Source organism: Pseudomonas sp. FSL R10-2189, assembly GCF_009600325.1.
Lineage (GTDB): Bacteria > Pseudomonadota > Gammaproteobacteria > Pseudomonadales > Pseudomonadaceae > Aquipseudomonas > Aquipseudomonas helleri.
This window is the reverse complement of the sequence record NZ_WIVZ01000012.1, coordinates 57,672-114,892: the sequence shown is the minus strand read 5'-3', so window position 1 is coordinate 114,892 and position 57,221 is coordinate 57,672. Positions and strand designations below refer to the sequence as shown.

The 57,221-nt window shown below is 60.9% G+C and carries 51 protein-coding genes (2 of these 51 cut by a window edge); 18 read left to right on the top strand and 33 right to left on the bottom strand.

The window, feature by feature from the left end; all coding sequences use genetic code 11:
- From GHO32_RS11520 to GHO32_RS11490, 7 genes are all read right to left on the bottom strand, one after another.
- Nucleotides 1–804, bottom strand: the 5' portion of a protein-coding gene (locus tag GHO32_RS11520) for a linear amide C-N hydrolase (RefSeq protein ID WP_153332026.1). 252 nt of this gene lie to the left of the window's left edge; the window shows 804 of its 1,056 coding nt (coding positions 1–804); the start codon lies at nt 802–804; its stop codon lies off the left edge, out of view.
- 24 nt (nt 805–828) lie between these two features.
- Entirely contained in the window at nt 829–1,632 is an 804-nt protein-coding gene (locus GHO32_RS11515) for a hypothetical protein (RefSeq protein ID WP_306106475.1), read from the bottom strand.
- 163 nt (nt 1,633–1,795) lie between these two features.
- Nucleotides 1,796–2,821, bottom strand: coding sequence for a GlxA family transcriptional regulator (locus GHO32_RS11510; protein WP_153336258.1), 1,026 nt, complete (start codon nt 2,819–2,821; stop codon nt 1,796–1,798).
- Between the two features lie 123 nt (nt 2,822–2,944).
- Nucleotides 2,945–3,616 (bottom strand): methionine ABC transporter permease, encoded by a 672-nt coding sequence (locus GHO32_RS11505; protein ID WP_048389456.1) that lies wholly within the window; start codon nt 3,614–3,616, stop codon nt 2,945–2,947.
- Nucleotides 3,613–4,593 (bottom strand): methionine ABC transporter ATP-binding protein, encoded by a 981-nt coding sequence (locus GHO32_RS11500; protein WP_153336259.1) that lies wholly within the window; start codon nt 4,591–4,593, stop codon nt 3,613–3,615. The genes GHO32_RS11505 and GHO32_RS11500 overlap by 4 nt, the downstream gene beginning before the upstream one ends.
- Nucleotides 4,590–5,405: a MetQ/NlpA family ABC transporter substrate-binding protein gene (locus GHO32_RS11495; RefSeq protein ID WP_153336260.1), complete on the bottom strand. Its 816-nt coding sequence runs from the start codon at nt 5,403–5,405 to the stop codon at nt 4,590–4,592. The genes GHO32_RS11500 and GHO32_RS11495 overlap by 4 nt, the downstream gene beginning before the upstream one ends.
- A gap of 28 nt (nt 5,406–5,433) precedes the next feature.
- On the bottom strand, nt 5,434–6,471 hold the full coding sequence (locus tag GHO32_RS11490; RefSeq protein ID WP_153336261.1) for an isopenicillin N synthase family oxygenase: 1,038 nt from the start codon (nt 6,469–6,471) through the stop codon (nt 5,434–5,436).
- Nucleotides 6,472–6,787: 316 nt separating this feature from the next.
- On the opposite strand from GHO32_RS11490, the gene GHO32_RS26470 reads away from it, so the two are divergent.
- The 3 genes from GHO32_RS26470 to GHO32_RS27060 all read left to right on the top strand — a co-directional run bounded on the left by GHO32_RS26470 (nt 6,788) and on the right by GHO32_RS27060 (nt 8,246).
- The gene (locus tag GHO32_RS26470) at nt 6,788–6,949 is read left to right on the top strand and encodes a hypothetical protein (RefSeq protein WP_164488153.1); all 162 of its coding nucleotides are present in this window, start codon (nt 6,788–6,790) and stop codon (nt 6,947–6,949) included.
- Between the two features lie 5 nt (nt 6,950–6,954).
- Nucleotides 6,955–7,593, top strand: a complete 639-nt coding sequence (locus GHO32_RS11485) for a helix-turn-helix domain-containing protein (protein WP_088500284.1) — start codon at nt 6,955–6,957, stop codon at nt 7,591–7,593.
- 131 nt (nt 7,594–7,724) lie between these two features.
- Nucleotides 7,725–8,246 (top strand): hypothetical protein, encoded by a 522-nt coding sequence (locus tag GHO32_RS27060; protein WP_368668445.1) that lies wholly within the window; start codon nt 7,725–7,727, stop codon nt 8,244–8,246.
- A gap of 255 nt (nt 8,247–8,501) precedes the next feature.
- Here the strand turns inward: GHO32_RS27060 and GHO32_RS11475 are convergent, their stop codons facing one another.
- The 14 genes from GHO32_RS11475 to GHO32_RS11415 form a co-directional block, all read right to left on the bottom strand.
- Nucleotides 8,502–9,083, bottom strand: a complete 582-nt coding sequence (locus GHO32_RS11475; RefSeq protein WP_153336262.1) for a peroxidase-related enzyme — start codon at nt 9,081–9,083, stop codon at nt 8,502–8,504.
- Nucleotides 9,080–9,595: a CMD domain protein gene (locus tag GHO32_RS26635; RefSeq protein ID WP_153336263.1), complete on the bottom strand. Its 516-nt coding sequence runs from the start codon at nt 9,593–9,595 to the stop codon at nt 9,080–9,082. Before GHO32_RS26635 ends, GHO32_RS11475 begins: the two co-directional genes overlap by 4 nt.
- Entirely contained in the window at nt 9,592–10,851 is a 1,260-nt protein-coding gene (locus tag GHO32_RS11470) for an acyl-CoA thioesterase/bile acid-CoA:amino acid N-acyltransferase family protein (RefSeq protein ID WP_218581159.1), read from the bottom strand. The genes GHO32_RS26635 and GHO32_RS11470 overlap by 4 nt, the downstream gene beginning before the upstream one ends.
- Nucleotides 10,851–12,419, bottom strand: a complete 1,569-nt coding sequence (locus GHO32_RS11465; protein ID WP_153336920.1) for an ABC transporter substrate-binding protein — start codon at nt 12,417–12,419, stop codon at nt 10,851–10,853. Before GHO32_RS11465 ends, GHO32_RS11470 begins: the two co-directional genes overlap by 1 nt.
- Before the next feature lie 17 nt (nt 12,420–12,436).
- Nucleotides 12,437–13,423 (bottom strand): ABC transporter ATP-binding protein, encoded by a 987-nt coding sequence (locus tag GHO32_RS11460; RefSeq protein ID WP_153336919.1) that lies wholly within the window; start codon nt 13,421–13,423, stop codon nt 12,437–12,439.
- On the bottom strand, nt 13,413–14,426 hold the full coding sequence (locus tag GHO32_RS11455; protein ID WP_153336918.1) for an ABC transporter ATP-binding protein: 1,014 nt from the start codon (nt 14,424–14,426) through the stop codon (nt 13,413–13,415). Before GHO32_RS11455 ends, GHO32_RS11460 begins: the two co-directional genes overlap by 11 nt.
- A complete protein-coding gene (locus tag GHO32_RS11450) occupies nt 14,423–15,334 on the bottom strand; it encodes an ABC transporter permease (protein ID WP_153336917.1) in 912 nt (303 codons plus the stop codon). The genes GHO32_RS11455 and GHO32_RS11450 overlap by 4 nt, the downstream gene beginning before the upstream one ends.
- The gene (locus GHO32_RS11445; protein WP_153336916.1) at nt 15,331–16,305 is read right to left on the bottom strand and encodes an ABC transporter permease; all 975 of its coding nucleotides are present in this window, start codon (nt 16,303–16,305) and stop codon (nt 15,331–15,333) included. The genes GHO32_RS11450 and GHO32_RS11445 overlap by 4 nt, the downstream gene beginning before the upstream one ends.
- Nucleotides 16,302–17,762, bottom strand: coding sequence for an FAD-dependent oxidoreductase (locus GHO32_RS11440; protein ID WP_153338219.1), 1,461 nt, complete (start codon nt 17,760–17,762; stop codon nt 16,302–16,304). Before GHO32_RS11440 ends, GHO32_RS11445 begins: the two co-directional genes overlap by 4 nt.
- A gap of 95 nt (nt 17,763–17,857) precedes the next feature.
- Nucleotides 17,858–20,356: a TonB-dependent siderophore receptor gene (locus tag GHO32_RS11435; protein ID WP_153336039.1), complete on the bottom strand. Its 2,499-nt coding sequence runs from the start codon at nt 20,354–20,356 to the stop codon at nt 17,858–17,860.
- Nucleotides 20,357–20,656: 300 nt separating this feature from the next.
- Nucleotides 20,657–21,607: a LysR family transcriptional regulator gene (locus GHO32_RS11430; protein ID WP_368668446.1), complete on the bottom strand. Its 951-nt coding sequence runs from the start codon at nt 21,605–21,607 to the stop codon at nt 20,657–20,659.
- 68 nt (nt 21,608–21,675) lie between these two features.
- A complete protein-coding gene (locus GHO32_RS11425) occupies nt 21,676–23,064 on the bottom strand; it encodes a tripartite tricarboxylate transporter permease (protein WP_048372638.1) in 1,389 nt (462 codons plus the stop codon).
- On the bottom strand, nt 23,061–23,525 hold the full coding sequence (locus GHO32_RS11420; RefSeq protein WP_153336041.1) for a hypothetical protein: 465 nt from the start codon (nt 23,523–23,525) through the stop codon (nt 23,061–23,063). Before GHO32_RS11420 ends, GHO32_RS11425 begins: the two co-directional genes overlap by 4 nt.
- 128 nt (nt 23,526–23,653) lie before the next feature.
- Complete coding sequence (locus GHO32_RS11415) at nt 23,654–24,940, bottom strand: hydroxymethylglutaryl-CoA reductase, degradative (RefSeq protein ID WP_123749438.1); 1,287 nt, start codon at nt 24,938–24,940, stop codon at nt 23,654–23,656.
- A 132-nt stretch (nt 24,941–25,072) separates the two neighbouring features.
- Here GHO32_RS11415 and GHO32_RS11410 point away from each other — a divergent pair, with 132 nt between their 5' ends.
- Both GHO32_RS11410 and alr read left to right on the top strand, forming a co-directional pair.
- Nucleotides 25,073–26,443 carry a PLP-dependent aminotransferase family protein gene (locus GHO32_RS11410; protein WP_153336042.1) on the top strand — a complete coding sequence of 457 codons (1,371 nt, stop codon included), beginning with the start codon at nt 25,073–25,075 and terminating at the stop codon, nt 26,441–26,443.
- A 121-nt stretch (nt 26,444–26,564) separates the two neighbouring features.
- Complete coding sequence (alr, locus tag GHO32_RS11405) at nt 26,565–27,797, top strand: alanine racemase (protein ID WP_153336043.1); 1,233 nt, start codon at nt 26,565–26,567, stop codon at nt 27,795–27,797.
- A 72-nt stretch (nt 27,798–27,869) separates the two neighbouring features.
- Here alr and GHO32_RS11400 read toward each other — a convergent pair whose 3' ends face one another.
- On the bottom strand, nt 27,870–28,970 hold the full coding sequence (locus GHO32_RS11400; RefSeq protein ID WP_048372629.1) for a polyamine ABC transporter substrate-binding protein: 1,101 nt from the start codon (nt 28,968–28,970) through the stop codon (nt 27,870–27,872).
- A 406-nt stretch (nt 28,971–29,376) separates the two neighbouring features.
- On the opposite strand from GHO32_RS11400, the gene msuE reads away from it, so the two are divergent.
- The 3 genes from msuE to mgrA all read left to right on the top strand — a co-directional run bounded on the left by msuE (nt 29,377) and on the right by mgrA (nt 32,272).
- On the top strand, nt 29,377–29,940 hold the full coding sequence (gene msuE / locus GHO32_RS11395; RefSeq protein WP_048372627.1) for an FMN reductase: 564 nt from the start codon (nt 29,377–29,379) through the stop codon (nt 29,938–29,940).
- 10 nt (nt 29,941–29,950) lie between these two features.
- Nucleotides 29,951–31,093 carry an FMNH2-dependent alkanesulfonate monooxygenase gene (gene ssuD / locus GHO32_RS11390; protein ID WP_153336044.1) on the top strand — a complete coding sequence of 381 codons (1,143 nt, stop codon included), beginning with the start codon at nt 29,951–29,953 and terminating at the stop codon, nt 31,091–31,093.
- Between the two features lie 141 nt (nt 31,094–31,234).
- Nucleotides 31,235–32,272, top strand: a complete 1,038-nt coding sequence (gene mgrA / locus GHO32_RS11385) for an L-glyceraldehyde 3-phosphate reductase (RefSeq protein WP_153336045.1) — start codon at nt 31,235–31,237, stop codon at nt 32,270–32,272.
- Between the two features lie 82 nt (nt 32,273–32,354).
- Here the strand turns inward: mgrA and GHO32_RS11380 are convergent, their stop codons facing one another.
- From GHO32_RS11380 to GHO32_RS11365, 4 genes are read right to left on the bottom strand one after another with little or no spacing between them, the layout of a single operon-like run.
- Nucleotides 32,355–33,782, bottom strand: coding sequence for an FAD/NAD(P)-binding protein (locus GHO32_RS11380; RefSeq protein WP_153336046.1), 1,428 nt, complete (start codon nt 33,780–33,782; stop codon nt 32,355–32,357).
- Nucleotides 33,783–33,810: 28 nt separating this feature from the next.
- Nucleotides 33,811–35,211: an LLM class flavin-dependent oxidoreductase gene (locus GHO32_RS11375; RefSeq protein ID WP_153336047.1), complete on the bottom strand. Its 1,401-nt coding sequence runs from the start codon at nt 35,209–35,211 to the stop codon at nt 33,811–33,813.
- Between the two features lie 4 nt (nt 35,212–35,215).
- Nucleotides 35,216–35,662, bottom strand: coding sequence for an acyl-CoA dehydrogenase (locus GHO32_RS11370; protein ID WP_153336048.1), 447 nt, complete (start codon nt 35,660–35,662; stop codon nt 35,216–35,218).
- A gap of 16 nt (nt 35,663–35,678) precedes the next feature.
- The gene (locus GHO32_RS11365) at nt 35,679–36,881 is read right to left on the bottom strand and encodes an SfnB family sulfur acquisition oxidoreductase (RefSeq protein WP_178113874.1); all 1,203 of its coding nucleotides are present in this window, start codon (nt 36,879–36,881) and stop codon (nt 35,679–35,681) included.
- A 404-nt stretch (nt 36,882–37,285) separates the two neighbouring features.
- Between GHO32_RS11365 and GHO32_RS11360 the strand changes: the two genes are divergently transcribed.
- Nucleotides 37,286–38,509 carry an acyl-CoA dehydrogenase family protein gene (locus GHO32_RS11360; protein WP_153336049.1) on the top strand — a complete coding sequence of 408 codons (1,224 nt, stop codon included), beginning with the start codon at nt 37,286–37,288 and terminating at the stop codon, nt 38,507–38,509.
- A 122-nt stretch (nt 38,510–38,631) separates the two neighbouring features.
- On the opposite strand, the gene GHO32_RS11355 is transcribed toward GHO32_RS11360, so the two are convergent.
- Genes GHO32_RS11355 through GHO32_RS11340 form a run of 4 tightly spaced genes read right to left on the bottom strand, consistent with a single transcriptional unit; the run spans nt 38,632 to nt 42,948 of the window.
- Complete coding sequence (locus GHO32_RS11355; RefSeq protein WP_153336050.1) at nt 38,632–39,999, bottom strand: glutamine synthetase family protein; 1,368 nt, start codon at nt 39,997–39,999, stop codon at nt 38,632–38,634.
- A 1-nt stretch (nt 40,000) separates the two neighbouring features.
- Entirely contained in the window at nt 40,001–41,407 is a 1,407-nt protein-coding gene (locus GHO32_RS11350) for an aspartate aminotransferase family protein (protein WP_153336051.1), read from the bottom strand.
- Between the two features lie 29 nt (nt 41,408–41,436).
- A complete protein-coding gene (locus GHO32_RS11345; protein WP_153336052.1) occupies nt 41,437–42,168 on the bottom strand; it encodes an SDR family NAD(P)-dependent oxidoreductase in 732 nt (243 codons plus the stop codon).
- Nucleotides 42,169–42,948, bottom strand: a complete 780-nt coding sequence (locus GHO32_RS11340) for an SDR family NAD(P)-dependent oxidoreductase (protein ID WP_153336053.1) — start codon at nt 42,946–42,948, stop codon at nt 42,169–42,171.
- A gap of 92 nt (nt 42,949–43,040) precedes the next feature.
- On the opposite strand from GHO32_RS11340, the gene GHO32_RS11335 reads away from it, so the two are divergent.
- The gene (locus GHO32_RS11335) at nt 43,041–43,946 is read left to right on the top strand and encodes a LysR family transcriptional regulator (protein WP_153336054.1); all 906 of its coding nucleotides are present in this window, start codon (nt 43,041–43,043) and stop codon (nt 43,944–43,946) included.
- Nucleotides 43,947–44,579: 633 nt separating this feature from the next.
- Here the strand turns inward: GHO32_RS11335 and GHO32_RS11330 are convergent.
- Genes GHO32_RS11330 through GHO32_RS11320 form a run of 3 tightly spaced genes read right to left on the bottom strand, consistent with a single transcriptional unit; the run spans nt 44,580 to nt 47,028 of the window.
- Nucleotides 44,580–45,323 carry a PAS domain-containing protein gene (locus GHO32_RS11330; protein ID WP_153336055.1) on the bottom strand — a complete coding sequence of 248 codons (744 nt, stop codon included), beginning with the start codon at nt 45,321–45,323 and terminating at the stop codon, nt 44,580–44,582.
- Nucleotides 45,324–45,983 carry a response regulator gene (locus tag GHO32_RS11325; RefSeq protein ID WP_048369121.1) on the bottom strand — a complete coding sequence of 220 codons (660 nt, stop codon included), beginning with the start codon at nt 45,981–45,983 and terminating at the stop codon, nt 45,324–45,326. It lies immediately after the preceding gene.
- Nucleotides 45,952–47,028 carry an ATP-binding protein gene (locus tag GHO32_RS11320; protein WP_368668447.1) on the bottom strand — a complete coding sequence of 359 codons (1,077 nt, stop codon included), beginning with the start codon at nt 47,026–47,028 and terminating at the stop codon, nt 45,952–45,954. The genes GHO32_RS11325 and GHO32_RS11320 overlap by 32 nt, the downstream gene beginning before the upstream one ends.
- A 269-nt stretch (nt 47,029–47,297) precedes the next feature.
- Between GHO32_RS11320 and GHO32_RS11315 the strand changes: the two genes are divergently transcribed.
- The 8 genes from GHO32_RS11315 to GHO32_RS11280 all read left to right on the top strand — a co-directional run.
- A complete protein-coding gene (locus tag GHO32_RS11315) occupies nt 47,298–47,810 on the top strand; it encodes a dimethylamine monooxygenase subunit DmmA family protein (protein ID WP_153336057.1) in 513 nt (170 codons plus the stop codon).
- Nucleotides 47,807–48,733 (top strand): PDR/VanB family oxidoreductase, encoded by a 927-nt coding sequence (locus tag GHO32_RS11310; RefSeq protein WP_153338220.1) that lies wholly within the window; start codon nt 47,807–47,809, stop codon nt 48,731–48,733. The genes GHO32_RS11315 and GHO32_RS11310 overlap by 4 nt, the downstream gene beginning before the upstream one ends.
- 12 nt (nt 48,734–48,745) lie before the next feature.
- Nucleotides 48,746–49,762 carry a DUF3445 domain-containing protein gene (locus GHO32_RS11305; RefSeq protein ID WP_153336941.1) on the top strand — a complete coding sequence of 339 codons (1,017 nt, stop codon included), beginning with the start codon at nt 48,746–48,748 and terminating at the stop codon, nt 49,760–49,762.
- 42 nt (nt 49,763–49,804) lie between these two features.
- The gene (locus tag GHO32_RS11300) at nt 49,805–50,935 is read left to right on the top strand and encodes an aminomethyltransferase family protein (RefSeq protein ID WP_153336940.1); all 1,131 of its coding nucleotides are present in this window, start codon (nt 49,805–49,807) and stop codon (nt 50,933–50,935) included.
- A gap of 29 nt (nt 50,936–50,964) precedes the next feature.
- A complete protein-coding gene (gene purU / locus GHO32_RS11295; RefSeq protein WP_153336939.1) occupies nt 50,965–51,831 on the top strand; it encodes a formyltetrahydrofolate deformylase in 867 nt (288 codons plus the stop codon).
- Between the two features lie 24 nt (nt 51,832–51,855).
- Nucleotides 51,856–53,223: an NAD(P)-binding domain-containing protein gene (locus GHO32_RS11290; RefSeq protein ID WP_153336938.1), complete on the top strand. Its 1,368-nt coding sequence runs from the start codon at nt 51,856–51,858 to the stop codon at nt 53,221–53,223.
- Between the two features lie 15 nt (nt 53,224–53,238).
- Nucleotides 53,239–55,581, top strand: a complete 2,343-nt coding sequence (locus GHO32_RS11285) for a DUF1989 domain-containing protein (protein WP_153338221.1) — start codon at nt 53,239–53,241, stop codon at nt 55,579–55,581.
- Nucleotides 55,582–55,645: 64 nt separating this feature from the next.
- Nucleotides 55,646–57,221: the 5' portion of an APC family permease gene (locus GHO32_RS11280; RefSeq protein ID WP_048369132.1), read on the top strand. It continues 107 nt past the right edge of the window; 1,576 of the gene's 1,683 nt are visible here — the first part of the coding sequence; the start codon lies at nt 55,646–55,648; the stop codon falls past the right edge of the window.

Here is a 57,221-nt window from a genome sequence, read left to right as displayed (position 1 = left end):
GATGCCGTAAGGCACCGACACGTTGCGGATCACGCTAAACACGCTGGCCAATGACAAACGCGCATCTTGATCCTTGGGCACCGCGTTCACGTAAAACGACGCACGCGCAAATCGGTCCGCAGACCGGTTGGTACCGGGCAACATGACCGTGCCGCCAATTGCTTGCCAGTAAGCGTTCATCGCCAACTGGGCCTCGAATGCCGGGGAGTTGGTCATCACCTGGTACTTGCGGCTGTGGTGAATCACTTGCTTGCCGTCGATGTATTCAATGATCGCGCTGTCGCCAGAGGCATCAGACATTGACAGGTGCAGCGTGGCCAGGCGGCTTTCGCCTGGCACTTGCGCAGTCACCACATTGAAAGGCTCGGTCTTGAGCACTTCAACGGCCTCGGCCACGGTGCTGAAGTTGTCCAGAACGTATTGCGCCCAAGCGGCAATGCTCAAGCCGGGTTTGTCCTTGTTGAACGGCGGATACTCCGACTCCACCAGCCACAAGACGTTGGCCGCGAGGCCGGCTTCGTTGACGCCGTCAGTGGTGGAAATGTCGTAACCGCTGGCAATCAGGCTGCCGTACTTGGAGGTCCACTTGACGGACGAAGGCCCGACTTCACCCGTGCGCTGCATGCCCTTGGGAAACACCCACAGGTTGGTCGCGACGTCGGTTTTCCAGTCCATGGAACGGGCCGTGATCACGCTGTGATCGTCGCCCAAGTACACCAAGCGGGTGCACGCCTGCGCCAATGGCAGTGATAAAACAAACCCTGATACCGCCAGTACCAGCGCTTTGAGAACAGGCTTTTTCATTCCGTTGATCCTTGCAAAAACAGATTAGAAACGCATGGACAAGCCCAACACCGGGCCGCGCTGAGTCACATCGTATTTAAAGGTGTTGCCGGTAAAATCCCGGCTTTTATATTCCTGCGCCAGCACCCGATAACCGACCCGCACAATCGTCGGGTTTTCGAACAGATACAGGCGGTAGCCGAGGTAAGCCTGGGTGTTGTAGGTTTTTTTCGATGAGGTATCAAACCCGCCGGTGTCCGCCGCGCCAGACAGCGTCCAGCGATCAGTCAGGTCGGCCTGCATGCGCAGCCCTACAAACGGGTCGGTCCACTCGGATTTTTTCTTGGTGCTATAGCCCACCGGGTCGATCTCGACCTTGGTCGACAGCTTGGTCCAGCGCAGCCCCGCCGTGGGCTCGACCCGCCAGCTACGTGGCTCGCCAAACACATTGTTACCGCCCAAAGCGTATTCATACACCCGGTAATACACGCCCCCGGCCAGGGTGCTCTGGGTGATGTCCAGGCCGATTTTCTGGCCGTAGGCACGCTCAGACTGGCTGGTCTTGGCGTAGACCCCGTCCAGGTAAAAGCCCAGTTTGCGGTTGGTGACTTCCAGGTTGCCCATAAAGACCCGGTTGAGATTATTGAAAATCTCGCGAAAGCCGACATCCGCCTTGGCATCAACGCCGCCCAACGCCACTTGACCATTCATGGCCGGGGCCCAGACAAAGGGGCTGACCAACACCAGCCATTCATCTTTATCAGTACTGGATTTGCCTTGGGAATCGTCGGCATTTGCCGTCGCGTAAACGCCCATTAAAGGCCAGGCAATGCACATCATTCTGAACATCTGCTTAGCCGCAACTAGCCTCAGTGTCATCGCTTTCGTCTTCCTGACTGCAAGTTCTAAATTTCTGACCACTGTGTATAGCACAGCCATCCTGAACCGCTAATACATGCCCGCGAAAACCTGGAGCGAGCGTGCTCGCGGTCTTTAAATCATCGCCCAACCGCTATTTAACCAAGCGTTTTTCCTTGGACGGCCGATAGCCAAAGTAGGCGCTGTAGCATTTGCTGAAATGACTGGGCGAGACAAAACCGCACGCCACCAGCACATCAACCTGGGACAGCTCGGTGTGCTGCAACAAGCGGCGCGCTTCGGTAATGCGCAGTTCCATGTAATAACGCTGTGGCGTGGTGCCCAGCTGTTCCTTGAACAACCGCTCAAGCTGGCGACGCGAGCGCCCCGCGTACACCGCCAACTGTTCCAGTTCCAGCGGCTCTTCAAGATTGGCATCCATCAGTTTCAACACCTCGCGCAAGGGCGCGCTGACGCTGACTTTTTCCGTGGGTTTGATCCGTCGATAACGCGACTCTTCAAACGCCAGAATGTCCTCGACCCCTTCGACCAGCGCTTTGTCATGCAGGCTCTTGATCCACGCAAGGGCCATCTGAATCGCCCCCGAGGGGCTGGACGCCGTGAGCCGGTCGCGGTCAATCACAAATGGCTCACTGGTCACATGCGCCGTCTTGGACACTTCCGCCAACGCCGGACGATGCTCAGGGTGAATCGCACATCGATAGCCCTCCAGCAACCCCGCACTGCCGAGAAACCAGGCGCCATTCCACAACCCGGCCAAGGTAATGCCCTGGTGCGCAGCGGTTTTAAGCACGTGGGTAAACGCCTCATCGCTATTCAGTTCAGTGCGGTAGCCGCCGCACACCACCAGCACATCCAGCGCGTTGAGCTGCGCTGCATCAAGCTGCGAATCAGGCCGGATCACCAGCCCCAGGTCACTGACCACCTCGCCTTGCGCCAAGCCGAAAGTCTGGGTGGCAAACAACCCTGGGCGCAACAAGTTGGCGGTGATCAGGGCATCCAGCGCCTGGGTAAACGCTGGCAGAGAAAAGTGCTCAAGCAGGACAAAACCCACGCGCACCGTTGGCCGGTCCAGACCCGGGTTTTCGGTTAGATAGCGCAGGTTTTTGCCTTTCAGGCCGGCACTGAATTGACGACGCTCAATCACGATTCGATCCATCTGGTCAGGTTAACGAACAGCCGCATGTACCGGGCCGATCATACCTGCACAGGTATCGATTATCAGAACAATGCTGACTCCATCCGTGAAGGGTGAATGCCTGCGTTCACCAGGCCCCGCAGATCAACGCCGATGCGCCAACGAGCGTACCATCCGGTCGCCCAGGCTTTGCACGCTCTGCACCAGAACCACCAGCACGATGACGGTGACCACCATCACCTGGTTGTTGAAGCGTTGATAGCCGTAGCGAATGGCCAAATCGCCCAGCCCGCCGCCGCCAATAACCCCGGCCATGGATGAAAAGCCAATCAGCATGACCAGGGTCAAGGTCACGCCCGCCACTAACGCCGGCAAGGCTTCGGGTAGCAGCACTTTAAAGATCACGTCACGCAGATCACCGCCCATGGCGAGGATCGCTTCGATGCGGCCCTTGTCGACTTCGTCCAGGGCGTTTTCGACAATTCGCGCAAAGAACGGGAAGGCGCCAATGGTGATGGGCACCACCGCCGCCGTGCTGCCCAACGTGGTGCCGACAATAAGCCGGGTCAGCGGGATCAAGGCGATGAGCATGACCACGAACGGCAATGAACGCCCAAGGTTGACCAGCCCGCCCAGGCTTTTATGCAATTGCGGCATCGGATAAATGCCGCCACTGCGGCTGATAAACAGCAACACCCCTAAAGGCAGGCCGATCAGCAGGGTAAACAGCCCCGCCAGCAGCACCATGTACAGGGTTTCTCCGGTGGCATTGAACACCAGTTGCAAAATCTCGTTCCAATCGATGGTTCGGTTCATGTGCGTTCTACCCTGACGCCGCGCTGTTTAAGAAAGTCCACGACCTGGGTCAACTTCAGTTCGCTGCCCGGCTGACGCAAAGCCACACGTAAACGGCCCACGTTTTGCCCGCCAACCGACTCAACTCCTTGGGCCAGCAAGTCCACTGCTACACCCTGCTGGCGAGTCAATTCGCTGAGCACTGGCGTGGCCAGCAGCGAGTCAAAAAAGCTCAGTTCCAGTACCTGCGCGTCACTGCCCAGCGCAGTGCTGTAGCCCGGTAACAAGGAGCGACCGAGTGCAGAGTCGGGGTTGGCCAACAGCTGAGCAATCGGCCCCGCCTCGACCAGACGACCATTGGCCAGTGACGCGGCGTGGTCACAAATGGACTTGACCACGTCCAGCTCGTGGGTGATCAGAACGATGGTCAGCCCCAACTGGCGATTGATATCGCGCAGCAGTTCAAGAATCGAAGCTGTGGTTTCCGGGTCGAGGGCGCTGGTTGCTTCATCAGAAAGCAAGTAGGCAGGCCGCGCGGCCAGGGCCCGGGCGATGCCCACCCGCTGTTTCTGCCCGCCGGACAACTGCGACGGGAACGCCAGCGCCTTGTCGCTCAGGCCTACCAGATCCAACAACTCCAGCACCCGCGCCTGACGCTGCGCTTTACTGACCTTGGCAATTTCCAGAGGCACGGCGATGTTGTCAAAAACATTACGCGAGTGCAGCAGGTTGAAGCCCTGAAAGATCATGCCGATGCGTTGCCGTTGCAGGCGCAATTCACGATCTGACAACGCTGTCAGGTCTGCGCCGTCCAGCACAATACGCCCGGCACTGGGCCGTTCGAGCAGGTTGAGACAGCGCAGCAGCGTCGATTTACCCGCCCCGCTACGCCCAAGAATCCCGTAGATGGCACCGTCTGGAATGCTCAATGACACTTGATCCAGTGAAGGCGCCTGCCCCGGTATGTACGTCTTGCTCAACTGCTCGATGCTGATCATGGTTGGGCACCCACCTGGGTCACGGGCAACACCGAGCCGGTATAGGAATCGGTAATAAACTTAGCCACCTCGGGCGACGTCAGGTCCTTGGCCAGGCGCTTGATGCGCGGGTCATCCAGCAACTTGGGGGTGGTCACCAGAATATTGGCGTAAGGGTTGTGCTCAACCTTCTCCAGACCCAAGGCGTCCTTGGCAGGCACCAGCCCGGCTTCCAGGGCGTAGTTGCCATTGATTACCGCCAGATCAAGATCGCCCAGCGCCCGTGGTATCTGCGCCGACTCCACTTCGAGGATTTTCAGTTGTTTGGGGTTTTCAGCGATGTCCTTGGGGGTTGCCTGCTCTGCGGCGGGGTCGTTGAAGCCAGGCTTGAGCTTGATCAGGCCGTTGTCTTGCAGTAGATACAGGGCACGGCTGAGGTTGGTTACGTTATTGGGCACGGCGACGGTGCCCTTGACCGGCACATCGGCAAAGCTTTTATGGCGCTGGGAATAAATACCCAGCGGCTCGATGTGCACGGTCGCGGCCACGGCAAATTTTTGCCCCAAAGCCTGCTCCTGCGACTTCAAATACGGCAAGTGCTGGGTGTAGTTGGCATCGACATCTCCGTGGGCCAACAGCTCGTTGGCGTTGATGCCGCTGGTGAGTTCGATCACCTTGATCTTCAGTTCCGGGTCGATCTTGCGCACGTATTCCAGAATCTGCGCATGGGGCACCGGGTCTGCTGCTATTCGCAGGGTTTCCAGCGCCAATGCATCGTAAGACGTCAGCAAGCCGCCGAGCACCGCCAGGGTCAATCCTGTTTGTTTGAACATGGTCAAAATCCTTGATCGGGTGAGGGACTCAAGCGCTCAGCGCGTTGGGAATCAGTGCATCGGCGTAATAACGTTGGGCGACATCGGGGTGCGAACGCAGGCGACCCTTGAGGTAGTTCCAGCCCACATCCCGAAACAACGGGTTGTCCGGGTCGCTGGCAGGTCCACGGGCCTCGCGTAACAGCGCCGCAGGCAATGGATACAGCGGCACGACGGCATCCAGTCGGGCACCAAGGAAGAACGCGATCGACAAACGCTCGCTGCCTTGGGCCGGTGACACCACGCGGTGCACGGTGGCCCGCAGATAGCCATTAGTCGCCAGTTCGAGCAACTCGCCAATGTTCACCACCAGGGTGTTGGCGCGCGGCAGTGCGTCAATCCAGCGGCCCTCTTCAACCTCGACCTGCAAACCTGCTTGCTGGTCCTGCAACAGAAAACTCAGAAAACCTGAATCCTTGTGTGCCCCAACCCCCTGGTTGCTGGCATCTGCTGCCTGGCCCGGATAGCGAATCAACTTGATGTGCTCATTGGGTGTGTCGCCGTACAACTGATCAAAGGCCTGCTCGGGCAGCGACAGCGCCTGGGCAAACGCGCGCAACAAACGCAAGGACATGGCGGTCATCGCCTGCTGCCATTCCAGCAGCAAAGGTTTCAGCTCGGGCAGCGCTTCGGGCCACTGGTTCGGGCCTTGCAGACGTGCCCAAAACGGGCTGTTCGGGTCAGTGGGTAGCACCGCGCGCTCAGCGCCAAGGTCAAACTGCTCGCGTAGGTCAGGCTTGCCACGGGTGATCTCGGAAGCGGCGCGGTTGTAGCCGCGAAAGTGGGGGGAGTTGATCATCCCGACGGCCGCTTTATCGGCGTCGGGCAAGGCGAAGAATTGCCGTGAATGCTGTTGCACTTGGCTCAACAACTCGCTGTCGATGCCGTGCCCGGTCAAATAGAAAAAGCCAACGTCCCGTGCCGCGTTACGCAACTCCTCAAAAAAGCCCTGACGCTGCGCCACGGTGCCTTCAAGCAGCGACAAGTCGAGGACTGGCAAGGCGGTGATATCCCTTGTATGCGGCATGCTTCACTCCCATGTGAATCAATGAAGATCGCGGACGATGCAACTGCCCTGCGTTTCATTAAAGCTAAACGATCTTAAAAATCACCATCCAATACCTTTTTAGAATTAGCTTAGGTAAAAACTCACCTTGCCTTGCGATCTTTTAAAAGATCAAAAGATCGCGAGGCAAGCTCGCTCCTACAGAGGTTTTTTGCCTGAACAGGTGGACACGCTAAGTCCAAAATAGAATTAATAAATGAAAATTCAGTATTTATAGAAATAAGAACAACGGATTACTGTGGAGCCATTGAGTTGCCACTGCCCAAGAGATCTGCCCATGTCCGTATCTGCCAATGTCATTGATTTCGCCCTTTACCGAAAACGCCGTCAGGCACGTGCGGCGGCTGAGCTGATGTGGACTGCGTACGCAGCACGAGCCGGGATCGCCGTGTTTTTTGCCCCGCCGGTGAGCTCGTCCAGTGATACCCGCCGGGCGTAACGTGGATGAATTACCTGCATACCGTTCCCGATCTGCCCGAACTCCCTCCCCCCGCCAAAGACTGTAATAACGGCGACGATGACGCCATTGGCCAATGCGTCGCCCTCAACCTGCAACGCCTGCGCAGCAAGCGCTATTTGTCACTGGATGCACTGGCCCGCGCCAGCGGTGTGAGTCGGGCGATGCTGGCGCAGATTGAGTCCGGGCGCAGCGTGCCCTCGATCAAGGTGCTGTGCAAAATTGCCAAGGGGCTGAAAGTCTCGGTGGCCGCGTTTCTGGAAAATCGCGCGTTTGAAGGGGTTGAGTTGCTGCCGGCGCAACAGAGCAAGCGACTGGTCAGTGCCAGTGGTGCGTTCACCAGCCGGGCGTTGTTCCCTTACGACAGGGCGCGCCAGTCCGAGTTTTACGAGATTCGGCTCAAGCCGTTGGGCGAAGAGGTGTCCGAGGGGCATGGCCCCGGCATTCAGGAGAACCTGGTGGTGGCCCAGGGTGTGGTGGAAGTCAGCGTTAACGAAGAACGTTATTTACTCTCGACCGGGGACTCGATCCTGTTCTATGCCGACCAGCCCCACCGCTATCGCAACCCGGCGGACAGCGAGGCCGTGGCGTTTCTGGTGATTACCTACCCCGAACGCCTGGACTAAATTCTGTAGCCGCTGCCGCAGGCTGCGATACGGGCCGAAGGACCGTCAAGCGGGCCGCAACCGTCAAGCGGGCCGCTGCGCAGCCCATCGCAGCCTCGTTCCTCGTCAGCGACTACGGGGTGGGTTAGCAGGTGCAGCACATCATTGGCATGCCGTTGCAGCTCATCATCATCGGCATGGCGCAGTCGTTCATCATTTTCATCATCAGCATGCAGCAGTTGTTCATCATGTCCATGCTCATGCCGGGCATCGGCATCATCATGCAGGTCATGCAATCTGCTTCCATTTTGCATTCCATGACGCATTTCATCATCGGCATCGGCATGCCCATTGGCATCATCATCGGCATGTTCATGCTCGACATGCTGTTCATCATCGCCATGCCGTCTTCAGACATGCACATCATCGACATGTTGGCGCACTGCATCATCATCGGCATGCCGCAGTTCATCATCATCGCCATCATTTCAGCGTTGTTTTTGAACATCGCCATGTCCATGCCCGCAGCTGGCTTCATGGTGCACTTCATGCCCTTGTCGGTCATTTCGCACTGCATGGTGGCCATCATCATCGGCATGCCCATCATCGGCATCATTGGCATGGAGGTGTTCATTGGCATTTGCATGGCGTTCATCATGTTCGAAACTCCGTAATCGACAGTCATGTAGAAAATATGGATTCGATTTTAGAGCGCCCCGAGGCTCGCGCAAGCTGACGGCCGAGCAGCAGAAATAGCCGTTGCACCGCCTGTTTACCCAAGCAATACAGCCTTTAACGCTGCCATTGCAGGTAAACACTTGTTGCAACTGCATTATCTGTCTGCTGCTACAGCGATACCGACGCAATAGATATTCATTCGAGGAATATCTAAAGACCTGAAAGAAATAAACGGTCTAACCAGTGATCAATTAAGGCCACACCGGTTCGCCCAGGTTGAGCATCAAACGATTGGCCCAGGCAAAAATAGCGATCGCGTGGATCAAGTCGAGTATTTCAGCGTCATTCAGGCCCTGTTCGCGCAATGCCAACAGCCGCTCGGGCGGTAACTCACCAGGTGCCAGGGTCAGGTCAATGGCGAATTGCACAATCGCCTGCTCCCGTGGCGTGGTGCCCGCCGTGTGCGGGTCGGCAAACACCTGGGCGATGGCGTCGTTGCGCTTGGCCAGTTGTTCGAACCGTTGGGCATGCACCGAGGCGCAAAACACACACTGGTTGATTCGCGACACCACGGCGCTGGCCAGTTCGCGCTCGGCACGGGACAAACCGCCCGGGGCATACATGATCGCGTTGAAGGCCAATGAACGCTGACGCAGCACCTCAGGCTGGTGGATGAGCGTCAGGTAGTACTGCGACACTTTCGCCTGCGGGTGACTCTCTTCCAGCACCGCCTGCTGCGCAGGGCTGGCTTGCGCCGGATCAAGAGTCGGCAGCCAGGCCTTCCAGCCCAAGGTGCGGTTGGTGAAGCCTTGAATATCCAATGACTCGCTCATTGCGCAGGCTCCAGTGCTTGCAGTGCGCTAAGGCCCGCCGCCAGGCGCACTTGGTAGGAAATAAAAGCAATCAACTGCCCCAGCGTGACCACGTCGATGGTCTCAAGGCCTGCGGCCAGCAATGCATTGAGCGCCTCGCGGTCACCCTCGACCGGGTTGCGCACCAACGTGCGGGTAAAACCCAGCATCGCCTGCAAGCGCGTCGATTGCAGTTCGGCCAATGCGTCCTGCTCTACAGCTGCCAAGGTCTGCGCATCAGTGGCCAACAGTTGCAGCGGTTCGCGGTAATGCGCGGCCAAGGGTGCATGCGGGGTCAATCGGCAGGCATACCAGGCCACCAGCAAGCGCTCTTCAAGGCTGAGGTTGCCCGGCAAATCGGCATCGAACAACGCCTCATAACTGCCTTGCGTGGCGCTGACCACTTTGCCCCTGGCCTGACGCAACTGTTGCACCGGGCCTCCGGCCGTGAGTAACAACCGATCCAGCAGATCGGGTGTGGCAGAACTGTTCATTGCAACTCCTTGGATTGCGCCCGGCGTGCCGCCACGGCGTTATGCAGAAAATCCCTGACGGCCAGCCACGATTGCTCATTGGCCCGGGCATTGGCTGACGGTTCGCCGTCGTCGCTGTAGGTGGCGGGAATGTACGGCAGCAAAATGCTGTGCCCGGCCTGCGGGTAATCATGCTGCGCCACCGGCCACGGGTGTTCGAACCTTGCAAGGCGCTGGCTGACCATCTGCCCGAAATGGCTGGAAGGCCACGCGGCGTCATCACCTGCGGTAAGCAACAGCACCGGCCCGCGGATGCGCTCAACGGCGATCCGTGCCCGCTCCACGGCCTCTTCGTCTTGCAGCGCGGTATTCATCGACACGGCATTGCGCTGCCCGGCATCGCGGGCGGCCCATGAGGCATGCCGGTTGTGGTTCCACAGATGCACCAAAGGCTGGCCGTTGTGCAGCCAGGCCGGGCCATCGCGGCCAACGGCCGGGTCTGCCGCTGCTTGCCCGCCATGCACCAGCGCACTGGGCACGTAGCCGATCACAGCGCTCACCGAGTCCGGGAACAGGCTGCCCAGCAAGAGCACCAGTTCACCGCCGCGCGACTGCCCGCTGAGGGCGACAAAGCCATGGGCCGGGGCCAGTTCACGGCGTATCCAGGCCAAGCCCTGCTGGAAGTACTCCAGTGGCGTATTGGAGATGTAATCCGACAAGCCCGGCGCCTTGAAATAACCCAGCGCCAAGGCGCTGTAGCCACGCGAGGCATACAGCGCAGCGCGGGCTTCGTTGATACCGCCGCCAGAACCATTAAGCACCATCACGGCCGGGTGCGGGCCTGTGCCTGCGGGCTCAAACAAGGTGCCGACCAGGCCGTCTTCACGGATCTCGCGGCGCGTCACGCCGGGGGCGGCAAGGCGCTGGATCAGGGTGTGTTCCAGATCGCTGCCTTGTACCTGGATGCGGGTCAGCAACGGCTGCAGTATGGCGTCAGGAAACACCGCCGAGCTGCGCCCATGCTCAGGCCGCTGGCTCCACAACAGGCCCATGGCCGAAACGCCGGCGTAATCGCCTGCCACCGGCGCGTCCTGCGTCAGGTCAACCCGGCCCTGGGCATTGGCAATAAACGTCGCCGAACTGCGCCAGAGCAGCCCGTTGCCGCGCACGGTCTGGCTAGTCAAGGTCACCCCCGCGCCCGCTGCCAAGCCTTCCAGGACAATCTGCCGGGGCTCATCGAGCAAGCCGTCGGCCGGGGTGATATGCAGGTGCGCCATTACTTTTTTTCCTCGGTGACCATCATCGCCGTGGTCCGGTCACTGAGCCATGGCTCGACCCGCAGCCCTTTACGCGCCGCCCAGATGTTCTGGTAATGAAACAGCGGCAACACGCCCACGTCGTCGGTCACAAGCTTGACTGACTCGCGCAAAATGGCCTCGCGCTTGCTGTCGTCAAACTCGGCCGAGGCCTGTTGCAATGCCTGGTCCACCAGCGGGTTGCTGTAGCGCCCCCAGTTTGATGAGCCCAGACCTTTGCTGGCGTCAGCCGTAGCCAGCACGTTGGCCAGCCCGTAACTGGCCTCGCCGGTGCCGTTGCCCCAGGCGATCACCGTGACCGCGTACTCGTTTTTGTTGGCGCGGCTGGCGTACACCGACCACGGCACCACTTGCAGATCAACCTTGACCCCGATGCGCGCCCAGAACTGTGCCACGGCTTGCAGGGTTTCCGGGGCCAGCGGGTAGCGATCACCCGGCACGTGCACGGTCAGTTGGAAGCCGTCGGGGTAGCCCGCCTCGGCCAGCAGTTTTTTTGCCTGCGCCGGGTCATTGGCGATGTCTGTGACCGCCGGGTTGTAGCCGAAGGTGTTGGCCGGCATCCATTGGTTGGCCGGGGTCACTGTGTTTTGCAAAATGCGCTCAGCGATTGCCTTGCGGTTGATCGCCAACGACAGCGCCTGGCGGACCCGCACGTCACGCAGCGGGTTTTGCGCCAGCGGCTGGCCCGCATTGTCGCGAACAAATTCGTTGGGCCCCGCACGGAAGCTCGGCTGAATCAGCAACGCACGCAAGCCGGGGTAGGCAAAGACGCTGACACTCGGGGTAGCGCTGAGTTTTTTCACGTCCGAGGGCGACACCTTGTCGATCACGTCCACGTCCCCCGCCAGCAAGGCGGCCGTGCGACTGGCCGGGTTGGCGATGTAACGGTAGTCAACGGTGTCCCACGTTGCAGGCTTGCCCCAGTAGTCGGTGTTGCGCTCAAACAGGGTACGGTCGCCCTGGGCATTGGACACCAACCGATATGGCCCGGTGCCGATCATCGCCTTGCCGCTGTTGTAGTCGGCTGTGCTGGAGTGCTCACCGACATGCCGGCTGACGATGTAAATCGAGTCGATGTTTTGCAACAGCAATGGATTGGGTTCAGACGTCTTGACCCGCAAGGTGTAAGGGTCAGGGGCGCTCACCGACTCGACCGTGCGCAGCGAACTGGAATACGGCGCCACGCTGCCGGGAACGTTACGCGCCCGTTGCAGGGAATACACCAGGTCATCGGCGGTCAGCGGCTGGCCATCCTGCCATTTGACGTCCTTACGCAGGTAGAACTCCCACGTGGTGGCATCTACGGTTTTCCAGCTTTCGGCCAGCCCCGGCAAGGTCTTGTCATCGCGACGTTCCAGCAGCGACTCAAACACATGCAGCGCCAATGAACGATCACCGGCATGGTTGTTCAATTGCGGATCCAGCGACGACACCGGATCGGCGTAGGCAATGCGCAGGGATTGGGCACTGGCCCCCGCCGCGCCGGTCAACAGTGCAGCGGTCAGTAACGTAAGCAGCAGCGGTTTCATGGCAGGTATCCGAAGGTTCAAGAAACAAGGTTGAGATGGCAGGCGCTGAGGTGCCCCGGCGACACTTCACGCAGCGTCGGCGCCTGTTCGCGGCAACGTTGGCTGGCGTGCGGGCAGCGCGGGTGAAAGTGGCAACCGGACGGCGGATTCAGCGGGCTGGGCATTTCGCCGCGAATGGCCTGGTACTGGCTGCGGCGCAGCTCGAAACGCGGGATCTGCGCCATCAATGCCTGGGTATACGGGTGGTTGGCGCGGCTGAACAATTCGTCCACCGTGGCCGACTCCACCACCCGCCCCAAGTACATCACCACCACCCGGTCACACAGATGCTCGACCACGCCCAGGTCATGGCTGATAAACAGGTAAGTCAGGCCCAGTTGCTCGCGCAGGTCCATAAACAGGTTGAGGATCTGCGCCTGAATCGACACGTCCAGCGCCGCCACCGACTCATCGCACACCAGCAACTCGGGCTGCACCGCCAGGGCCCGGGCAATGCCGATGCGCTGGCGCTGGCCGCCACTGAACTGATGCGGATAGCGCTGACGCAGCTCCGGACTTAACCCGGCACGGCGCAGTTGCGCACTGACGTAGTCGTCAAAATCGCGGCTACTGGTCAAGCCCTGGCGCAAGGCGCCCTCACCGACAATGCGGTCAACCCGCAAGCGTGGATTGAGGCTGGCGTAAGGGTCCTGAAAGATCATTTGCACCTTGAGCCGCGCACCTGTGCTCAAGGACTCATAGGGTTGCCCCTCGACATTGACGCTGCCGCTGGACGCTGGCAGCAGGCCCGCGACCATGCGCCCCAAGGTCGACTTGCCGCAGCCGGACTCACCCACCAGCCCCACCACTTCGCCACGGGCGATGCGCAGGTCGACGTTGTCCACAGCGCGGGTCAAGGGCCGTGGCCGGCTCAAGCCCAAGCGTTGCAGCAGGCCACCTGGGGCCTGGCCAAATTGCTTGCTGACCTGGCGAAGTTCGATCAAAGGCACGGATTCATTGGCCATGGGCAGCTCCAGCTTCATAGACGGCGGGATGAAAGCAGCGCAGGCTGCGCCCCGGTTCGATTTCAACGGTGGGCGGCAATTCGCTGCACGCGCTGCTGGCCCGGCTGCACCGCTGGGCGAAGGCGCAACCGGCGGGCATCGACAACAGATTGGGGGCCATGCCGGGGATCTGCCGCAAGCGTTGCCCGCGCTGATTGCGGCTCGGCAGGCTGTCGATCAGGCCTTGGGTATACGGGTGCAGCGGGCGGTCGAGCACCGCATCGACACTGCCCTGCTCGACAATGCGCCCGGCGTACATCACCGCCACTTGATCGGCCAGCCCGGCCACCACCGACAGGTCATGGGTGATCCAGATCAGTGACGTGCCCTGCTCGCGTACCAGCTTCTGTACCTCACCCAGGATTTGCGCCTGAATCGTCACATCCAGCGCGGTGGTCGGCTCGTCGGCGATGATCAGGTCCGGGCGGTGCAGCAAGGCAATCGCAATGGCAACCCGCTGGCGCATGCCGCCAGACAACTGATGCGGGTAGGCGCGCAGGCGCTCTTCCGGGCTGGCGATGCCCATCGACGCCAAGGTGTCACAGGCGTGCTGGCGCGCCTCGCGACGGCTCATCGGGCTGTGCGCCCGCACCGCCTCGATCATCTGCGCATCGATGCGCAGCACCGGGTTGAGGGTCATCATCGGGTCTTGAAAAATCATTGCGATCCGGTTGCCCTGCAAATGACGCAGCTCTTTGGCCGACAACCGGGTCAGGTCGCGGCCCTGAAAGATGATCTCTCCGCCGCTGATTCGCCCCGGTGCATCCACCAGCCCGAGGATCGAAAAACCGGTCACCGACTTGCCCGAACCCGACTCGCCCACCAGACCCAGAATCTGCCCCGGCTGCAAGCGCAAGGACACCTCGCGCACGGCAGGCAGCACGCCGTCACGGGTATGGAAAGAAGTCGACAGGTTGCGCACTTCAAGGGTCGCAGGCCGCACGTCTTGCGGGAATGCATTCATCGTTGCAGCCTCGGGTTGAGTACATCACGCAGACGGTCGCCCACCAGATTGATCGCGACGATGGTCAACAGCAGCGCCAGACCGGGGAACACGCTGATCCAGTATTCGTCGCCGAGCATGAATTGAAAGCCGTTGGCAATCAGCAGGCCCAGCGACGGCTCGGTAATCGGCACACCGAGGCCGAGAAACGACAAGGTCGCTTCCAGAGTGATGGCGCGGGCGATCTGCAAGGCGCCGATCACAATCAGCGGCGGCAGGCAGTTGGGCAGAATGTGCCCCACCAGAATTCGCCAGCGGCTGATGCCCTGCCCGCGTGCGGCCTCGACGTATTCGCGGCGGCTTTCGACCAGCGCCTGGCCCCGCGCCGTGCGGGCGTAATAGGCCCACTCCAGCAGCACCAGGGTCAGCATCACGTTGCCCACGCCCTTGCCCAGCCAGGCGAGGATCATCAGCGCCATGAGAATCCCCGGGAACGACAGCAGCAGGTCCACCAGACGCATCACCAAGGCGTCGACCCAACCACCTGCATACGCCGAAATCAGCCCCAGCAACGTCCCGATCACGGCCGCGATCAAGGCTGAGCCCACGCCCACCAGCAGGCTGATGCGCAAGCCATAGACAATCGCCGAATACAGGTCGCGGCCTTGCCCGTCCGTGCCCAGCCAATAGGTGTAAGCCCCTTCGGCGCTGTGCGCTCCAGGCGCCAAGCGCGCATCCAGAACGTCCAATTGCATCAGATCATAGGGGTTTTGCGGGGTGATCCAGGGCGCGAACAGGGCGGCCAGGGTGATCGACAGCAACATCAGCAGGCCGACCATCGCCAAAGGCGAGCGGATAAAGTCCAGCGCACCGCGTTGCCACAACGATTCGACGCGCAACACGCGCGGCGGGTTTTGCAGGGCGGTCATTGCGCACCTTCCAGACGGACACGCGGGTCCAACACGCGATACAACACATCCACCAGCAGATTGAGGCTCACAAAAATCACCACCACGACCAGCAGGTACGCCACCACCACCGGCCGGTCGAGGTTGTTGATGCTGTCCAGAATCAGCTTGCCGGCACCGGGCCAGGCAAAGATGGTTTCGGTGACCACCGCATAGGCGATGGTCGAGCCCAACTCCAGCCCCAACACGGTGACCAGCGGGATCAAGGTATTGCGCAGCACGTGCATCACAATCACCCGCTTGGGCGACAAGCCTTTGGCCCGGGCGAATTTGACGAAGTCCTGCGGGAGGATTTCACGCACCCCGGCGCGGGTCAGGCGCAGCACCAGCGAGACTTTGAACAGCACCAGGTTCAACGCGGGCAGCAACAAGTGCTGCCAGCCATTGAGGGTCAGCCATGACCACTGAATGCCAAACAATTCGCGTGTCTCGCCACGGCCGCTGGCGGGCAGCCAGCCCAGGTGCACCGAGAACAGCAGAATCAGCATCAAGGCGACCCAGAAAGCCGGCAACGAAAACCCGATAATGCTGCCCGCCATCATCAGCCTCGCCGCTTTGCTGTCCGGGTATAACCCGGCAAACAGGCCCAGCGGCACGCCGATGACGATGGCCATTAACAAGGCACTGAACGCCAGTTCGAAGGTCGCGGGCAGGCGCTGCAAAATCAGTTGCAGGGCGTCTTCGTGATAGACATAACTCTTGCCCAGGTGCCCGTGCAAAATCCCGCTGAGAAAATTCAGGTATTGCTGCCACAACGGCTGATCCAGGCCCAGCCGGGCAATCGCTTGCAAGCGCTCGGCCTGATTGAGGTCTTCACCGATCAGAATGTCCACCGGGTTGCCGATGGCATTGAGCCCGACGAACACAATCAGGGTCATCAGCAGCATCACCAGCAAGGCTTGCCCCAGCCGCCGCAACAACCATCCGGTCATGTGCGCAACTCCTCGGCGCGCAGGATGCCCGGCTGCCATTCATCGCCCTGCAATTCCGGCTCGGCATAGGCTTGCATCGCCTCGAAATGCAACTCGATATCGTCGTTGAACAATTGCCCGGCCAACCCTTGAGCCATGCGCTTGGCGCCTTCGCTGATGGCCGGAATATCACCGGACACACCGCCGTAAGTCAGCGCTGCCGGGTAACTGAAGCAATGCACCCGGTCCAGCCCCGGACAACTGCCGGGCACACGTTCGAGAAATTCGAATAACGGCCCCAGGTCGGGCAACTGCGACAGCTCAAGATCCTCTTGCCCGGCCGGTGCGCTGTAACGGTCGCTCCACAGCTTGATGTGCGGGGCAAACGGCGAAAACTCCGGGCGCAAGGCCCAGTTGCTGCGAAAGCCGGTGGCAAACACCAGAAAGTCGTAGTGCAAATGGGCGGTCGGCGTCTGCAGCAACAGGCTGCCATCGGCTTGCACTGCCACCGATTCAACCGGGCTGCCCAGCAAGAACCGCGCGTTGGCGTGCCGCGACACGCGCAACGTACTGCCCTGCGGCGGCGGCACTTGTTGCAGGTTGAGGTAGTGGCGGATACTCCACTTCCAGTCATCCGGCAGGCGCCAGTAACCGTGGGTCATGCCCGGGCTACCGGCACCTTTGCCCTTGTTGATGCGGGGTAAATCCTTGCGCCGGACCAGCACGTCCACCGACCGGGCGCCCGCCTCCAGCGCCGTGCCGGCAGCGTCCATGGCCGAGGCACCGCCGCCGATCACCGCCACGCGCTTGCCAACAAACCAGTGGTCCTGCAAACCGTCAGCCGAGTGCGCCCAGTATTCACGGGGCAGCGCGTCAGCCACTGCTGGCACCCAAGGCCCGCCCAACCCATCGCGACCGGTGGCCAGCACCACGTGCCGGGCCGAAACGTTAAGGGCTTGCCCGTCGGCATCGATGCTCAGTTCGACGCGACCGTCCGCCCGCGGTTGCACCCGTGTCACGCGGTGACGGTTACGCACATCCAGACGCAGCACATGCCGATACCAGCGCAAATACTCAGCCCATTGCAGGCGCGGAATCTTGTCCAGTTGCTCCCACGCGGCCAGGCCGAACTGAGCCTCGAACCAGGCGCGAAAGGTCAAGGCTGGCAAACCCAACGCAGGGCCGCTCAATTGCTTGGGCGAGCGCAGCGTCTGCATGCGTGCCGTGGTCGCCCACGGCCCTTCAAAGCCTTCTTCGGACTGGTCGAACACCACCGCCTTCACCCCCAGATGGCGCAACTCGGTTGCCAGTGCCAACCCGGCCATCCCTCCGCCAATCACGGCCACTTCAAGCAGCAACTGGCCTTCTTGATGACGAGGTTTGACCCACGGCTGAGCCGGTAAATCGAGCCACTGCAAATCCTCGCGCAGGCGCGCTTCGAGGGCTGGCAGGCCAATGGGAGCTGTGGTGTGGGGCATTGTCGGTATCTCTATTAAAGTCATGAACGCTTCGCAGGATCTGCCGCAGACTGCGGCAGATCCTGCGAAGGGCGGGCCATGCGTTGGCCCCGGGTTTAAAAATCGATGTTCAGACGGCCGTAGTAAAACGCCCCGTAAGAGCCAAACGGCGAGATCGACGAGTAGTACGAGCCACCGGAGACATCAATGATCTGGTGCTTGTCCGGATACACGTTGAACACGTTGTCGGCCCCCACAGACACGGTGATGTTGTCGGTCAGGGCGTAGTTCACGTCGACATCGGTGATCCACTTGGCGCTGAAGGTTTCGTCAATGCCGCTGGTGCCGCTGCCCAGGCGCTTGACTTTGCCGTAACGGGTGCTGCGCAGGCCAATGTCCCAGTCGCTGACTTGCCAGTTCACGCCGACGATGTACTTGCTCTTGGGCACCAGGTCGGTCACACCGCCCAGCTCCGTGCGCTCAAAACGCGACAGGCCGAGGCTTTGCAACTGGCCGGGATTGGCCTTGAGGTCGGTAATGGTGGCTTTGTTCCAGTTCGCCCCCAGGTTCCAGCGCAAACGCCCGTAACGGTCCAGGTGCTGGGTGTAGTCAGCCACCAGATCCAGGCCCTTGGTGCGGGTGTCAAAGGCGTTGGCGTAGTACTGCACCTGCTGCACATGGGAGAAACCATTGGCCGCGAGGATCTTGTCGACTGCCGGGCCCGACAGCGGGCTGATCAGTGCAATACGGTCTTGCAGGTCAATCAGGTAAGCATCCAATGCGATGTTGAGGTTCTGCACCGGGCTCCAGGTCAGGCCCGCCGAGATGCTTTCAGACTTCACCGGGTCCAGGTCTTCAGCGCCCAGCGCCCGGCCAATCGCCGAGTTGGGCTGCACACGCTTGATCATGATGTCCTGGGTTTCGTTGCCCACGGTGCGACGGCCCAAGCCGGTCTTGGCGTAGCCCTGTTGCACCATCGACGGCGCAACAAAGCCGGTGCTGATGGCACCTCGCGCAGCCAGCTCCGGGGTAAAGGCATAACGGGTCGACAGCTTGCCGGTCCAGGTATTGCCCGAGCTGTCGGTGTAATGCTCAAAACGCCCCGCGGCGCCGACAAACCACTTGTCTGTCACATCCAGCCCCAGGTCGACATAAGCGGCCGAGTTGCTGCGACGCAAATTAACTTCGTCCTCGGGCAGCAGCAGGTAGTTGCCCAGCGCACCGATGGCCGACAACTGCCCCGCCCGCGGGTGGCCTTGCGGGTAACGGTAACCGCCGTTGGCATAGGAATCGGCGTCCCCGGACTCTGTGCGGTACTGCTCGAAACGGTATTCAAGGCCGGTGGCAAAGTTCAGCGGGTTGCGCGTGCCGATGTCCAGCTTGCGGTTGAAGTCCAGGTTGGTCGTCCACTGGGTGAACGTGTTGGTCTGCAGGTCAAAGTGGCGCGGGCTGTCCGGGCCCAACGACGGGTTGAGGTTGTTTTTGGTGCTTTGCTTCTGCCGGTTCGAGCCGTATGAGGTGCTCAAGTCCCAGCCCCAGCCCGCCAAGTCATCGCCACGGGCACCGAATACGCTTTGGTAGTCAAAGCTGTCAAAAGTGAAATCCGGAGCCACGCCATCCGGGTAGAGCTCGTTGATGATGGTGTTGCCGTTGGGGCGACGGTAAGCGATCGACACCAGCGCATCTTGCTGGCCGACCGTGCTGAAGGAGTACAGCGAGATCGAATCGTTAAGCGGCAACTCGGCGTTGTACGACACGTTGAGCTGCTCGATCTCCGGCAGGCCACCGCCATAGGTGCGCTTATCGATGGTGTTTTCACGCGGGTCAGGCTGGCCGTTTACCGGGTAGTAAAAACTGCCGGTGGCCACCCCGGAACGCTTGGTGCTGTCCTGCTTTTTGGCATCCAGGGCGAAGTTGAAAAAGCCATCATTGGGCAGCGGCAAACCGATGTCGAAGGTCTGCTGGTAGGTCTCGCCGTTGGAGCCCACCCCGCTGTGATAATGCGAACGACGCCCGGCCATGGTGCTGGCGCTGCCGCCGCTGCTGTTGGACTTGAGGATGATATTGATCACCCCGGCGATGGCGTCCGAACCATATTGTGCTGCCGCACCGTCGCGCAGTACTTCAACACGGTCGATGGCGCTGATGGGGATCAGGTCCAGATCGGCCGGGTTCCAGCCTTCGGACAGCACCGAGTTTTCCGAGGCAACCGAACCGCCATGGCGGCGCTTGCCATTGACCAGCACCAGCACATAGCCGCCCCCCAGGCCGCGCAAACCGGCCGAGCGGGCCACGTTGCTGTACGCGCCGCCAGTCACCTTGGCCACGTTGAACGAAGGCAGGGTTTGCGCCAGGGCATCGCGCAAACTGGTACTCGCACCTTGCTTGAGCAGTTCCTGGCCGCTGATCACATCGATCGGCACGGCACTTTCTGCCACCGTGCGCTGAGTACCGCGGTTACCGACCGAAACCACGGTTTGCATGACCGGTTCCGTTTTAGCGTGAGCCTTGTCGTCATCTTCTTGTGCCGCTACCGGTCCACTGACCAGGCACAGGCCGGTCAGCGCGAGGGCTGCCGGGGTAAAAAGTGAAGCCGATGAAGCGCCGGATTGCATATGCAAACTCCCCGATAAATCGCCAAAAAAGTTAAAACACGTCTTGCGGCGATTTGCCGAGGTCGGCTGGATGCCCGCGAAGCTGAAGGTCTGTGTTGGCAGCCTTCAATTCATTTTCATGATTCATTAGCGCATTGAATGCGGTAAATGAATACTAAGGAGCAGCGGTTATTCCATCAACTGGCAAAAAAGGATATGGATATTACTTTTCAGAATAAAAATCGCAGGAACGAGCTTGCCTCGCGATCTTTTGACCTTCTAAAAGATCGCGAGGCAAGCTCGCTCCTACACGGGAAGGGTTTAACCGGCGTAGATGCTTTGCATCAACGCATCATGGCTGCTGGCCGGGTGCACGATCATGCCTGGCAGCAAGGCCAGGGATGAGGTCTTGAGGGTTTCGACCAACGCCTTGGCCACTTCTGATAACGGTGTGGCGTAGGCTGAGATCAAGCCAAAAAAGAACGGTACGTTGCTTTCAATCGGTCGCACCACCACCCCGTTCAATGGCACGCCAAAGGCCGTAAACGGGTCGGCCAGCGCCACGCCCAGCCCCACGCGGGCCATTTGCATGGCGGTCAGCGAGGTGTTGGTGTCAAGGATGTGCTGCGGCTCAACCCCGGCGGCTTCGAACGCGCGGTTGATCCGGCGACGGAAGCGGAACGGATTGGAGATGCTGATCAAGGTCTGTTGTGCCAGGGTTTGCATGCTCAGCACCGGCTCTGCCGCCAGCGGCGAGTCGGCCGCCAGCACCGCCACGCAGGCGGCTTCGCCAATCCAGTGCAACTCAAGCCCGCGATGTTCCAGCGGCAAGCTGACCACCCCCAGATCCACGGTTTTGGCCAATACCGCCTGCACCGCTTCTTGCGCGCTGAGGCTCTGAATTTGCAGTTGTTGCGGCTGCAAGCCCGGTGGCAACTGCGCCAGCGCAGGCGGCAACAGGCCCGAGGCCAGGGCCGGGGTGGCCACCAGACGCAAACTGAGGTTTTCGTCACGGGCAATGTTCAGTGCCCGCTGCTGCACGTGACGCACCCCTTGCAGGGCATTCTCGACCTCGGCCGAGAGCATGAACGCCTTTTGCGTCGGGGTGACTTTCGGCCCGCTGCGTTCGAACAGGGCAAATCCCAGTTCCTGCTCCAACTCCTGTATCAGCCGGGTCACGGTAGGCTGCGAGCGCCCGAGCATCTGCCCTGCCCCCGTGACACTGCCCGCCGACATGACTGCAGCAAACGCTTCCAACTGGCGTAGATCCACCGGGATCTCCTTTGACATGACCTGAGGCGATGCAGTGTACACAGCACCGCCGGTTCGGGGCAGGTCACTCAGCCCGCCAACAGCGCAACCAGGGCCGGTACGGTCAGCACCGCGGTGTAATACCCCATGAACTGCACGCCGATGTTGAAGCCCAGAAAGCGCGAGAGAAAACCGCCCAGCAGGCCAACGGTGACAATCACCAGCAAGCCAAGCAAACCGCCCTCCCAGATCCCGATCACCAGAATCAGCCCGACAAACGTCGCGATTACCGCTTCGTGGCTGATTTTGCGCGACACGTACGAAGCCGCGCGATACGCGTAGTTCATGGTGAAGGGATAGGCGATCAACAAGGCCACCACCACTGCCAACATGCCATAGCCGAGAAACTCCCAGGTGCTGAGCAACGAGTGCAGGTTGTGCACCTCGCCAGAGGCCGAGTCCACGCTAAAGCGCGGCGGCGCGTTGAACAAAGGCGCTGCCGGGCCCGCCGCCACCGGGCTCAGTGGCAAGCCAAAGGCAATCAGCGGGATCAGCGCTTCGGCAATGTAGGTGGACTCGGTCACGCCATTGCGCGCGGTAATCACTGTGGTCAGGCGGTGGTAGACATGCTTGACCCGCGAGCCGACCAGTTCACCCATGATCACGGTCATGGCCACCGGGCTGAACACGAAGGTGGCGCTGGAGATCACAGCGGTGATACCGGTCCACAGGCTTTGTTTGCGGTCCAGAACCTTGAGCGGGTTGGGAAAGAAGCCACCGCCGCTTTTTACATCCGGCGACAGTGAAAACGTGCGCACTTCACTACGGCGCATGTTCTCGCGCTCGGCCGGGGCCATCATCGCGAACAGGGCTGCAATCAACGGCCCGATGGCGATGCCCAGAAAGTAACTGACGGTGAGCTTGACCCCGTATTGGCCGGTGAGGGTTTGCAGGCCGAGAATGATCAGCACAAAGGGGATCAAGGCCAGTACCGCCGCCAGTCGCCCTTTCGAAAACCACGCAATGGCAATCGCTGCCGCCAGGAAAATCCACGGCGCCGAACGCTTGATGGTGTCGCCAAACGGCGCCAGCATGACCGCAAACAGAACCGCCATGGGCACGGCGATCAGCGCAGCAATCACCGCCCCGGAAATCATCTTGCGCAAGGCAATGTGCGGCACCCCGAGGTTGCGCAAAAAGTTGGCCTCGCGCATCAACGGCGTGGCCATGGTGTCACCGGGAATCCCCAGCAGCGCCGTGGGCACGGCGTGGGTCATGTGCTTGGCCACCGCACCGGCCAGAAAGAAAGTCAGCACTCCCGGCGCAGGCACGCCCAGCAGTACCACCAGCAAGGTCAGCGGGGCCAGGGTAGTGGTTTCGTCGCTGCCGGAAATCAGCCCGATGGCGGCAAAAATCACCGCCCCCAGAATGCCCATGCCCAGGGCAATCAGCACTTGATCGAACAATGAGACGATCATGAGCGGCCTCCATTGGCAGCCAGGCCATCGACCGCTGGTGCCGGGTCATCCCCAACGTTGTGCAAGCCCTTCTCGTAGTCCACGAACAGCTCGTACAGGTCCATCTCCTTGAGCTCGGCGATAGTTTCGGGGGGCAAATCAGCCAGACGCCCAAGGTCACCAAACTCGCTTTGCAAATCCTTCAAGATCTGGCTGCGCCAGGCCGGGTCTGCCTCGTGTTCGACCACATGGCGCTTGGGTTTGAACAGGCTCGCACTGATTGCCCCGCCCACCAGGCATCCCACGATGCCCACCAGCATGGCGTAGGCCCGGGCCATCTGTGCGGAGGCCACCCACTCAAGCAAAAAGTGCTGTGCGGTAAAAAACGCGCTGAGGCTGACGATGGCGCCAATCACAATGGCGTACACCAGATGGCGCACATCAACCGTGTCACCCCAGACTTCATAGAGTTCAGGTTTCAAAGGATTCTCCCACTGCTTTTATTGTTATGGAGGTGAAGAGAGATGCCCATACCTGTAGGAGCGAGCTTGCTCGCGATCTTTTAAAGGCTCGCGAGCAAGCTCGCTCCTACAGATGAAGGGGGGGGTCATCACAGCCCGCGTTTTTGCTTGAGCAGTGCCGCCGCATGATCCGCACGCACGTCGTGGGCTTCGACCATCTGCTTGACCAACCAGTCGAGTTCTTCACCCTTGGCGCCCGCCGTCAGCGCAATGTTGCGCGCATGCAAGGCCATGTGTCCGCGCTGGATGCCTTCGGTCGACAGCGCCCGCAGCGCACCGAGATTTTGTGCCAGCCCGACTGCAACGGCAATTTCCGCCAGTTCCTGAGCACTCTCGACACGTAATATGCGCAGCGACAACTGCGCCAGAGGGTGAGTTTTGGTGGCACCGCCCACCAGCCCGACCGGCATGGGCATTTCCAGGGTGCCCACCAGATTGCCCTGGCCGTCTTTCTCCCAGGTGGTCAGCGAGCCGTAATGGCCATTGCGACAGGCATAAGCATGTGCGCCCGCCTCCACCGCCCGCCAGTCATTGCCAGTGGCGACAATCAACGGGTCAATGCCGTTCATGATGCCCTTGTTGTGGGTGGCGGCGCGGTACGGGTCAATCACCGCGAAGTTGTAAGCATCGAGAATGCCTTCGATCACCTCCTCACCCTTGAATGCTGGCGTGGTGAGGAGCTCGGGGGCGATGCGGATCTGCGCACGGGCCAGACGCAAGTCAGCCAGATTGGAAAGAATCCGCAGGCGCACCTTGGCCCCGGTGATTTCTTCGATCAGCGGCGCGACCGCCTCGGCCATGGTGTTGACCGTGTTGGCGCCCATGGCATCGCGCACATCGACGATCAAATGCGCGACCAGCATCGGCCCACGCGGGCTTTGCGCAAAGGTGTGGACTTCAATGTCCCGGCAGCCGCCGCCCAGCGAGTTGAGGAGTTGGTCTTTGCGGTTCGCCAGCTCGATGATTTCGTCCTTGCGCCGCAACAGGCTCAAGCGCGCATTGAACGGGTCAGCGACATCAACGATCTGCACCTGCGCGCGCATCAACGGCAACGAACTGGAGGTCTGAAAACCGCCGGCCTCCCGCGCCAGCTTGGCCATAAAGGACGCCGCCGCCACCACCGAAGGTTCCTCAACCACCATGGGCACAATCACGTCGCGGCCATTGATCTGGAAGTTGCTTGCGACGGCATAGGGCAACTCGAAGGTGCCGATCACGTTCTCGATCATGCCGTCAGCCCGCTCCAGCGCCAGTGCACCCGGCTCACGCAACAGCGCGACGTCATCAGCGGGCAGGTCGAGCAACGCTTGCAGATGCTGCAAACGCTCGGCGGGCGCCAGGCTACGAAACTTGGGAAGGCGCGAATCAATACTCATGGTTCAATCCTGTGGTCATTATTGTTGTCTTTGAGCGCCACCCTAAAGCGCCCTGTGCCCGCATAAAAGGTACAGTTCGCACAAACAGTACCCAAGCTGTACCCTCGCTAAAAAACAGCAGGATGGCCAACCATGGTGCGTCTGACACTCGCTCAGCAACTGACCGCGTCACTGGTCGAACAGATCGGCAATGGCACATACCGGGTGGGCGACCGCCTGCCGTCGCTACGCGAATGCATGCGCCTGTTCGGTCATTCGAAAAATACCGTGATCAATGCCTATGAGGCCTTGGCCTCCCAAGGGCTGGTCGAACCGCGCCATGGCCAGGGCTTTTTTGTCCGTCAGGGCAGCCCCAACCACAGCGAACCGGACGAACCGCAGCCCTATGCGCGAGCGATGGACACCATCTGGTTGATGCGCCAGCAGTTCGTCCGTGAACCGGGGCATTCGCCGCTCGGTGAAGGCTTCCCGCCGGTGGAATGGCTGATGGACATGCGCCTGGACAAGTTCACCCGCCAGATCATGCGCACCGAGGTCAACACGCTGTTTCGCTACGGCAACCGCCTGGGCAATGCCAGCCTGCGCCAGCATCTGGCGCAAAAACTGGCCAGTTATTCGATCACCGCCAGCCCCCGCCAGATCGTCACCACCCATGGCGCCAACCATGCGCTGGACCTGATCATTCGACGTTTTATTGCCCATGGCGATACGGTGCTGGTTGAAGACCCCGGCTATTACCCGCTGTTTGGCAAGCTGCAACTGCAAGGCGCCCACATGCTCTGCGTACCGCGCCTGGCGGATGGCCCGGACCTGCAGGTGCTGGAGCAACACCTGCGCAACCACAAGCCAAAACTGTTTTTTATCCAGTCGGTGGGCCACAACCCGACCGGCTCGGATATATCGCCCGGCAAGGCCCATCGGTTGGTGCAACTCGCGCAGCAGCACAGCTTCATTCTGGTTGACGACGATGCCCTGGCCGACTTTAAACCGGCGTCTGCAATCAAGGTTTCCGCGCTCGATCAACTGCAGCGCTCACTGTACGTGGGCAGTTTTTCCAAATCGGTGTCTGCGGCGCTGCGGGTCGGCTTTATCGCCGGCAGCAAGGACGTGATTGATGAGCTGGGGGACTTGAAAATGTTGTTGCACACCAGCTCCTCTGAGCTGTGTGAGCGAACCATGGACGTGATCCTCACCGAGGGGCATTTCCTGCGCCATTTGATTCGCCTGCAAGAACGGCTGCAAACCACCACCGCTGCCGGGCTGGCGATGCTCGATGAGATTGGCGCCGAGGTGTTTTGCCGCCCGCAACAAAGCTTGTACCTGTGGGCACGCTTTGCCCACATCGACGACGCCAAAGACCTGACCCGCCAGTTGCAGCCCAAGGGCTTCATGATCGCGCCGGGGCATATCTTCTCTCCCGAGCAATCACGCACCAACCCCTGGACCCGGCTCAACGTGGCGTATTTGAACGACCCGCTGCTTAAAGCGCTGTTCAAGGGCTGACGGACGGTATAACGACACAACCTGACAGATACGCGGCCAAGGACGTGACTTTCCTGCAGGCCGCCCCTAGTATCGCCGGCGTTTTACCTCCCTTCCCTAACAATAAAGTATGGAAACTCGCATGCTCCCTTTCGCTCGCACCCTGCTCGCCCTGTCTTTGGGCATGACACTGTTGCAAACCCCGACCTTCGCCGCTCCACCATTGACCATGAGCAATGGCGTCGCGCAGGTGAACACCCAAGACAGCAACGCCTGGGTTGAAATCAACAAAACCGCGTTTGAACACAATATTCAGGTCCTGAAAGACACCCTCGGCGACAAATCGAAAATCTGTGCGGTGCTGAAGGCCGATGCCTACGGCCACGGCATTGGTTTGTTGATGCCTTCGATCATCGCCACCGGCGTGCCTTGCGTCGGCGTTGCCAGCAACGAAGAAGCCCGCGTGGTCCGCGAGAGCGGTTACAAAGGCCAATTGATTCGCGTACGTACCGCCGCCTTGAGCGAGCTGGAAGCGGCGCTGCCGTACAACATGGAAGAGTTGGTCGGCAACCTCGATTTCGCTACAAAAGCCGCGCAAATTGCCGAGAAACACGGCCGTCCGCTGGTGGTGCACCTGGGCCTGAACTCCAGCGGCATGAGCCGTAACGGCGTAGAAATGAGCACCGCTCAAGGCCGCAGCGATGCCGTCGCCATCACCAAGATACCGAACCTGCAAGTGCGGGCGATCATGACCCACTTCGCCGTTGAAGACGCCGACGACGTGCGCGCGGGCCTGAAGACCTTCAACGAACAGGCACAGTGGCTGATCAAAGAGGCCAAGCTGGATCGCAGCAAAATCACCCTGCATGCGGCCAACTCGTTCGCCACCCTGGAAGTGCCTGAATCGCACCTGGACATGGTCCGCCCAGGCGGCGCGTTGTTCGGTGACACGGTGCCTTCACACACCGATTACAAGCGCGTCATGCAATTCAAGTCGCACGTAGCCTCGGTCAACAGCTACCCGAAAGGCAACACCGTCGGTTACGACCGCACCTACACCCTGGAGCGTGATTCGAAGCTGGCGAACATTACGGTCGGTTACTCCGACGGCTATCGCCGTGCGTTCACCAATAAAGGCATTGTGCTGATCAACGGCCACCGCGTGCCGGTAGTGGGCAAAGTGTCGATGAACACCTTGATGGTTGACGTGACCGATGCGCCGGACGTCAAAAGCGGCGATGAAGTGGTGCTGTTCGGCAAACAGGGCAATGCCCAGATCAGCCAGGACGAAGTTGAAGACATCAACGGCGCATTGCTGGCTGACCTGTACACCGTATGGGGCAACTCCAATCCTAAAGTCTTGATCGAAGAGTAAGACACTTGCCTCGCGATCTCTTAAAAGATCAAAAGATCGCGAGGCAAGCTCGCTCCTACGGGGTTTGGGCGTTTATTTATCCGATTTGATGCTGGTCCAGGTGCGGGTCCGTACACGCTCCAGCTTTTGTGGCAATGGCTGAACCACATACAGTGATTTCAACGCTTCAGGCGTCGGCGTCAGGTTCGGGTTGCCGGTGATGTCTTTATTGATCAATGGCAGCGAGTCTTTATTGGCGTTCGGGTAACCCAAAAAGTCGCTGATCGATGCAATGACCTTGGGCTCCAGCAAGGTGTTCAGGAATTCATGCGCTTCTTCGACATTCTTGGCGCTTTTAGGGATAGCGAAGGTGTCAAACCAGATCGGTGCGCCCTCTTTTGGCAAACGCCAGTCCACCACCACCCCGTTCTTTGCTTCTTTGGCCCGGTTGCCAAACTGGTAAAAACTGCCCGAGTAACCAATGGCCACGCAGATGTCGCCGTTGGCGATATCGGTCATGTACTTGGCCGAGTTGAAGTAGGTGACATACGGGCGAATCTTCAGCATCAGCTCTTTGGCTTTCTCATAGTCGGCCGGGTTCTGGCTGTTCGGGTCCAGGCCAAGGTAATGCAGGGCCAGCGGCAAGATCTCCGACGGCGAATCGAGCATGGCGACGCCACAGGATTTCAGCTTGGCCATATTCTCGGGCTTGAACACCAGGTCCCAGCTGTCTACCGGCGCGTCATCGCCCAGAGCCGCCTTGACCTTGGCCGGGTTAAAACCAATCAACACCGTGCCGACCATGTAGGGCACGGCGTACTGGTTGCCGGGGTCGTTGGTTTCCAGCAGTTTGAGCAGTTGCGGGTCTTGGTGCTGCCAGTTGGGCAGCTTGGATTTGTCGAGCTTCTGAAACACCCCGGCTTTGATCTGAGTATCGAGGAACTGGTTGGACGGCACCACCAGGTCATAACCCGAGTTGCCGGTCAGCAGCTTGGCTTCCAGCGATTCGTTGGTGTCGAAGGTGTCCCAGGTCACTTTGATCCCGGTGTCCTTGGCAAAGTCTTTGGGCACTGAAGGCAAGATGTAGTCCGCCCAGTTGTACACCCGCAATTCGCGCTGATCGGCTTGCACCGCGCTGGCCAACAGTGACAACCCACATACCGTGGCGCCCAGTAAGCGTTTGATCGTGCTCATGAATGTATTCCCCATCTTTGGCGTGAGATCGATAGTTGTTATGTTTTGTACACGGCAGCAGCCCGCAAAAAGGGCAAGGGTCAGGAAGACAACTCTTATAAGTTGATTTGATTCTTGCTGACCGCTGGAGCGGTTCACAGGGGTAGGCAGGCCAAAAAGGGATCGTTACGGCCATTGTTTGTGTCCGAATCTATGTCCGCCATCACCCTCTTACAACGCCCAAGTGTTCAGCCAGCAACTGTTGCAAATCAAACAGCAAATCTGCACTTAACCACCCAATCAACAGCGCCCGCCTTGCCCGCACCCGACCAAACCCCGCAATTGCAGGGGTTTGCCTGTTGGTACGGAGATTGCTGACAGGGAGTACCTGTCTACAGTCTGCTGAACACTAGCCAAGGATTCGAACATGTCTAACGCGCTGCAAGTCGTCGTCGTTTCGGGTGGGGCGTACAGCCCTTCGCGCACTCTGGTATTGGCCAAGGCCATTCTCGATGAACTGCAAACCCGGCTCACTATCGAAAGCCGCTTGATCGAGCTGGGCACCATTGCCCGACAACTGGGCGGCGCCTTGTCACGCCAGGAACTGAGCCCTGAGGTCGATGCCGAGATCCAGGCGATTGAAAACGCCGACCTGCTGATCATTGCCACCCCGGTGTATCGCGGCTCCTACCCCGGCCTGCTCAAGCACCTGTTCGATCTGGTGGACATCAACGGCCTGATCGATACCCCGGTGTTGCTGGCCGCCACCGGAGGCAGCGATCGCCATGCACTGGTGCTCGAACACCAGTTGCGTCCGCTGTTCAGCTTTTTCCAGGCGCTGACGCTGCCGATCGGCGTGTATGCCACCGAATCCGATTTCGCCAATTACCAAATAATCAGCGAGCCCTTGCAGGCTCGTATCCGCCTTGCTGCAGAACGTGCCGCGCCGCTGTTTGGCGCCTCGGCCACACCTTTGCTGAAAATCGCTTAAGGACTTCTTCATGAATGTGTTTTGGTTCCTCCCCACCCACGGCGACGGCCACTTTCTGGGCACCACCAAAGGTGCTCGCCCGGTCACGCTCAATTACCTCAAACAAGTCGCCCAGGCGGCTGATGACCTGGGCTACTACGGTGTTTTGATCCCGACCGGGCGCTCCTGCGAAGACTCGTGGGTCATCGCCTCGGCATTGGTGCCGCTGACCGAGCGCCTGCGTTATCTGGTGGCGATTCGCCCGGGGATCATCTCGCCGACCGTGTCGGCGCGCATGGCGGCCACCCTGGACCGGCTGTCCGGCGGGCGCTTGCTGATTAACGTGGTGACCGGCGGCGACCCGGATGAAAACCGCGGTGACGGCAGTTTCCTCAGCCACAGCGAACGCTACGAAGTGTCGGATGAGTTTCTGAAAATCTGGCGCCGGGTGCTGCAAGGTGAGTCCGTCGACTTTGAAGGCAAGCACCTGCACGTACAGAACGCCAAGGCGCTGTACCCACCGGTGCAAAAACCCTATCCGCCGCTGTATTTCGGCGGTTCGTCCGACGCCGCTCACGACCTGGCCGCAGAGCAGGTAGACGTGTACCTGACCTGGGGCGAACCGCCTGCGGCCGTGGCCGAAAAAATCGCCGATGTGCGTGAACGCGCGAACCGTTTGGGCCGCACCGTACGCTTTGGCATTCGTCTGCACGTGATTGTCCGTGAAACCGAGGAGCAAGCCTGGAAAGCCGCCGACACCCTGATCGAACACATCAGCGACGAAACCATATCCGCCGCGCAAAAGTCCTTTTCACGCTTTGATTCCGAAGGCCAGCGGCGCATGGCCGCGCTGCACGACGGGCGCCGCGACAATCTGGAGATCTCACCCAACCTGTGGGCAGGCGTCGGCCTGGTTCGCGGCGGCGCCGGCACCGCGCTGGTGGGCAACCCGCAACAGGTGGCAGAACGCATCAAGGAATACGCCGACCTGGGCATCGAAAGCTTTATCTTCTCGGGTTACCCGCACCTGGAAGAAGCCTATCGCTTTGCCGAACTGGTGTTCCCGCTGCTGCCCGAACCTTACGCCAGCCTGGCCGGTCGCGGCATCACCAACCTGACCGGGCCCTTTGGCGAAATGATCGCCAATGATGTGCTTCCCGGGCAGTCGAAATAACCTGTAGGCTGCGTTTTTTAAAAGGTCATAAGCTCGCAGCCTGCGGCACCTTGCACGCCGGGGCTGCGCCAATACCTGGGCTTGAAGCGTCCGGCCAACCGGAACGCATAGTCTTCAACACACTGGAACAGAGACTATTCGATGACTTACATCGCTGCCGAAAACCGCTACCAATCCATTCCTTATCGCCGCGTAGGCCGCAGCGGGCTGGTGCTGCCAGCCCTGTCCTTGGGGCTGTGGCACAACTTTGGCGACAGCACGCCCATCGACACCCAGCGCGCCTTGCTGCGCACCGCCTTCGACCTGGGTATCAACCACTTCGACCTCGCCAACAACTACGGCCCGCCCTATGGCAGTGCCGAAATCAACTTTGGCCGCTTGCTGCGCGAAGACTTCAAGCACTATCGCGATGAGCTGATCATCTCCAGCAAAGCCGGTTGGGACATGTGGCCCGGCCCTTACGGCCAGGGCGGCGGCTCACGCAAGTACGTGCTCGCCAGCCTTGACCAGAGCCTGCAGCGCCTGGGCCTGGACTACGTTGATATTTTCTACTCGCACCGCTTCGACCCGGACACCCCGCTGGAAGAAACCGCCAGCGCCCTGGCCACCGCCGTACAACAAGGCAAGGCTTTGTACATCGGTATTTCGTCGTACTCCGGGGTCAAAACCCGTGAAATCGCGGCGCTGCTCAAAGAGTGGAAAGTACCGCTGCTGATCCACCAACCGGCGTACAACCTGTTGAATCGCTGGGTAGAAAAAGACCTGCTGGACACCACCGAAGAACTCGGCACCGGGGTGATTGCCTTCACTCCGCTGGCGCAGGGTTTGCTGACGGACAAATACCTCAATGGCATTCCGGCTGATGCGCGGGTCAATCGCCCGGGTGGTGGTTCGTTGCAGAGCAAGCACTTGTCGGAAAGCAACATTGCCCATGTACGCGCGCTCAACGAGATCGCCAAACGCCGTGGTCAGAGCCTGGCCCAATTGGCACTGGCCTGGACCCTGCGTGACCCTCGCGTGACCTCGGCACTGATTGGCGCAAGCCGCCCCGAGCAAATTGTCGAAAACGTCGGTGCGTTGCAGAACCTGGCGTTCAGCGCAGAAGAACTGGCCGAGATCGACCGCTTTGCCCAGGAAGGCGGGATCAACCTGTGGGAAAAACCGTCAACAGCTGAATAACCAACCCCCGTAGGAGCGAGCTTACCTCGCGATCTTTTAATCTTCTAAAAGATCGCGAGACAAGCTCGCTCCTACAGCTGCATTACAACGCCAACCGCGCAGCCAATGCCTTGGCCTGCAAGGCCACATCGGTCACGGCGGTACTTTCCCACCATTCGCCACGCAACGGCGGCCCCATGGCAAACAGGCGTTTCGCCGGTTCCGACTGTGCATTGAGCACAGCCCCTGACGGATCAGCAGCAATACCCAGGCCCAGGTTGCCTGCACGAATCAAACCCCGCTCCAACAACTGACGCGGCAAGGCTTTATCGACTCGACGCCAGTCGTATTCAATGCCGGTGGAGTTGATCAGGCCATCCCCTTCAACCACCCTCACCTGCGCCTGCCCACGATAGCGCAGGCGAATCCGCGGACGCCCGTCAGCGCTGACCTCTACGCCCTGCAGTGACGCGGCCGTGATGGTCAACCGCCCTTCCCCCAGCAATTGCTCCAGCAAGGCATTGCCCTGAGGCGGCGAACGGTGGTGATGGCTTTCCCACCACGGCCGCACATGGCGCACAAACTGGCGGCGCTGAACATCACTGGCCTGGCTCCACAACCGACCGATATGCACGCGCACGGTGTCCAGCGGCGCCTGCCAATCAATGCCCTGCGCCTCGGCCAGTTCACACTGGCGACGCAACGCCCGAAGCAATTGCAACGGGCTACGAATCTGCGGGTCCTGAGTCAAAAAGTCTTCCCAGGCCGGTGGCTGACGCCGCACGTGCGGCAACAGGCCGTGCCGTGAAAATACCTCGATGGACCCGCGATGCCCGGCCCGATTCAACGACTCAAGGGCATCGACCATGGTCAGCCCGGAGCCAATGATCAGCACCCGCGCATCCACCGGCAAACCGCGCAATGCCTGCACATCCCAAGGGTCCAGCGCGGCCGCATTAAGGCCGCTGGACTGGCGCTGCGCCGTACGCGCAGCCGGGAACATGCCGGTGGCCAACACGGCCACCGCTGCCTGCAACTGCCGCCCATCCTTGAGGGTCACCTGAACCCGGTTTTGCTCGGTTTGCAGGTCGATGGCTTCGTCACGCACATGGGTCAGGCTTGACCCTTGCGCCGTACCAATGGCCAGTGCTTCGGCCAGCCGCTGCTGGGCATACTGGCCAAACAGCCCGCGTGGCGGGAACAGGTGCTCAACCGGCACATCCTGCACTGCCGACTCAGGCCAGCCGCCGCTTGCAATATGCGCTTTGAGCCAGCGCGTCAGATCGTCGGCATCGTCCGGGTCAATGCTCATGCGCGCCGCATTGCCGTTCAGGGTGTGCCCCAGTTCAGTGGCACTGTAAGCCTCGCCCCGCCCCAGTTCGACCCGCGGTTCGACCAGCACGATATTCCGGGCACCCGGCAAACGCAGCAATTGCATGGCCAGCAAGGTGCCGCTCAGGCCACCGCCAACAATCAACACATCGGCCTCGCGGATGGCAGGCGTTGCCTGTCCGCCTTGTGGCTCACTCATGGGTATTCTCTCTTTTGAAAACAGCTCATCACGCACGTTCTTTTTCACGCGCCCGGTTCAGTTCGCCGAGGTTACGGTAGCCGGCACCGGGGTGCCAATCCGCCAGTTTCGGGCCTTCGCCAAACAGTTTCTCGCGCAATGTACCCGGCGCATATTCCTTTTTGTACACCCCGCGCTTTTGCAACTCAGGTACCAGCAACTCCACCGCGTCGATAAAGGTTTCGTGGGTCACGGCATAAGCCAGGTTGAACCCGTCGACGTCGGTCTCGGCCACCCAATCTTCAAGCAGATCGGCCACGGTTTCCGGGCCGCCGACAAACAGCGGGCCAAAACCACCGATACCCACCCAGTCGGCCAGTGCGTTTGGCGTCCAGATCGTGTTCGGATCGGCAGTCGAGAAGGTTTCCACTGCCGATTGAATGGCGTTGGTGTGCACGTGTTTGAGCGGCTCGTCAGGCTTGAACTGGCTGAAGTCGATACCGGTCCAGCCTGAAATCAAGGCCATTGCCCCTTCATAGCTGACGTAGCTTTTGTACTCTTCGAACTTGGCTTTGGCCTTGGCGTCGGTCTCACCGACGATCACCGTTTGCAGGTTGAAAATGAGGATTTTCGACGGGTCACGGCCCGCCTCGGCAGCACGACGGCGAATATCAGCCACGGTCTTTTTCAACAAGGCCTTGGACGGCGACGCCACAAACACGCACTCGGCATGTTCAGCGGCAAACTGCTTGCCACGGCTGGAGGCGCCGGCCTGGTACAGCACCGGCGTACGCTGCGGCGATGGCTCACAGAGGTGAATGCCGGGCACCTGGAAGTGCTCGCCGACATGCTGGATCTCATGGATTTTGCTCGGGTCACTGAATACCCGGCGCTCCCGGTCACGCAGGATCGCGCCCTCTTCCCAGCTGCCTTCCCAGAGCTTGTAACAAACTTCCAGGTATTCCTCGGCGAAGTCGTAGCGCGAGTCGTGGGCCGTCTGGGTTTTTTGCCCGAGATTCTTGGCACCACTTTCCAGGTACGAGGTCACGATGTTCCAGCCAGCACGGCCCTTGGTCAGGTGATCAAGCGTGGACAGGCGACGGGCGAATGGGTACGGATGCTCAAACGACAACGACGCAGTCAGGCCAAACCCCAAATGCTCAGTGACCATCGCCATCGGTGGAATCAGTTGCAGCGGGTCATTGACCGGCACTTGCGCCGCCTGACGAATCGCCGCCTCGCCGTTGCCGCGATAAACATCGTAAATGCCCAGCACGTCGGCGATAAACAAGCCGTCAAACTTGCCGCGCTCGAGGATTTTTGCCAGATCGGTCCAGTACTCCAGGTCTTTGTATTGCCATGAGCGGTCACGCGGATGCGCCCAGAGGCCGGGCGACTGGTGGCCCACACAGTTCATGTCGAAAGCGTTGAGACGAATTTCACGGGACATCTGTTTACTCCTGAAGCTGAGGCGGTATGACGCCGTTCAAACGGTGGTTACCAATAATCCGGGCCTGCCAGCGCAAGGGTTCGCGGCCTTCCAGAGAAGGCGACGGTGAACGGCTGCCAGTGAGTTCTTGCTGTACGTTGCCCACCGCCTGCAACGCTTCGGCGCTGGCGAGCACGGCTTCGGCCGTCGCTATAAGGGTCTCGGTAGCCGGGCCAACAAAGTGTTGCGCGCGCAGATATAGGGCTTCGGCCACGTCGAGACGAATGTTCAGGTCGCCAAACTTGCCGATGATGTACGGGTCGTCCACGTCCTTGCTTAAGCCGCTGAGCGCCCACGGTTGGGCCTGTTCGCGAACGAATGTGAGGGTCTGCTCCAGGCCTTGGCGGGCCAGACGCAAGTCTTCGGCCGCTGCTGCAAGCTGGTTGGGCAAAGCGATTGCCGGGCTGTTCATGGTGGTGAGTCCTCTATCAGTTCCAGGCATGGCGTGGAGGCAGGATGCCGTTGAGCAGACGATTGCCGATCAGGTGGTATTTCCAGCGCGCCGGGTCATGCAGGGTGTGAGTTCGGGCGTTGCGCCAAAAGCGGTCGAGGTTGTGTTTGCCGAGCACCGAGCGCGTACCGGCCAGCTCGAACAGCTTGCTGCTGGCGAGCAAGGCGATCTCGGCTGAAAGCACTTTGGCCTGAGCCACAATCACCGAGGCTTCAGCCACACTCTCTTCACTGGGCGAAAGCAACGCGTGATCAATGGCCCGGCCGGCCTTGGCCAGAATCGCGTCGGTGCCGTGCAGACGCCATTGCAAATCGCCAATCGCGGCAATCGTATAAGGGTCTTGCCAGCCGTGATCCAGCTGGCTGTCGACCCACGGGCGGGACAACCGCGCATGAATCAGCGCTTGTTCAAAGGCGCCATGGGCGATGCCGGTGTCCACTGCCGCCTGAATGATTTGCGAGATCGGGCCATCCGCCGTGGGTTCTTCAAAGGCTTTGTACGCCGGGATCACGGCGCTCAATGGCACGCGCACGCCTGCCAGCACAGCACCGCCACTGGCGGTGGTGCGTTGGCCGAAACCGTCCCAGCTGTCGATGATGGTCAGCCCCGGATTGTCGCGCTCGACGAAGGCGATAAAGGGGCGATTCTGCTCATCCACGCCCACCGCCGGGACGATATGAGCGAAGAGTGCGCCGGTGCAGTAAAACTTCTCACCGTCGACCACTGCGTGCTCGTCTTCAAAGCGGATACGGGTCTGGAAAGCGCCGACATTTTTGCTCTTGGATTCAGAAAAGGCGTTGCCGAAACGCCAGCCCTCCAGGGCTTTGCCGTAGTAGTAACGCTTTTGTTCTTCGCTGCCGGTGTGCAGCAGGATATCCAGCACGCCCAAGTGGTTTTGCGGGATTTGCCCCAGGGACGAGTCGGCCGCCGAAATGATCTTGATCACCTCGGCAACGGTGACATACGACACCCCGGCTCCGCCGTAAGCCTTGGGCACCGTAATGCCCCACAGGCCGCTGGCGGCGAACAGATCCAGCTCGGCCACCGGCAAACGCCGGTCCCGATCACGCACCGAGGCTTCTTCAGCAAAACGCACCGCCAGGGCTTTGGCGATCTCGATGGCCTCGGCATCCGAGGTGATCACATGGGCCTTGGCAGGGGGTGATACAGAAATGCTCATGGGCAGACTCCAATCCAGTGGAAAACACTGAAGTCCCCATTGCACAGGTCGTGCCGTTTTTAAATATCGTTATATATCAGATAGTTAGCAAATGTAATGCTGAGCAAATAACAACAACCCACGTGCAATCTGTCCACTTGCTGTTGGCTAAGCAACAGTTGCGATAACAACACATACCTGCAGGAGCGAGCTCGCCTCGCGATCTTTTGATCTTCAAAAAAGATCGCAAGGCAAGCCCGGAGCGGTGCTGTTGGATTGGCGTACAACGTGTTAATCCACTGTTGCAAAGCCAACAGTTGGGCTGACAAAAAAGCACCAAACGTCCGAATTATCGGCTTGCGATGTAACGGCACAGACTGTGCAACGGACATGCCAGTGACCTTTATTTATGCAGGAGCATTGTCATGAGTCAAAACCCTCTGTCCGTCGGCACCGACTACGAAACGCTGGCCAATCGTTTTCGCCCACAGTTCCGGCAAATCGCCGCCGGGACGGTGGAGCGCGAGCAGGCGCGCGACCTGCCTTTTGAGCCGATTCGCTGGCTGAAAGAAGCCGGTTTTGGCGCAGTGCGGGTGCCCGTGGAGTTCGGCGGCGCGGGGGCTTCAATCAGCCAGCTGTTCCAGTTGCTGATCGAACTGGCTGAGGCCGACTCGAACATTGTGCAATCGCTGCGTGGCCATTTTGCCTTTGTCGAAGACCGTCTCAATGCTCCGCCAAGCCCGGCGCGAGATGCCTGGTTTGCGCGCTTTGTGGCGGGGGATCTGGTAGGCAATGGCTGGACCGAAATCGGCGCAGTTAAAATCGGCGAGGTCATCACCAAAGTGCGCCCGGAAGGCGAGAATTTCGTGCTCAACGGCGCCAAGTATTACAGCACCGGCAGCATTTTTGCCGACTGGGTGGACGTCTACGCGCAGCGCTCGGACAACGGCGCCGATGTGATTGCCATCGTCGACGCCCGCCACTCGGGCGTCAGCCACAGCGATGACTGGGACGGCTTTGGCCAGCGCACCACCGGCAGCGGCACGTCGCTGTATGTCGAGGTACCGCTGAGCGCCGAGCAGGTGATCCCATTCGAAACCCGCTTCAAATACCAGACCGCGTTTTATCAGTTGGTCTTGCTGGCGGTGCTGGCCGGGATTGGTCGTGCCGTGGAGCGCGATGTGGCCAATGAAGTGCGCACCCGCAAGCGCGTGTTCAGCCAGGGTTCTGCCGATACCACCCACGGCGACCCGCAAATTCAGCAGGTGGTGGGGCAAATCTCGGCACAGGTCTACGCCGCCGAAGCGGCCACCCTGCGCTCGGCCGAACCGCTGCAGCGCGCTTACCTTGCGCGTTTTGCCAACGATGCCGAAGCCGAACGCCAGGCCAATATCGACGCCGAAATTGAAACGTCCAAGGCCCAGGTCGTGGTCTCGGAACTGGTGCTGCGGGCAACCACCGACCTGTTCAATGCGCTCGGCGCCTCCGGTGTCAGCATCAACAAGTCGCTGGACCGTCACTGGCGCAACGCCCGCACCGCCGCGTCACATAACCCGTGGATCTTCAAGGCGCGGATCATCGGCGACTGGGTGGTCAACGGCATCGAACCCAAATACGTCTGGCAGATCGGCAACAGCGTAAAAAGCTAAAAGACGTAGTCGCTGACGAGGCACGAGGCTGCGATGCGGGCCGCAGGACCACCGTCAGAGGGATCGCTTCGCAACCCATCGCAGCCTCGTACCTCGGCAGCGACTACAGGTTTTTGCACAGCTCAAGCGTGGGTCAAATACCAGCGCCAGTCCTGCTCACCCACTTCAGCGTTGAACAGCCGGTACTCCTGCCACTTGATGGCCAGGTAGACCTTGATAAACCCCTCCCCCAACGCTTCCCGTGCCCAGCTTGAACGCTCCAGTGCCAGCAGCGCAGTGAGCCAGTCGGTGGGCAGAAAGTCAGTCGCCTGCTCATAGCCATTACCCACAATCGGCGCACCCGGATCGATCTGCTGACGGATGCCGAGATGGATCCCTGCCAGCAACGCAGCCGCCGCCAGATACGGGTTGGCGTCGGCGCCGCAGATGCGGTGTTCGATGTGCCGACTCTGCGCAGGCCCGCCAGGCACTCGAAATGACACGGTGCGATTGTTTACGCCCCAACTCTTGGCCAGCGGCGCATAACTGCTGGCCTGAAAGCGTCGGTACGAGTTGGCGTGAGGGCAAAAGATCGCCAGCGAATCCGTCAGGGTGTGCATCATCCCGCCGATGGAATGGCGCAGCAGCGGCGTACCGTGAGGGTCATCACTGGCGTAGAGGTTGTGCCCCTGTTCATCGGCCAGGCTCACGTGCAGGTGCAAACCGCTGCCCGCCTGATCGCTGAACGGCTTGGCCATAAAACAGGCCTGTAGCCCGTGCTTGTTGGCCACCCCTTTGACCAAACGCTTGTAGCGCACGCCTTCATCGATGGCCTGCAGTGCGTCGAAACGATGCTCAAGGGTCAGCTCGACCTGACCGGGCGCGTACTCGGAAATTGCCGTGCGCACCGGCAAGCCTTGCGCTTCGCAGGCGGCATACAGGTCGTCCAGAAACGGCTGTAGCTGCTCAAGCTCGTAAACTCCGTAGACCTGCGGCGCCTGCGGGCGCACGCCATTGGCTTGCAGTGCCGGTTGCGGGCGGCCATTGGCGTCACGTTGGCGGTCGAGCAAATAAAATTCCAGCTCAACCGCCATCACCGGGTGGTAACCGTCGGCCTTGAGCCGGTCAATGGTCTGCGCAAGCACATGCCGGGGATCAGCCGGGGCCGCTGGCAAGCCCTGTTCGGGGTGCATGCTCACCTGCAACTGGCCGGTCGGCGTGGTGCGCCAGGGTTGCACGGTCAGACTGCCGGGCAACGGGTATGTCCAGCAATCTGCGTCGGCCACGTCCCAGACCAGCCCGGTGCTTTCAACGTCTTCACCCAGAAGGGTCAACGCCAGAATCGAACTGGGCAGCGGTCGCCCGTTGTCGTAAATGGCCAGCAGCTCATCGCGGTGCAACAACTTGCCACGCGGCACGCCGTTGGCGTCGATCAGGAACAGCTCGATGCTGCGCACCTGCGGGTTGGCAGCCAAAAAGGCTTCAGCTTCTTTTCTATCGGCAAATTGCATTTCAAACCTCGTGAGTGGCGACGCGAGCACCCGGCAGCGCCAGCAAGGTGCTCAGCGCCTGATCCAGTTCGCCAATTAAACGTTCGACATCCGCCGCGCTGGTGGACGGGCAGCACAGGGTCATGTTGTGGAACGGCGTGATGAGAATCCCGCGGTTGATCAGGTACAGGTGCAAGGCCATTTGCAGGCTGTCATGGAACGCCGCCTCGGCTTGCGCGCCGGTTTTGGGGGGCGTGGCACAGAACTGGAACTCGCAGCGTGCGCCCAATTCCGTCACCGACCAGTGCAGGCCGTGCTGTTTAAACACGCCCCGCAGCCCTTGGGCCAGGTCGGCTGCCAGCGGCAACATGTGCTGGTAAGCCTGTTCGGTCATGACCTCCTGCAAATTGGCGCGCATGCAATGCATGGCCAGGGCATTGGCTGACAAGGTCGTGCCCATGCCGCTGTGGCCATGCCCGGTGCTTTGCTCAGCGTTTTGTTGTTGCACGGCCTGCATCACCGCCGCGACTTCTTGGGTAAACCCGAATACCGCGCAGGGCACGCCCCCGGCAATCGGCTTGCCGACCACAAAAAAGTCCGGCTGCAAGTCCCACAGGCGGGTACAACCGCCCATGCCGGTGGAGATGGTGTGGGTTTCATCGATGATCAGCAGGCTGCCATAGCGGCGCGTCAGTTCACGGCACTTTTGCATAAAGCCGTCTGCGGGCAGGACCATGCCGATATTGGTCATCGCCGGTTCGCACAACAGCGCACAGACATCGCCCTGCGCCAGCGCCGCCTCAAGGGCGTCGACGTCATTGAAGGGGATCGACCGGCTGTACTGGGTCAGGTCGTAGGCCTGGCCGACCAGACCGGAACGGTGCACTGTCGCGCCCTCGCGATTACGCACCATCACGTCATCCACAGTGCCGTGGTAGCAGCCGTCGAACACCAGCAGTGTCTTGCGTTGAGTGATCGCCCTCGCCCAGCGCACCACGTAGCGGTTGGCATCGGTGGCCGTCGCGGTCACCTGCCAAAACGGCAAGCCAAAGCGCTCGGCAAGCAGCTCGCCGCAGACCACCGCATCTTCGCCGGGGAGCATGGTGGTCAGGCCTCTGTGGGCTTGTTCGACCATGGCGCGGGCAATCGGCTCGGGGGAATGTCCGAACATGCTGCCGGTATCGCCCAGGCAAAAATCGACGTATTCATGGCCATCGACATCGGTGAAACGTGCGCCTTTGGCCTGCTGCACAAACAGCGGCGTAGGCATTGACCAGTCACTCATCCAGTGCATGGGCACACCGTTGTACAGGTTGGCCCGGGCCCGCTCTGCCAGCGCAATCGACTTGGGGTTGTTCTGGATAAAACGCTCGCGTTCGGTCGCTGCGAACGCTTCAACCGCTGATTCGCTAATTCCACTGATCGACATGCTTAAGTCCTTTTTGCTGCGTGTTGTTGTTAGTTGCCAGCCGAGAGGCCGCAATCGATGGCCAGATCGGCGCCGGTAATCGAGCGCGCACCGGGCTGGCTCAAGAAAAACGCCAGTTCGGCGATTTCCTGCGCCTGAATAAAACGCGCACGCGCACCCTGCGGGTACTTGTCCAGCAAGGCTCGATAATAGCCTTGCGTATCGCCTTGGCCGTATTGCTCGGCCTGAAACCTGAGCATCGGGGTCTCGATATCGCCGGGGGAAATCGCGTTGCAACGCACGCCAAAGGGCGCCAAATCCAGCGCCAGGGTTTTGCTCAGCAACGTCACCCCGCCTTTACTGGCGCAATACGCGGCGGCGTTTTTATTGCCTTGGCGTCCGGCATCGCTGGAAATATTCACAATGCTGCCTTCAGATTCCTTTAAGTACGGGATGGCCGCAGCGCACATAAAAAAAGTGCCCTTGAGGTTCACATCCAGCACCAGATCAAAGTCTTCTTCGCTGCATTCCTCTACAGGGCCTTCACGCCAGACACCGGCGGCGTTGATCAGCACATCCAGACGCCCCATGGCCGCCATCGCAGCGGCAACCACCGCTTTACACGCTGCGGGGCGGCGAATATCGGCTTGGTAGTCAACTTCTAAAGCCGTGAGATCGGTGGCGAAGACCTTGCAGCCCTGCTTTGTAAAATGCTCAACCAGCGCCCGCCCGACGCCGCCTGCGGCACCGGTCACCAGTACTGAAACAGTGGACTCAGACATTCAGGGCGCCTTGTTTTCGATCAGACAATTGCCGCCATCCACCACCAGCACTTCGCCGGTGATGTAGCTGGCCTCGGATGACGCCAAAAACGCCACGGCGCTGGCCACTTCTCGCGGGTCGCCTGCACGGCCTATGGGCACGTAACGTGCGGCTTCTGCTTCTTCGGGCGTGCTGGAGCCGGTGGCGATCCAGCCGGGGGCCACCGCATTGACGGTGATGCCGTGGCTGGCCACTTCCAGGGCAAGACCCATGTTCATCCCGAGCATGCCGGCCTTGGCCGCGCTGTAAGCCGACTCGCCGGGGTTGCTGCCGCGCGTGCCAGTGGTCGAGCTGATATTGACGATGCGCCCGTAGCCACGGGCTTTCATGCCCGGCAACACGGCGCGGGTGAGCAAAAAGGCGCTGGTCAGGTTACGCGCCAGCGACAGGTTCCAGGTGTGTAAATCCATGCTCGCCAGTTCACTGAACGGTTCCGGGCTGCCCTGCATGGCCATGCCGGCGTTGTTCACCAGAATGTCGATGCGCCCCCAGAGGCTTTCGGCCCACTGCCCCAGCTCATGCACTTGGTGTTCATCGGTCAGGTCTGCGACCCGGCCGTGGGCGTCAAAGCCTTCTGCGCGCAGCTCTGCGACCCGTTCAGCAATGCGCGCGCTACTGGCGGTAATGATCAGCTTGACCCCGGCCGCCCCCAACCTGCGGGCAATGGCCATGCCGATACCCCGTTCGCTACCGGCGCCACTGACGAGCGCGACGCGCCCCTGATCATTCACCTTGAACATGCTGCATCCCACCTGCGGTTGTGATGGGACTGGAATTTAGGTTCATAAAGCTGATAAAAAAAGACGATTATCATCAACAAAACTGACAACCCATGGCCTTCACCAGCGAAACACTCAAGGTTTTCCTCGCCGTCGTCGACAGCGGTTCGTTTTCTGCGGCAGCGCGCAAGCTCGGTCGCGTACCTTCAGCGGTGAGTATGGCGGTGTCACAACTGGAGGCCGAACTGGACCTGGTGCTGTTCGACCGCTCGACCCGAAAAGCCATCCCCACCCCCGCTGCCCGCGCATTGGAGCCGCAGGCCAGGCAGGTCGCCAGCCAATTGAACCTGCTCGATGCCCATGCCTTGCAACTGCATCAAGGGCTGGAGCAACGCTTTATCGTGGCCATGGCCCCGGAGCTGCAAACCGGGGTCTGGAGCCGCCCGCTGGCGACGCTGGCCAGGGAATTTCCCACCCTGGAAATCGAGGTCCGTTCGGCTTCGCAGTCCCAGGCCATTCGCATGCTGCACGAGGGCACGGTGCAACTGGCGCTGGTTTTTGAGCGTCCGGGTATTGATGAGCGCGAAACCTTTCTCGAAGCCGGCAGCCAGTTGCTGGTGGCCGTGGTGTCGCCAGACCACCCTGCGGGTGGCGAGCAAAAAAGCCCGCTGCGTGAAGAAGAGCTGGTCAATACCCGGCAGATTATCGTCGCCACCGACGAGCCCACCGGCTCCGACCCGCGGGTGGTGCTGTCACGCCGCGTGTGGTTGAGCGACAGCTACCTGGCGACCCTTGATCTGGTACAAGCCGGAGTCGGCTGGGCATGGTTGCCGCGACCGTTGGTGCAACCCTTGATTGCAACCGGTGCGCTGACCGAAGTGGTGTTTGACAACATGGCCAGCCAGATGCGCTTGTGGGTCGACATCGTCTGGGTCAAAAACCGCCCGCTGGGGTTAGGCGCCAGCCGCTACCTGGCGCTGATGCGCGAGATGGTCAACAACGAACCGCGCCGCTCGTAGCTCTGCAACACCGTCACCTGATCTGCCGCCCCGTCTTCGACGCCGCGCTGTCGCGCAGCAAACAGGCCAGCGAGTGTCTTCAGCATCCCCCAATCGGTTCCCTCTCCTTCGGGAGAGGGACTCTTAGATCAAAAGATCGCGCGGCAAGCTCGCTCTTATCAAAAAGAAAATAAGTGATTGATTCTAAAGGCTTTGTAGGAGCGAGCTTGCTCGCGATCTGTTGATCTTGATCTGGCTTGTGATCTTGATCCAAGAGGCCCCGTTAAACCACGCTGGCCGAACGCAGGTTTTGCGCAGTGGGTAACCCGGCAGGACGCCGGGTTAGCCGCGACACGGCCAAGGATGGCCGATCGCGGCGGGCCCACGGAACAAGGCCTGTGGTGAGGGTATGCCGAGCCTTAGCGAGGCACCGAGTGGTGGGGCAAAAAGCGTTTGGCCACTTTGCGCTTTTCAAAGTGGCACGGCGTAAGGCCGGAACCCTAAGTGGCCGTTGCCGCAGCAACGGATATGTACATCAAAGCAAAAGCCCCTCACCCTAGCCCTCTCCCGAAGGAGAGGGAACCAATTGGGGGATGCTGAAGATATTCAGTGGCCTGTTTGCTGCGCGGCAGCACGGTGTTGTAGACGAGCCCCTTAAGTGCCTCGTTCGAAAATAGCGCCCTCGATGCCCAGTACTTCGCGGGTGTCGGCATAGATGCCCACGCCCTTCTCCCAGACTTTTTTGATCACGCCATCCGCGCAGCGAATGCGATAGCTCAATTCAAACGGTTCGCCGCGCGTCAGGGCGTATTGCACTTCGCGCCAGACGTAATCGGCGTCTTGCTCCAGGATCAAGCTGTTGTAGGTGAATTCATGGTTGTCCACCAGACGCTCCGGCGGGTAGCCGGTCAGGCGCAAGCACCCGGCGCTGACAAATTCCATGGTCCAGTCGCGGTTGTTGCGCCCGCGATAAATCAACCCCGGCATGCTGTCGAGCAAACTCGCGCTGCTGCGCTGGCTGGCCTGCAGGGCAATCTCGCGGCGTTTGTGTGCGGTGACGTCGCCTGCCACCAGATAAAACCCGCCAGGCCCACGCTTGAGGCTTACCTCCAGCCAGCGCAATTCGCCTGAGGGATGAACAAAGCGCAAGCGCTGGCTGAACGTGGTGGCCGGGCGCCGTTGCAACTCCAGCAGGGCCTGACGCCATAACGAGCGGTCTTCACGGTGCACGTAGTCGATCAGGTTGCGCTGCGCCGGCGGCTGGTCCATCAATTCGACCCAGGCCCGGTTGAAGTGAACGATTTGCCCGTTGTCGCGAAGCTCCAGCAGCGCCGCCGCAAAGCCGTCCATCAGCGTCCACGACAGCACCTGCGGCTGTGTTTCTCGTCGTTCCATCATTTAGTGACGCTCCTCGGACCGGTTCGATGCCCCGTTATGCACCCAGGCTGCCAGTTCGAGGCGTGAGTGCAGGCTGAGCTTTTGCAGCAGGTTCTTCACGTAGATCTTCACCGTGCCGTCGCTGATCCCGAGTTTGCGGCCGATCTGTTTATTGCTCATGCCCGCCGCAATCAGCGCCAGAGTCTGGCCTTCACGCTCGGTCAGGTGACTTGTGTCCAACGGGTCGCACGCACTCACCGCCTCGTTTTGATCGGCAAGCAAAGCAATCAAGGTGGAATCCAGAACAATCGCGCCCTTGTTGCAATTGCGCATGTAGGCCAGCAAGGCATCGGGTTCGGTTTCTTTGAGCACATAACCGCTTGCGCCCAAGCGCAATGCACTGAGCAACTCGCTACGGTCCATGGACGCGGTCAGCACCACGATCTGGCACTCCAGGCGCAACTGGCGCAGTTCGTCGAGCACTTGCAAGCCGCTCAGGCCGGGCATGTGCAAATCCAGCAGGACTTGCTGCGGTGCCAGGCTGACGGCCAGGTTGATGCCCTCACGCCCACTGGCGGCCTGCCCGACCACTTCGAAGTCGTCACTGGCACTGAACAGCTGCGCCAGGCCCTTGCGAAACAGCGGATGATCATCGATCAGCAATAAGGTGGTGCTCTGCATCGAAACTCCCCTCTGGCACGTCTGGATGGCCGACCAGCGCAAGGTGCACACGCACCCCGTGCGGGCGGTTGGCGTCGATGCTCAAACGCGCGCCAATGCTGGCCGCCCGCTCGCGAATGATCGCCAGACCAAAATGGTTTTCTTCACCGGATGCAGGGCTCAGGCCGATGCCGTCGTCTTCGACCGATACCGATACCTCGCCGCCCTGGCTTTGCCGCAGTTCAATGCGCACATGCCGCGCGTGCGAGTGGCGCACTGCATTGGCCAGCGCCTCGCGGATGATCTGCAGCACCTGCAATTCGGTTTCCGCGCTCAAGGCATTGTCGGCCAGGCGGTTATCCAGCTCGAAGACGATGATGCAACGCCGGGAAAACTCTGCCACCGAGTCTGCCAGGGCCTGACGCAACGAGCGCCCGTCCATGGTCAGTCGGGCGCTGGTGATCAGCTCGCGCACCTGGCGCTGTAACTGGCTCAAACCGCTGCGCAGCTCCTGGAGCACCGCGCCCGCCTGTTCAGGCGTGTTGATCTGCGCGTGCAGCACCCGCGCCTGAAACGACAGATAACCCAACTGCTGGGCCACGGAGTCGTGCAGCTCGCGGGCCAGGGCCGCGTGCTGCGAGGTGGCCTGTTTGCGCTGTTGCTCCCGGCTGTAGCCGCGCACGCGCAGGGTGACGCTGAGCCCCTGGGCAACTTCGTTCAACAACTGGCGCCAACTGCCATCGGCCGCCCGCGGGGTGTCCAGCAACAGCCATCCAGATGGCACATCGGCGGCCGCCGTGACACACAACAGCCGCTGCACGCCACGCCGCCGACACGGGACACAGGCATGTGCGGTGTCAGTTGCCGGGTGATCGAGCAACGGGCAACCGGCCACTGCCGGGCAACGCTTGAGCACACCGCAATGCGAGGTCTGCGGCCCCTCCTCGGCGAGCATCAGATCAAGTCTGGCCATCGGTAGCAGTGCTTCAAAACGGTCCAAAAAATCGCTCACGGCACTGTCCACGTGCAACTGACTCAAGGGCAGTTCGATCAGCAGCTTGCGCACGCTGCTTGCCTGTTCAGGGCGGACACGCCCCAACCAGAGCGGCCACCATCGCGATCGTGTTTGCACTCTCGTTAACTCCCTGTGAACCCACGCAAACACGAGCAACTTCCGTGCCCCTGAGGCCCGCCACGCTTGGCTTATCTCCAAAGAGGTAGCCCTTTGGCCAGATTGAGAAGATTTTCCCCTTAGGAAACTATCTTCCCCAACAGGAAACACAAAACGCCACTTTCGCCCTGTTTACTCGGGGTGGATCAGCCAGGACAGCCCACATGACGGATAGCCTCAATGCCGCCCTCGAGCAACGCCACAGCCTGCCGCGCTATCAGGCGGCGCCCCTTGGCGCCAATGCCCGCCAGCACCTCGTGGTCATGCAAAGCACCGCAGCCAGTGCCCCCTTTGTCAGCGAACTGGAGCCGGCTCAGGTGTTGAACGCCGAACACCCGGACTTTGCCCGACGCCTGCAACAGCTTCTGGGCAGTGCCACGGTGGGCAGCCACCTCTACGTGATGGGCGACGAAGCGTTTATGTGGCGCATCCACGGTCTGGCCCGCGACGCCGGGCTCGAAGAACAGGAAATCGACCTCAGCCATACCCTCAGCGGCCCGCGCCAGGTGTATTGCGTGCATTGCGGCCTGCTCCAGGCCGCCTCGCCCACCGCGCAACTGGCGTGCCTGGGCTGTGACGTCGAGCTGGAAGTGCGCGAGCATTTTTCCCGGCGGCTGGGCGCGTACATCGGCGTGTGCCGCAACCCGGACCAACCGTATGCAGGAGCGCACTCATGAGCCGCCCGCTGCAGGTGCAGGTCAGCGCCACGCGGATGCTCACCGAAGCCGTGCGCGAGTTCACCTTCACGCCGAGCTCGGGCCACTTGCCGGCGTTCTCCCCCGGCAGCCATGTGCAAGTCCATTTACCATTGGCCACAGGCACGTTGCGCAATGCCTATTCCCTGACCAGCGACCCGGCCGACAACCGCCACTACCGGATTGCCGTACGCCTGCAAGAACACTCACGCGGCGGCTCGCGTTTTCTGCACCGCGAGGTGCAGGTGGGCGACACCCTGCAACTGTCGGCCCCGGCCAACCTGTTTGCCCTGCACTCGACCGCCAGCCTGCACATATTGATTGCCGGTGGCATCGGCATCACCCCGTTCATGGCCTACATCGCGGCCCTGGAACAGCGCCAGGCAAACTTCGAATTGCACTACGTGTATCGCCAGGGCCAGAGCGATGCCTATGTCGACGAGTTGCAACAGCGCCTTGGCACGCGCCTGCACACCTATAACCAACGGCCCGACCTGAACCACATCCTGCGCCAGCGGCCACTGGGCAGCCACGTTTACAGCTGCGGCCCGCAACCCTTGCTCGATGCCGTTCGCCAGCAGGCTAACGCCCTCGGTTGGCCCGCACAGCGGGTGCACTGGGAGGCCTTCAGCGCAGCGCAGCCCGGCCAGCCGTTTGACGTGAATCTGCTGCGCAGCGCCCGGCAACTGCGGGTCGGCGCCGAGCAAAGCCTGCTCGAAGCCCTGGAAGCCGCCGGGCTCAACGTGCCCAACCTGTGCCGTGGCGGTGTGTGCGGCCAATGCAAGGTGCGCCACAGCGGTGGCGCCATCGAGCACCGCGACAGTTTTCTGAGCCCCGCCGAGCAAGCCGAATTTTTAATGCCCTGCGTCTCGCGCGGCCACCCTTGCGTATCGCTGGATCTCTAGGAGGAGTAGACCATGCTCACCCCATCAAGCCCCGTGCTCAGCTACCGCGACGACTTCAGCTTTCGCAATAGCCCGGCCGCCATTCGCCGCTTCCCTTTCCCGTTCACCGAAGACAGCTACCTGTACTCGGTGAACATCGAACCCGCCACCTCCCGTGACCCCGGTTCGATTTATCACTGCGCATTCGACATTGACGAACACTACCGCTCGGAAATGGCCGAACGCGCCCAGGTGCTGGACAAAGACCCGCGCCGTTATCTGGTCCTGACACACATGCAGGTGGCCGCCTGGGATGCTCTGCAACTGTTGATGGAAAGCCTCGCTGGCGATTACCCGCAGTGGTTCGTGCTCAATCGTGACGGCGAGCGCTGGCACTGGCGCAACCTGTTGCTGGACATTGATCAGCACTTTGTTTTCGGGGACGCCAGCAGCTTGCCGTGCGAGCCGCTGGAGTTTATCGGGCGCCAGGTACAAGGCGACTTCGCCCTGCTCGATCAACGTGACAACGACTTGTTTATGGATGCGGGCATCGTCACCAGCCCGGCCGACTGGTCGCTGGCCTTTGACGCCGGCATGAGCTTCAAACAGTGGCATTCGCCGGTGCCGATGGCCCATCAAATGGGCATTTTCGAACGGGCCCTGAAATACCTGCTCAACCTGCAAACAGGCCAGCCGGTAAGGCGCCTGAACTGGACGCTGACGATCAAGCCGCGCCTGGATTCATCGCCCGAGACCTTTCACGAATGGGGCGCCGACCGCGGCCGCATCACCGCTGACAACGTCGGCCAGGAGGTGCACCTGCGCGTCGAGCTGCAAGTGATGCTGCGCCTGCCGCGCAGCAACGCGGTGATGTTCAGCATTCGTACCTACCTGATCAGCCTGCAAGAACTGGTGACCCAGCCCGGCTGGGGTTGCCGCCTGCACCGGGTGCTGCGCGACCTGCCCGAGCCGATTGCCGATTACAAGGGCATGACCCGCTACCGCCAGACCCTGGTTGAGTGGCTGGCGCAATTCGATCCGCAGAGTTGACCTCTGCCTCCTGACCCCCTTCCTCCAGACAAGGATTTTCACATGGCTCATTCATGGCGTATTTCTGCACTGGCCGAGCGTCACCGCGCACTCGGCTCCCACCTCGAAGACTGGAACGGCATGGGCACCGCCTGGACCTATGCCAGCCCGCTGGCCGATCACCATGAAGCGATCCGCACCCGCGCAGGCTTGATGGACGTGTCGGGGCTGAAAAAAGTCCACTACGTCGGCCCGCATGCCGAGAGCCTGCTGCAATGGGCGACCACCCGCGACATTGCCAAGCTCTACCCCGGCAAGTCGGTGTACGCCTCGATGCTCGACGAAGAAGGCAAGTTCGTCGATGACTGCATCGTTTACCGCACCGGGCCCAACGCGTTCATGGTGGTACACGGCGCAGGCACCGGCTACGAAATGCTCGTGCGTTCGGCGCAAGGTCGGCAAGTGGCGGTGCTGTTTGATGACGACCTGCACGACCTGTCGTTGCAAGGGCCGCTGGCGGTGGATTTTCTGGCGGAATACGTGCCGGGCATTCGCCAGCTGCCGTACTTCCACCACCTGCAAACCCGCCTGTTTGACCGCCCGGTGATGATTTCCCGGACCGGCTACACCGGCGAGCGCGGCTACGAAATCTTCTGCAAGGCCGCCGACGCACCGGCCATCTGGGACGCGATAGTCGAGCACGGCGCCGGCATGGGCATCATCCCGTGTGCCTTTACCGCGCTGGACTGGCTGCGGGTCGAAAGCGCACTGATGTTCTTCCCGTATGACAACTCGCAGATGTATCCCTTCGCCGACCAAAAGGCCGGGGACACGCTGTGGGAGATGGGCCTGGACTTCACCGTCTCCCCCGACAAACGCGAGTTTCGCGGCGCCGAAGAGCACTTTCGTTTACGCGGCAAAGAACGCTTCAAGATCGCTGGCGTGCTGCTCGACGGCGAACGCCCCGCCGAGGCGGGCGACACCCTGTGGCAAGGCGACAAACAGGTCGGGGTCATCACCTGCGCCATGTACTCGCGCCTGAGCAAACGCTCGATGGCGATAGCCCGTCTGAGTGTCGACTGCGCTCCCCCCGGCACACCGTTGCAGGTGCGCGGCAGCCTCAATGCCAGCGCCGTCAGCCACGCCCTGCCCTTCGACGACCCGCAAAAAACCAAGCGCACGGCCAAAGGCTGATCCGCCCATTTTTTCCCTCGGAGCCTTTGATGAACACTTCGACCGAACATTACATCCTCAAGATCAACTGCCCGGCGACCTCCGGCATCGTTGCTGCAATCAGCGACTGCCTGGCCCGCCAGCAGTGCTACATCAGTGAACTGGCGCAGTTTGACGACGAGTTCACCGGGCAGTTTTTCATGCGTGCGGTGTTCCGTTTCAACAACGGCGTCACCGGTGACATAGACGCCTTGCGTGCCGGGCTGGGCGCTCTGGCCGGTGGTTTTGACATGCAGTGGCAACTGTTCTGCTCCAGCCAGCCCACCCGCGTGCTGCTGATGGTGAGCAAGTTCGACCACTGCCTGACCGACCTGCTGTACCGCCACCGCAAGGGCGAACTGGACATGCAGATCACCGCCGTGGTGTCCAACCACCTGGACCTGCGGGCTATGGCCGAACGCGAAGGTATTCGCTTCATTTACCTGCCAATCACAAAAGACAACAAGGCCCGCCAGGAAGCCGAGCTGATGCGCATTGTCGACGAGACCGGAACTGACCTGGTGGTGCTCGCCCGCTACATGCAGATCCTGTCTGACACCTTGTGCCAGCAACTGTCGGGCCGGGCGATCAACATCCACCACTCGTTCCTCCCCGGTTTCAAAGGCGCCAAGCCCTATCACCAGGCGTACGACCGTGGCGTCAAGCTGATCGGCGCCACCGCCCACTACGTGACCAGCGACCTCGACGAAGGGCCGATCATCGAGCAGGAAATCCAGCGCGTTGATCACACCCACCTGCCCGACTCGCTGGTTGCCATCGGCCGCGACACCGAAACCGTGGCCCTTTCCAAAGCGCTGAAGTACCACCTGGAACACCGGGTGTTCATCAACCAGGACAAGACAGTGATCTTTCGCTGATTTCCCCTTACCCGAGGCACGATCATGACCTTACGCGTGGCAATCATCGGTGCCGGCCCTTGCGGCATGGCGCAACTTCGAGCCTTCCAGTCGGCCCGTGACAAGGGCGCCGAGATCCCCGAGCTGGTGTGTTACGAGAAGCAAAACGATTGGGGCGGCATGTGGAACTACACCTGGCGCACCGGCCTGGATGAAAACGGCGAGCCGGTGCACGGCAGCATGTACCGCTACCTGTGGTCGAACGGGCCGAAAGAGTGCCTGGAGTTCGCCGACTACACCTTCGAAGAGCATTTTGGTCGCCCCATCGCCTCGTACCCGCCCCGTGAAGTGCTGTGGGACTACATCAAGGGCCGGGTCGAAAAAGCCGGAGTGCGCGACTACATCCGCTTCAACAATGCGGTGCGCCAAGTGACTTTCGATGAGGCCAGCCAGCGCTTTACCGTGCAGGCCCACGACTACAACAGCGACACATTGACCAGCGAGCAGTACGACTACGTGATCAACGCCTGCGGGCACTTTTCTACGCCCAAGGTCCCGTACTTCGAAGGCTTCGAGCAATTCGCCGGGCGTATCCTGCACGCCCATGATTTTCGCGAAGCGCTGGAGTTCAAGGGCAAGGACCTGCTGATTGTCGGCAGCAGCTACTCGGCCGAAGACATCGGTTCGCAATGCTACAAATACGGGGCACGGAGCATCACCAGTTGCTACCGCACCGCGCCCATGGGCTATGCCTGGCCGGACAACTGGGAAGAAAAACCGCAGCTGCAACGCCTGGAAAACAACCGCGCCTGGTTTGCCGATGGCAGCAGCAAGCACATCGACGCGGTGATTCTGTGCACCGGCTACAAGCATCATTTCCCGTTCCTGCCTGACGAATTGAGCCTCAAGACCGACAACCGCTTGTGGCCGATGAACCTCTACAAGGGCGTGTTCTGGGAACCCAACCCGCGCCTGATCTACCTCGGCATGCAAGACCAGTGGTACTCGTTCAACATGTTCGACGCCCAGGCCTGGTACGCCCGCGACGTGATTCTGGGGCGCATCCAGTTGCCCGACCCGGCTCAAAGGGCCGCCGACAGCCAGCAATGGCAGGCCCGTGAACAAGCCCTGGAAACCAACCAGCAGATGTTCGAATTCCAGGGCGCGTACATCCAGGAACTGGTCGACGCCACCGACTACCCGAACTTCGACATCGCGGCGGTCAATCAAACCTTCCTGCACTGGAAGCATGACAAAGCCGAAAACATCATGGGCTATCGCGACAAGTCGTACCGCTCTCTGATGACCGGCACCCAATCGCCGCCCCACCACACGCCGTGGCTGCATGCGCTGGACGACTCCATGGCGGCGTATCTGGGCGAGCCGCCCACCACCATCAAGTCGGTCGGCTGACCCGGGAGCCTGTTGATGAATGCACCGCGCATTTCCCGACCCCACGAACCCGGATTGTTTGCCCGGGCGCCCAATCTGGAGCGCTATCGGGTCGCGGCAGGCGGTCTGACCCTGATCGCCATGCAACCCGGTGACAGCCTGCAAGTGATCGACCTTGAAGGCCAGCAGTCGTGTGAGCTGCTGGCGCTCAATGCGCAAGGCGCCAGCGCGTTAAGTGATTGGGGGCTGAGCGCATCGGCCGCCAACACTTACCTGCGCACCCGTCTGAGCGAGCCCACGCTGCAAGCCCGACGGATCACTCAAGCCCTGGGCAAACGCGCCATTGAGGCTAACAACCTGCCGCACCCGGCCCTGCTCTGGGGCACCGACAGCCCGGCCGGGCACCAGCAGCAATGGGTTGCCGAGGCTGAACGGCTGGTGCTCATCGCCGCCCCCGCCGAACCCACCGCGGTTGACCGCCAGTACCGGCCCAGCGAACTGCGGGTGCTGGTGACACGGGCCAATCCCTCGGCCCTGCTGCTGCCCGCGCTGCCCGAGCCGTTGGCTGAACTGGTCGACGAATTCACCCTGCGCCCCGGCACGGCGCACAGCTACACCGTCGCCAAGGGCCAGTACGTGCAGGTACTGGATGTGGCTGGCCGGCAATGCTCTGACTTTGTCGCGCTGGACCGCCGGGCGCTGGATCGCGGCCTGGAGCTGGACCTCGACCAGACCGTGACGCGCACCCTGAACGGCAGCGCTTACCCGCTGCCCGGCCTGTTTTCGAAGTTTTTCGACCGCCAGATGCAACCGATGCTCGACGTGGTGCAAGACACCGTTGGCCGCCACGACTCCTTCGCCCTGGCTTGCGCGGCACGCTACTACGAAACCCATGGCTATTTTGGGCACGACAACTGCAGCGACAACCTGAGCCGGGTACTCGCCGCGCATGGCGTACAACCCCGCGCCGGTTGGCCGGCGATCAATTTCTTCTTTAACACCGGGATCGACGCGCACCAGCACCTGACCCTCGACGAGCCCTGGTCACGTCCCGGCGATTACGTGCTGCTGCGGGCCATGACCGACCTGGTGTGTGGCAGCACGTCCTGCCCGGACGACATCGACCCGGCAAACGGCTGGAACCCGACGGACATTCATGTCCGCATCTACAGCGAAAAGGAGCGTTTTTCCATCGCCATGAGCACTCGAGCAACGGCGGATGCCGACCCGATCCTGACCCGCGAAAGCGCATTCCACGGGCGTACCCGCGCCCTCACCAGCAGTTTTGTCGACTACCGCAACTGGTGGCTGCCACTGCGCTACGACGGCTACGGCGCCATCGAGGAATACCTCGGCTGCCGCGAACGGGTGGCGGTGATGGACCTCACCGCCCTGCGCAAATTCGAAATCCTCGGGCCGGACGCCGAAGCCTTGTTGCAGCACTGCCTGACCCGCGACGTGCGGCGCCTGGCAATCGGCCAGGTGGTGTATTCGGCCATGTGCCATGAACACGGCGGCATGCTCGACGACGGCACGCTGCTGCGGCTGGGCCAGGACAATTTTCGCTGGATCTGCGGCGAGGACTACGCCGGCGTCTGGTTGCGTGAACAAGCACTAAAACTGGGCATGAAAGTCTGGATCAAGTCCGCCAGCGAGCAGATTCACAACCTCGCCGTACAAGGTCCGCGCAGCCGCGAGCTGCTGCAACAGATGGTCTGGACCCCGCCCGGCCAGCCAAGCGTTGAAACCCTGGGCTGGTTCCGCTTTTTGGTGGGTCGCCTGGACGGTTACGACGGCTGCCCGCTGATGATTTCGCGCACCGGCTACACCGGCGAACTGGGCTTTGAGGTCTGGTGCCAGCCCGAAGATGCCGAGCGCGTCTGGGACCGGATCTGGGCGTTGGGCCAACCCTTGGGCATCGTCCCGTTGGGCCTGGAAGCACTGGACATGCTGCGCATCGAAGCCGGTCTGATTTTTGCCGGGTATGAGTTCAGCGATCAGACCGATCCATTTGAAGCCGGGATCGGTTTTTCAGTGCCGCTTAAAAGCAAAACCGATGACTTTATCGGCCGCGACGCCCTGCTGCGCCGCAGCGCCCACCCCGCGCACAAGCTGGTGGGCCTGCACCTGAGCGGCAACGAAGGCGCACACCACGGCGACCCGGTCTACCGTGGCCGGGCCCAGGTCGGGGTAGTCACCAGCGCCTGCCGCTCACCGCTGCTGGGCAGCAACATTGCTTTGTGCCGGGTGGATGTGGCGTGCAGCGAAGCCGGTACTGAGCTGGAAGTTGGAAAAGTCGATGGCCTGCAGAAGCGCATCAGCGCCACGGTCAGCGCAGCGATCTTCTATGACCCGGACAAGAGCCGGGTGCGTAGCTGATCGACGAACGTCACCCCACTTTGCCTGCCCCACTACCACGCAAAACAGACATGGGATCAAGAAGATGGAAGCGACTACGTTCGAGGCCGTACCGCAGTCCGCCCGTTCAGTGGGCAGCCTGCAGCGAAAAATCGATTGGCGAGGGGCGTTTTGGGTCGCCAGCGGCGTGCCGGCGCTGGTGCTGTTCACCATCGGCGCCATTGCCGCAACGGTGGGCAAGCCGGCCTGGATTGTGTGGATCGTGTCGATCCTGTTCGGGTTTATCCAGGCCTTCACTTACGCCGAAATTGCCGGATTGTTCCCGCATAAATCCGGCGGTGCTTCGGTGTATGGCGCCGTGGCCTGGGTGCGCTACAGCAAGCTGATTGCCCCGGTGTCGGTGTGGTGCAACTGGCTGGCCTGGTCGCCGGTGCTGTCCATCGGCTCGGGGCTGGCCGCAGGCTACATCCTGACGGCGCTGTTTCCGGCCGACTCGCTGATCAACACCTGGCAACTGACCCTGCTCGATCTGGGCTGGGTCAAAAGCGGGCTGTCGTTGCGCATCAACGCCACCTTCGCCATCGGCCTGTTGATTCTGCTGACGGTGTTTGCCGTGCAGCACGGCGGCATCCTGCGCTCGGCACGCCTGACCCTGGTGCTGGGCATGACTTCGCTGATTCCGCTGCTGCTGGTCGGCGTAGTGCCGCTGTTTACCGGCGACACCCTGCAGGCCAATTTCTTCCCGCTCTACCCGCTGGCCCACGATGCAGCCGGGCAAGTGGTCGACGGTAGCTGGAACATGTCCGGCTGGACCCTGATGGCGGGCGGGCTGTTCATGGCCGCCTGGTCAACTTACGGTTTCGAAACGGCAGTGTGCTACACCCGTGAATTCAAGGACCCGAAACGCGACACTTTCAAGGCGATTTTTTACGCGGGCGTGCTGTGTATCTTCGTCTTCACCCTGGTCCCGCTGGCGTTTCAGGGCAGCCTCGGGCTGGGCCAACTGGTGACACCGGCGGTGCTCGATGCCAGCGGTGCGGTGGTTACCCCGGCGGTCTACAGCGGTCTGTTGTCCCCTGCCATCTACAGCGGCATGGGCGTCGGCCAAGTGATGGCCGACAGCATCGGTGGCGGCAAGCTGGTGGCCAACATCGTGCTGATCATGCTGGTGCTCGCCACTTTGCTGGCGATCATGACCTCCATGTCGGGCTCGTCGCGCACCCTGTACCAAGCGTCGGTAGACGGCTGGCTGCCCAAATACCTGGGTCGCACCAATGAACATGGGGCGCCGACAGCGGCCATGTGGACCGACTTGGGTTTCAACCTGCTGTTGTTATTGATGTCGGACTACGTGTTCGTGCTGGCGGCGTCCAACGTCAGCTACATCATCTTTAACTTCCTCAACCTCAATGCCGGCTGGATCCACCGCATGGACCGCCCGGACTGGGCCCGCCCGTACAAGGCGCCCACCCTGCTGCTGGCCGCCGGTGGCGTGCTGAGTTTCGTCAACCTGGCCTGCATGGGCCTGGGCGCCGACATTTGGGGCGCGGGCACACTGCTGACCGGGCTGCTACTGGCGCTGCTGATCCTGCCGGTGTTTTGCTTCCGCCATTACCTGCAGGACAAAGGGCGCTTCCCCGAAGCCATGCTCAACGACCTCT

What these genes read in the sequence shown, in the direction of transcription:
- GHO32_RS11515 (WP_306106475.1), bottom strand. Translation starts at nt 1,632, where the DNA reads ATGTTCAGAATGATGTGCATTGCCTGGCCTTTAATGGGCGTTTACGCG.
- GHO32_RS11510 (WP_153336258.1), bottom strand. Translation starts at nt 2,821, where the DNA reads ATGGATCGAATCGTGATTGAGCGTCGTCAATTCAGTGCCGGCCTGAAA.
- GHO32_RS11505 (WP_048389456.1), bottom strand. Translation starts at nt 3,616, where the DNA reads ATGAACCGAACCATCGATTGGAACGAGATTTTGCAACTGGTGTTCAAT.
- GHO32_RS11500 (WP_153336259.1), bottom strand. Translation starts at nt 4,593, where the DNA reads ATGATCAGCATCGAGCAGTTGAGCAAGACGTACATACCGGGGCAGGCG.
- GHO32_RS11495 (WP_153336260.1), bottom strand. Translation starts at nt 5,405, where the DNA reads ATGTTCAAACAAACAGGATTGACCCTGGCGGTGCTCGGCGGCTTGCTG.
- GHO32_RS11490 (WP_153336261.1), bottom strand. Translation starts at nt 6,471, where the DNA reads ATGCCGCATACAAGGGATATCACCGCCTTGCCAGTCCTCGACTTGTCG.
- GHO32_RS26470 (WP_164488153.1), top strand. Translation starts at nt 6,788, where the DNA reads ATGTCCGTATCTGCCAATGTCATTGATTTCGCCCTTTACCGAAAACGC.
- GHO32_RS11485 (WP_088500284.1), top strand. Translation starts at nt 6,955, where the DNA reads ATGAATTACCTGCATACCGTTCCCGATCTGCCCGAACTCCCTCCCCCC.
- GHO32_RS11475 (WP_153336262.1), bottom strand. Translation starts at nt 9,083, where the DNA reads ATGAGCGAGTCATTGGATATTCAAGGCTTCACCAACCGCACCTTGGGC.
- GHO32_RS26635 (WP_153336263.1), bottom strand. Translation starts at nt 9,595, where the DNA reads ATGAACAGTTCTGCCACACCCGATCTGCTGGATCGGTTGTTACTCACG.
- GHO32_RS11470 (WP_218581159.1), bottom strand. Translation starts at nt 10,851, where the DNA reads ATGGCGCACCTGCATATCACCCCGGCCGACGGCTTGCTCGATGAGCCC.
- GHO32_RS11465 (WP_153336920.1), bottom strand. Translation starts at nt 12,419, where the DNA reads ATGAAACCGCTGCTGCTTACGTTACTGACCGCTGCACTGTTGACCGGC.
- GHO32_RS11460 (WP_153336919.1), bottom strand. Translation starts at nt 13,423, where the DNA reads ATGGCCAATGAATCCGTGCCTTTGATCGAACTTCGCCAGGTCAGCAAG.
- GHO32_RS11455 (WP_153336918.1), bottom strand. Translation starts at nt 14,426, where the DNA reads ATGAATGCATTCCCGCAAGACGTGCGGCCTGCGACCCTTGAAGTGCGC.
- GHO32_RS11450 (WP_153336917.1), bottom strand. Translation starts at nt 15,334, where the DNA reads ATGACCGCCCTGCAAAACCCGCCGCGCGTGTTGCGCGTCGAATCGTTG.
- GHO32_RS11445 (WP_153336916.1), bottom strand. Translation starts at nt 16,305, where the DNA reads ATGACCGGATGGTTGTTGCGGCGGCTGGGGCAAGCCTTGCTGGTGATG.
- GHO32_RS11440 (WP_153338219.1), bottom strand. Translation starts at nt 17,762, where the DNA reads ATGCCCCACACCACAGCTCCCATTGGCCTGCCAGCCCTCGAAGCGCGC.
- GHO32_RS11435 (WP_153336039.1), bottom strand. Translation starts at nt 20,356, where the DNA reads ATGCAATCCGGCGCTTCATCGGCTTCACTTTTTACCCCGGCAGCCCTC.
- GHO32_RS11425 (WP_048372638.1), bottom strand. Translation starts at nt 23,064, where the DNA reads ATGATCGTCTCATTGTTCGATCAAGTGCTGATTGCCCTGGGCATGGGC.
- GHO32_RS11415 (WP_123749438.1), bottom strand. Translation starts at nt 24,940, where the DNA reads ATGAGTATTGATTCGCGCCTTCCCAAGTTTCGTAGCCTGGCGCCCGCC.
- GHO32_RS11410 (WP_153336042.1), top strand. Translation starts at nt 25,073, where the DNA reads ATGGTGCGTCTGACACTCGCTCAGCAACTGACCGCGTCACTGGTCGAA.
- alr (WP_153336043.1), top strand. Translation starts at nt 26,565, where the DNA reads ATGCTCCCTTTCGCTCGCACCCTGCTCGCCCTGTCTTTGGGCATGACA.
- GHO32_RS11400 (WP_048372629.1), bottom strand. Translation starts at nt 28,970, where the DNA reads ATGAGCACGATCAAACGCTTACTGGGCGCCACGGTATGTGGGTTGTCA.
- msuE (WP_048372627.1), top strand. Translation starts at nt 29,377, where the DNA reads ATGTCTAACGCGCTGCAAGTCGTCGTCGTTTCGGGTGGGGCGTACAGC.
- ssuD (WP_153336044.1), top strand. Translation starts at nt 29,951, where the DNA reads ATGAATGTGTTTTGGTTCCTCCCCACCCACGGCGACGGCCACTTTCTG.
- mgrA (WP_153336045.1), top strand. Translation starts at nt 31,235, where the DNA reads ATGACTTACATCGCTGCCGAAAACCGCTACCAATCCATTCCTTATCGC.
- GHO32_RS11380 (WP_153336046.1), bottom strand. Translation starts at nt 33,782, where the DNA reads ATGAGTGAGCCACAAGGCGGACAGGCAACGCCTGCCATCCGCGAGGCC.
- GHO32_RS11375 (WP_153336047.1), bottom strand. Translation starts at nt 35,211, where the DNA reads ATGTCCCGTGAAATTCGTCTCAACGCTTTCGACATGAACTGTGTGGGC.
- GHO32_RS11370 (WP_153336048.1), bottom strand. Translation starts at nt 35,662, where the DNA reads ATGAACAGCCCGGCAATCGCTTTGCCCAACCAGCTTGCAGCAGCGGCC.
- GHO32_RS11365 (WP_178113874.1), bottom strand. Translation starts at nt 36,881, where the DNA reads ATGAGCATTTCTGTATCACCCCCTGCCAAGGCCCATGTGATCACCTCG.
- GHO32_RS11360 (WP_153336049.1), top strand. Translation starts at nt 37,286, where the DNA reads ATGAGTCAAAACCCTCTGTCCGTCGGCACCGACTACGAAACGCTGGCC.
- GHO32_RS11355 (WP_153336050.1), bottom strand. Translation starts at nt 39,999, where the DNA reads ATGCAATTTGCCGATAGAAAAGAAGCTGAAGCCTTTTTGGCTGCCAAC.
- GHO32_RS11350 (WP_153336051.1), bottom strand. Translation starts at nt 41,407, where the DNA reads ATGTCGATCAGTGGAATTAGCGAATCAGCGGTTGAAGCGTTCGCAGCG.
- GHO32_RS11345 (WP_153336052.1), bottom strand. Translation starts at nt 42,168, where the DNA reads ATGTCTGAGTCCACTGTTTCAGTACTGGTGACCGGTGCCGCAGGCGGC.
- GHO32_RS11340 (WP_153336053.1), bottom strand. Translation starts at nt 42,948, where the DNA reads ATGTTCAAGGTGAATGATCAGGGGCGCGTCGCGCTCGTCAGTGGCGCC.
- GHO32_RS11335 (WP_153336054.1), top strand. Translation starts at nt 43,041, where the DNA reads ATGGCCTTCACCAGCGAAACACTCAAGGTTTTCCTCGCCGTCGTCGAC.
- GHO32_RS11330 (WP_153336055.1), bottom strand. Translation starts at nt 45,323, where the DNA reads ATGATGGAACGACGAGAAACACAGCCGCAGGTGCTGTCGTGGACGCTG.
- GHO32_RS11325 (WP_048369121.1), bottom strand. Translation starts at nt 45,983, where the DNA reads ATGCAGAGCACCACCTTATTGCTGATCGATGATCATCCGCTGTTTCGC.
- GHO32_RS11315 (WP_153336057.1), top strand. Translation starts at nt 47,298, where the DNA reads ATGACGGATAGCCTCAATGCCGCCCTCGAGCAACGCCACAGCCTGCCG.
- GHO32_RS11310 (WP_153338220.1), top strand. Translation starts at nt 47,807, where the DNA reads ATGAGCCGCCCGCTGCAGGTGCAGGTCAGCGCCACGCGGATGCTCACC.
- GHO32_RS11305 (WP_153336941.1), top strand. Translation starts at nt 48,746, where the DNA reads ATGCTCACCCCATCAAGCCCCGTGCTCAGCTACCGCGACGACTTCAGC.
- GHO32_RS11300 (WP_153336940.1), top strand. Translation starts at nt 49,805, where the DNA reads ATGGCTCATTCATGGCGTATTTCTGCACTGGCCGAGCGTCACCGCGCA.
- purU (WP_153336939.1), top strand. Translation starts at nt 50,965, where the DNA reads ATGAACACTTCGACCGAACATTACATCCTCAAGATCAACTGCCCGGCG.
- GHO32_RS11290 (WP_153336938.1), top strand. Translation starts at nt 51,856, where the DNA reads ATGACCTTACGCGTGGCAATCATCGGTGCCGGCCCTTGCGGCATGGCG.
- GHO32_RS11285 (WP_153338221.1), top strand. Translation starts at nt 53,239, where the DNA reads ATGAATGCACCGCGCATTTCCCGACCCCACGAACCCGGATTGTTTGCC.